This is a genomic window from Ostreibacterium oceani (assembly GCF_009362845.1).
Lineage (GTDB): Bacteria > Pseudomonadota > Gammaproteobacteria > Cardiobacteriales > Ostreibacteriaceae > Ostreibacterium > Ostreibacterium oceani.
This window is the reverse complement of sequence record NZ_WHNW01000002.1, coordinates 286,434-344,104: the sequence shown is the minus strand read 5'-3', so window position 1 is coordinate 344,104 and position 57,671 is coordinate 286,434. Positions and strand designations below refer to the sequence as shown.

General features: G+C 46.6%; 53 protein-coding genes (2 of these 53 cut by a window edge). 42 read left to right on the top strand and 11 right to left on the bottom strand.

The features are described 5' to 3' along the window. The 24 genes from rfbA to GCU85_RS03035 form a co-directional block, all read left to right on the top strand. On the top strand, positions 1-681 hold the 3' portion of the coding sequence (gene rfbA, locus GCU85_RS03150) for a glucose-1-phosphate thymidylyltransferase RfbA (protein WP_152809365.1). It extends 198 nt beyond the left edge of the window; 681 of the gene's 879 nt are visible here — the last part of the coding sequence; its start codon lies beyond the left edge, outside the window; the stop codon is at positions 679-681. 43 nt (positions 682-724) lie between these two features. Continuing rightward, the gene (gene rfbC, locus GCU85_RS03145) at positions 725-1,282 is read left to right on the top strand and encodes a dTDP-4-dehydrorhamnose 3,5-epimerase (RefSeq protein ID WP_152809363.1); all 558 of its coding nucleotides are present in this window, start codon (positions 725-727) and stop codon (positions 1,280-1,282) included. A gap of 157 nt (positions 1,283-1,439) precedes the next feature. Continuing rightward, a complete protein-coding gene (gene rfbD / locus GCU85_RS03140) occupies positions 1,440-2,390 on the top strand; it encodes a dTDP-4-dehydrorhamnose reductase (RefSeq protein WP_152809251.1) in 951 nt (316 codons plus the stop codon). A 26-nt stretch (positions 2,391-2,416) separates the two neighbouring features. Next, entirely contained in the window at positions 2,417-3,412 is a 996-nt protein-coding gene (gene rfbB, locus GCU85_RS03135) for a dTDP-glucose 4,6-dehydratase (protein WP_152809249.1), read from the top strand. A 44-nt stretch (positions 3,413-3,456) separates the two neighbouring features. After that, positions 3,457-5,148: a type II secretion system ATPase GspE gene (gene gspE, locus GCU85_RS03130; protein ID WP_152809247.1), complete on the top strand. Its 1,692-nt coding sequence runs from the start codon at positions 3,457-3,459 to the stop codon at positions 5,146-5,148. Positions 5,149-5,151: 3 nt separating this feature from the next. After that, complete coding sequence (locus tag GCU85_RS03125) at positions 5,152-6,348, top strand: type II secretion system F family protein (protein WP_152809245.1); 1,197 nt, start codon at positions 5,152-5,154, stop codon at positions 6,346-6,348. 19 nt (positions 6,349-6,367) lie between these two features. Beyond that, positions 6,368-7,237, top strand: a complete 870-nt coding sequence (locus GCU85_RS03120) for a hypothetical protein (RefSeq protein ID WP_152809243.1) — start codon at positions 6,368-6,370, stop codon at positions 7,235-7,237. Positions 7,238-7,269: 32 nt separating this feature from the next. Next, the gene (gene gspG, locus GCU85_RS03115) at positions 7,270-7,725 is read left to right on the top strand and encodes a type II secretion system major pseudopilin GspG (RefSeq protein ID WP_152809241.1); all 456 of its coding nucleotides are present in this window, start codon (positions 7,270-7,272) and stop codon (positions 7,723-7,725) included. 46 nt (positions 7,726-7,771) lie between these two features. Continuing rightward, positions 7,772-8,260 (top strand): GspH/FimT family pseudopilin, encoded by a 489-nt coding sequence (locus GCU85_RS03110; protein WP_152809239.1) that lies wholly within the window; start codon positions 7,772-7,774, stop codon positions 8,258-8,260. Beyond that, positions 8,250-8,729, top strand: a complete 480-nt coding sequence (locus tag GCU85_RS03105) for a type IV pilus modification PilV family protein (RefSeq protein ID WP_152809237.1) — start codon at positions 8,250-8,252, stop codon at positions 8,727-8,729. The genes GCU85_RS03110 and GCU85_RS03105 overlap by 11 nt, the downstream gene beginning before the upstream one ends. 12 nt (positions 8,730-8,741) lie before the next feature. Further along, complete coding sequence (locus GCU85_RS03100) at positions 8,742-9,419, top strand: prepilin-type N-terminal cleavage/methylation domain-containing protein (RefSeq protein ID WP_152809235.1); 678 nt, start codon at positions 8,742-8,744, stop codon at positions 9,417-9,419. Continuing rightward, complete coding sequence (locus tag GCU85_RS03095) at positions 9,416-10,348, top strand: type II secretion system minor pseudopilin (RefSeq protein WP_152809233.1); 933 nt, start codon at positions 9,416-9,418, stop codon at positions 10,346-10,348. The genes GCU85_RS03100 and GCU85_RS03095 overlap by 4 nt, the downstream gene beginning before the upstream one ends. Before the next feature lie 84 nt (positions 10,349-10,432). Further along, on the top strand, positions 10,433-11,506 hold the full coding sequence (locus GCU85_RS03090; protein WP_152809231.1) for a PilN domain-containing protein: 1,074 nt from the start codon (positions 10,433-10,435) through the stop codon (positions 11,504-11,506). A gap of 1 nt (position 11,507) precedes the next feature. Beyond that, entirely contained in the window at positions 11,508-12,089 is a 582-nt protein-coding gene (gspM, locus tag GCU85_RS03085; RefSeq protein ID WP_152809229.1) for a type II secretion system protein GspM, read from the top strand. Between the two features lie 5 nt (positions 12,090-12,094). Next, positions 12,095-12,652: a hypothetical protein gene (locus GCU85_RS03080; RefSeq protein ID WP_152809227.1), complete on the top strand. Its 558-nt coding sequence runs from the start codon at positions 12,095-12,097 to the stop codon at positions 12,650-12,652. Between the two features lie 14 nt (positions 12,653-12,666). Further along, entirely contained in the window at positions 12,667-14,871 is a 2,205-nt protein-coding gene (gspD, locus tag GCU85_RS03075) for a type II secretion system secretin GspD (RefSeq protein ID WP_218110506.1), read from the top strand. Beyond that, positions 14,868-15,266, top strand: coding sequence for a hypothetical protein (locus GCU85_RS03070; protein WP_152809222.1), 399 nt, complete (start codon positions 14,868-14,870; stop codon positions 15,264-15,266). The genes gspD and GCU85_RS03070 overlap by 4 nt, the downstream gene beginning before the upstream one ends. A gap of 278 nt (positions 15,267-15,544) precedes the next feature. Beyond that, positions 15,545-17,035, top strand: coding sequence for a hypothetical protein (locus GCU85_RS03065; RefSeq protein ID WP_152809220.1), 1,491 nt, complete (start codon positions 15,545-15,547; stop codon positions 17,033-17,035). A 433-nt stretch (positions 17,036-17,468) separates the two neighbouring features. Continuing rightward, positions 17,469-19,013: a murein biosynthesis integral membrane protein MurJ gene (gene murJ / locus GCU85_RS03060; RefSeq protein WP_152809218.1), complete on the top strand. Its 1,545-nt coding sequence runs from the start codon at positions 17,469-17,471 to the stop codon at positions 19,011-19,013. 31 nt (positions 19,014-19,044) lie between these two features. After that, positions 19,045-20,994: an autotransporter assembly complex protein TamA gene (locus tag GCU85_RS03055; RefSeq protein WP_218110505.1), complete on the top strand. Its 1,950-nt coding sequence runs from the start codon at positions 19,045-19,047 to the stop codon at positions 20,992-20,994. Between the two features lie 37 nt (positions 20,995-21,031). Continuing rightward, complete coding sequence (locus tag GCU85_RS03050; protein ID WP_152809214.1) at positions 21,032-25,681, top strand: translocation/assembly module TamB domain-containing protein; 4,650 nt, start codon at positions 21,032-21,034, stop codon at positions 25,679-25,681. Positions 25,682-25,790: 109 nt separating this feature from the next. Next, complete coding sequence (locus GCU85_RS03045) at positions 25,791-26,180, top strand: rhodanese-like domain-containing protein (RefSeq protein WP_152809212.1); 390 nt, start codon at positions 25,791-25,793, stop codon at positions 26,178-26,180. Between the two features lie 3 nt (positions 26,181-26,183). Continuing rightward, positions 26,184-26,645: a protoporphyrinogen oxidase HemJ gene (gene hemJ, locus GCU85_RS03040; protein WP_152809210.1), complete on the top strand. Its 462-nt coding sequence runs from the start codon at positions 26,184-26,186 to the stop codon at positions 26,643-26,645. Between the two features lie 208 nt (positions 26,646-26,853). Next, positions 26,854-27,846, top strand: a complete 993-nt coding sequence (locus tag GCU85_RS03035) for a hypothetical protein (RefSeq protein WP_152809209.1) — start codon at positions 26,854-26,856, stop codon at positions 27,844-27,846. A gap of 114 nt (positions 27,847-27,960) precedes the next feature. Here GCU85_RS03035 and GCU85_RS03030 read toward each other — a convergent pair whose 3' ends face one another. Continuing rightward, complete coding sequence (locus tag GCU85_RS03030) at positions 27,961-29,007, bottom strand: FAD:protein FMN transferase (protein WP_218110504.1); 1,047 nt, start codon at positions 29,005-29,007, stop codon at positions 27,961-27,963. Between the two features lie 64 nt (positions 29,008-29,071). On the opposite strand from GCU85_RS03030, the gene GCU85_RS03025 reads away from it, so the two are divergent. The 3 genes from GCU85_RS03025 to GCU85_RS03015 all read left to right on the top strand — a co-directional run bounded on the left by GCU85_RS03025 (position 29,072) and on the right by GCU85_RS03015 (position 32,876). Further along, positions 29,072-30,337: a valine--pyruvate transaminase gene (locus GCU85_RS03025; RefSeq protein WP_152809205.1), complete on the top strand. Its 1,266-nt coding sequence runs from the start codon at positions 29,072-29,074 to the stop codon at positions 30,335-30,337. A gap of 72 nt (positions 30,338-30,409) precedes the next feature. Beyond that, positions 30,410-32,026, top strand: coding sequence for a phospholipase D-like domain-containing protein (locus tag GCU85_RS03020; RefSeq protein ID WP_152809203.1), 1,617 nt, complete (start codon positions 30,410-30,412; stop codon positions 32,024-32,026). A gap of 163 nt (positions 32,027-32,189) precedes the next feature. Then, on the top strand, positions 32,190-32,876 hold the full coding sequence (locus GCU85_RS03015; protein WP_152809201.1) for a hypothetical protein: 687 nt from the start codon (positions 32,190-32,192) through the stop codon (positions 32,874-32,876). 106 nt (positions 32,877-32,982) lie between these two features. Here GCU85_RS03015 and GCU85_RS03010 read toward each other — a convergent pair whose 3' ends face one another. Beyond that, on the bottom strand, positions 32,983-34,431 hold the full coding sequence (locus GCU85_RS03010) for an FAD-binding oxidoreductase (protein WP_152809199.1): 1,449 nt from the start codon (positions 34,429-34,431) through the stop codon (positions 32,983-32,985). A gap of 131 nt (positions 34,432-34,562) precedes the next feature. On the opposite strand from GCU85_RS03010, the gene GCU85_RS09930 reads away from it, so the two are divergent. The 6 genes from GCU85_RS09930 (at position 34,563) to GCU85_RS02985 (ending at position 39,801) form a co-directional block, all read left to right on the top strand. After that, on the top strand, positions 34,563-34,706 hold the full coding sequence (locus tag GCU85_RS09930; protein ID WP_218110502.1) for a hypothetical protein: 144 nt from the start codon (positions 34,563-34,565) through the stop codon (positions 34,704-34,706). A 67-nt stretch (positions 34,707-34,773) separates the two neighbouring features. Then, on the top strand, positions 34,774-36,378 hold the full coding sequence (locus tag GCU85_RS03005) for a bifunctional folylpolyglutamate synthase/dihydrofolate synthase (protein WP_152809197.1): 1,605 nt from the start codon (positions 34,774-34,776) through the stop codon (positions 36,376-36,378). Positions 36,379-36,463: 85 nt separating this feature from the next. Continuing rightward, positions 36,464-36,736: a hypothetical protein gene (locus GCU85_RS03000; RefSeq protein WP_152809196.1), complete on the top strand. Its 273-nt coding sequence runs from the start codon at positions 36,464-36,466 to the stop codon at positions 36,734-36,736. A gap of 21 nt (positions 36,737-36,757) precedes the next feature. Beyond that, positions 36,758-38,533 (top strand): aspartate--tRNA ligase, encoded by a 1,776-nt coding sequence (aspS, locus tag GCU85_RS02995; protein WP_152809194.1) that lies wholly within the window; start codon positions 36,758-36,760, stop codon positions 38,531-38,533. Between the two features lie 8 nt (positions 38,534-38,541). After that, positions 38,542-39,210, top strand: coding sequence for a DNA polymerase III subunit epsilon (gene dnaQ / locus GCU85_RS02990; RefSeq protein WP_152809192.1), 669 nt, complete (start codon positions 38,542-38,544; stop codon positions 39,208-39,210). A 105-nt stretch (positions 39,211-39,315) separates the two neighbouring features. Beyond that, a complete protein-coding gene (locus tag GCU85_RS02985) occupies positions 39,316-39,801 on the top strand; it encodes an FKBP-type peptidyl-prolyl cis-trans isomerase (protein WP_152809190.1) in 486 nt (161 codons plus the stop codon). A gap of 152 nt (positions 39,802-39,953) precedes the next feature. Here GCU85_RS02985 and GCU85_RS02980 read toward each other — a convergent pair whose 3' ends face one another. Then, complete coding sequence (locus GCU85_RS02980) at positions 39,954-42,473, bottom strand: ABC transporter permease (protein ID WP_152809188.1); 2,520 nt, start codon at positions 42,471-42,473, stop codon at positions 39,954-39,956. 29 nt (positions 42,474-42,502) lie between these two features. Then, complete coding sequence (locus GCU85_RS02975; RefSeq protein WP_152809186.1) at positions 42,503-43,204, bottom strand: ABC transporter ATP-binding protein; 702 nt, start codon at positions 43,202-43,204, stop codon at positions 42,503-42,505. Between the two features lie 26 nt (positions 43,205-43,230). Here GCU85_RS02975 and GCU85_RS02970 point away from each other — a divergent pair, with 26 nt between their 5' ends. Further along, the gene (locus tag GCU85_RS02970; protein WP_218110501.1) at positions 43,231-43,995 is read left to right on the top strand and encodes an arylesterase; all 765 of its coding nucleotides are present in this window, start codon (positions 43,231-43,233) and stop codon (positions 43,993-43,995) included. 33 nt (positions 43,996-44,028) lie between these two features. On the opposite strand, the gene GCU85_RS02965 is transcribed toward GCU85_RS02970, so the two are convergent. Both GCU85_RS02965 and GCU85_RS02960 read right to left on the bottom strand, forming a co-directional pair. Then, on the bottom strand, positions 44,029-45,489 hold the full coding sequence (locus GCU85_RS02965) for a protein adenylyltransferase SelO (protein WP_152809182.1): 1,461 nt from the start codon (positions 45,487-45,489) through the stop codon (positions 44,029-44,031). An 11-nt stretch (positions 45,490-45,500) separates the two neighbouring features. Next, the gene (locus GCU85_RS02960) at positions 45,501-45,911 is read right to left on the bottom strand and encodes a DUF2237 family protein (protein ID WP_152809180.1); all 411 of its coding nucleotides are present in this window, start codon (positions 45,909-45,911) and stop codon (positions 45,501-45,503) included. Between the two features lie 213 nt (positions 45,912-46,124). On the opposite strand from GCU85_RS02960, the gene ffh reads away from it, so the two are divergent. From ffh to GCU85_RS02925, 7 genes are all read left to right on the top strand, one after another. Next, positions 46,125-47,498 carry a signal recognition particle protein gene (gene ffh / locus GCU85_RS02955; protein WP_152809178.1) on the top strand — a complete coding sequence of 458 codons (1,374 nt, stop codon included), beginning with the start codon at positions 46,125-46,127 and terminating at the stop codon, positions 47,496-47,498. A 176-nt stretch (positions 47,499-47,674) separates the two neighbouring features. Then, positions 47,675-47,926, top strand: a complete 252-nt coding sequence (gene rpsP, locus GCU85_RS02950) for a 30S ribosomal protein S16 (RefSeq protein WP_152809176.1) — start codon at positions 47,675-47,677, stop codon at positions 47,924-47,926. Between the two features lie 36 nt (positions 47,927-47,962). Further along, on the top strand, positions 47,963-48,496 hold the full coding sequence (gene rimM / locus GCU85_RS02945) for a ribosome maturation factor RimM (protein ID WP_152809174.1): 534 nt from the start codon (positions 47,963-47,965) through the stop codon (positions 48,494-48,496). After that, positions 48,486-49,223 carry a tRNA (guanosine(37)-N1)-methyltransferase TrmD gene (gene trmD / locus GCU85_RS02940; protein WP_152809361.1) on the top strand — a complete coding sequence of 246 codons (738 nt, stop codon included), beginning with the start codon at positions 48,486-48,488 and terminating at the stop codon, positions 49,221-49,223. Before rimM ends, trmD begins: the two co-directional genes overlap by 11 nt. 17 nt (positions 49,224-49,240) lie before the next feature. Continuing rightward, a complete protein-coding gene (rplS, locus tag GCU85_RS02935; RefSeq protein ID WP_152809172.1) occupies positions 49,241-49,600 on the top strand; it encodes a 50S ribosomal protein L19 in 360 nt (119 codons plus the stop codon). Between the two features lie 189 nt (positions 49,601-49,789). Beyond that, on the top strand, positions 49,790-50,680 hold the full coding sequence (locus tag GCU85_RS02930) for a hypothetical protein (protein ID WP_152809170.1): 891 nt from the start codon (positions 49,790-49,792) through the stop codon (positions 50,678-50,680). Between the two features lies 1 nt (position 50,681). Next, positions 50,682-51,413, top strand: coding sequence for a hypothetical protein (locus GCU85_RS02925; protein ID WP_152809168.1), 732 nt, complete (start codon positions 50,682-50,684; stop codon positions 51,411-51,413). A 10-nt stretch (positions 51,414-51,423) separates the two neighbouring features. Here GCU85_RS02925 and GCU85_RS02920 read toward each other — a convergent pair whose 3' ends face one another. The 3 genes from GCU85_RS02920 to GCU85_RS02910 are packed head-to-tail and all read right to left on the bottom strand — an operon-like array spanning position 51,424 to position 54,478. Continuing rightward, positions 51,424-52,437, bottom strand: a complete 1,014-nt coding sequence (locus GCU85_RS02920) for a cytochrome d ubiquinol oxidase subunit II (RefSeq protein ID WP_152809166.1) — start codon at positions 52,435-52,437, stop codon at positions 51,424-51,426. Between the two features lie 49 nt (positions 52,438-52,486). Continuing rightward, a complete protein-coding gene (locus GCU85_RS02915) occupies positions 52,487-53,878 on the bottom strand; it encodes a cytochrome ubiquinol oxidase subunit I (protein WP_152809164.1) in 1,392 nt (463 codons plus the stop codon). Between the two features lie 3 nt (positions 53,879-53,881). Next, positions 53,882-54,478: a GbsR/MarR family transcriptional regulator gene (locus GCU85_RS02910; RefSeq protein WP_152809162.1), complete on the bottom strand. Its 597-nt coding sequence runs from the start codon at positions 54,476-54,478 to the stop codon at positions 53,882-53,884. 256 nt (positions 54,479-54,734) lie between these two features. Here GCU85_RS02910 and GCU85_RS02905 point away from each other — a divergent pair, with 256 nt between their 5' ends. Then, a complete protein-coding gene (locus GCU85_RS02905; protein WP_152809160.1) occupies positions 54,735-55,565 on the top strand; it encodes a 3'(2'),5'-bisphosphate nucleotidase CysQ family protein in 831 nt (276 codons plus the stop codon). 136 nt (positions 55,566-55,701) lie between these two features. Here GCU85_RS02905 and GCU85_RS02900 read toward each other — a convergent pair whose 3' ends face one another. Together GCU85_RS02900 and GCU85_RS02895 are read right to left on the bottom strand one after the other, a co-directional pair. After that, complete coding sequence (locus tag GCU85_RS02900; protein WP_152809158.1) at positions 55,702-56,385, bottom strand: fumarylacetoacetate hydrolase family protein; 684 nt, start codon at positions 56,383-56,385, stop codon at positions 55,702-55,704. Between the two features lie 12 nt (positions 56,386-56,397). Then, positions 56,398-57,671, bottom strand: the 3' portion of a protein-coding gene (locus GCU85_RS02895) for an IgGFc-binding protein (RefSeq protein ID WP_152809156.1). 280 nt of this gene lie beyond the right edge of the window; 1,274 of the gene's 1,554 nt are visible here — the last part of the coding sequence; its start codon lies beyond the right edge, outside the window; it ends in the stop codon at positions 56,398-56,400.

The window sequence follows — 57,671 nt, the reverse complement described above, 5'->3', positions numbered from 1 at the left end:
GAAGCGCTATTAGGTGATGGGGCGCAATGGGGGATGAATTTTTCTTTTGCGGAGCAAGCGGCGCCTAATGGCTTGGCTGAAGCGTTTTTGATTGGTGAAAATTTCTTGGACGGACATTCCGCGAGTTTGATTTTGGGGGATAATATTTTTTATGGTCATGGGTTGGCTGAGCAATTAACTTTAGCGGATGCGAGGCAAAGCGGCGCGACGGTTTTTGGTTATTATGTGAATGACCCAAAGCGTTATGGTGTTGTCGGGTTTGATGACAAAGGGCAGGCGAATTCAATCGAAGAAAAGCCTGAGGTGCCCGCCTCAAATTATGCGGTAACGGGGTTGTATTTTTATGACAATACGGTTGTTGATATCGCAAAATCTATCAAGCCTTCCCCGCGCGGCGAGTTAGAAATTACCGATGTGAATCGGGTTTACTTGCAACAGCAATCCTTGTTTGTCGAGAAGCTAGGGCGAGGCTTTGCGTGGCTGGATACGGGGACGCATGATTCGCTAATGCAGGCGGCGAACTTCATTCAAGTCATCGAGGCGCGTCAAGGACTCAAAATCTGTTGTCCAGAAGAGATCGCTTATCGCAAGGGTTTTATTGATGCCGCGCAATTGGCGGCGATTGCGCAAACCACGATAAAGAGCGGCTATGGGCAGTACTTAATGACACTGTTGAAATAATGAACAGAATAACGAAGCGAAAAAACGAGGCAAAAAAATGGCGATGCAAGTAACCGAAACGGCGCTACCAGGCGTCTTGATTATCGAACCACCAGTGTTCGGAGATTCGCGGGGTTTTTTCTTAGAAACCTTTCGGTTGGATGCTTACCAAGCGATAGGGTTGCCTGCTTTTGTACAAAGTAACCATTCGCGTTCGCGACAAGGCGTGTTGAGGGGGCTTCATTATCAATTAACACAACCGCAAGGCAAATTAGTCCGCGTGAGCCGCGGTAAAGTCCTAGACGTGGCGGTTGATATACGAATTGGTTCGCCAACTTTTGGGCGATGGGCAAGTTGTATTTTAGACGATGTGTCACACCGTCAATTTTATGTGCCAGCGAACTTTGCGCATGGCTTTTTGGTACTATCAGAAACGGCAGACTTTGAATACAATTGTACGGATTATTACCATCCGCAAAGCGAACAAAGCTTATTGTGGAATGATCCAGAGATTGGTATCGATTGGGGTGAGATTTCGAACTTGACGCTGTCGTTGTCGGATAAAGATCGGCAAGCCTCGCGACTGTCAGAAAAACCAAAAGCACAATTGCCACACTATTGAGTCTTTGGGCGATTGAGTTTTTGAGCGATTGAGTCTTTGCGAGATTGTTGGGTATTATTGCCCCTGTTAGTTGCGCTTGTTGACGTGAAGCCAGGGCACGGTGGGAAACACGGCCGTTACTTAAGATAAATGAACAAATGGTAAACTAGAGACAGAGATGAAAATTGTAGTTATTGGTAAACAGGGGCAATTGGGGCGCTACTTACAGCAAACCTTGGGCGATACCGCCGTTTATTTGTCGCGGGATGCGCTCGATATGGCGGATACGGGGCTGGTTTTTGAGCGCCTGATGGCTTTTTCACCCGATATTATCGTCAATGCAAGTGCTTATACCGATACCAGTCGGGCAGAAAAGGAACCAGGCCTGGCTTATGCCGTTAATGCCGCTAGCGTTGCTGAAATCGCTCGGGTTGCCGCGCATCGAAACGCAACGCTTATCCATGTATCAACGGATTATGTGTTTGACGGTGAGAAGGTCGGAGGCTATCAGGAAAACGACACGCCTAACCCGTTAAATGTGTATGGTGCCAGCAAGCGGCTGGGTGAATTATTGATTCAAAAAATAACAGAAAAGCACATTATTATTCGAACGAGCTGGGTGTTTTCTGAATTCGGTCAAAACTTTGTCAAGACAATCGTTAATCTGGCAAAAAAGCGCGATGAGTTAGAAATCGTCAGCGACCAATTTGGTTGCCCCACCTATGCAGGACATTTGGCTGTCATGATTGCACAATTGGTGCATACGCTAAAAAACCACCAAGATGACCCTGAATTGGCATCAAAATTTGGCCTATACCATTACGCAGATAGCCCAGCTTGTTCGTGGTTTGACTTTGGCAATGCGATAGTTGCCTTGTCAAGAGAGGCCATGCCTGATATCACCGCCGCGCGTATTTTGCCTGTGGCTGCCAGTCACTGGCCGAGTAACCTGGTACGTCCCAAAAATGGTGAATTGTGCTGCCAGCATATAGCCGCTGTCTGGGGTGTTAAACGTCACGACTGGCAGTCAGGGCTTGTGTCTGTGGTAAACCAGCTAGCGAGCACCGAATTAACAAGCACCGAATTAACAAGCACTGAATCAGCTGACGCTGAGATAAAAAACGCATAATATGCTAACAAAACAAGGGAAACGTCATGTTTAATCCAAAGTCGATATTAATTACTGGGGGCGCTGGTTTTATTGGCGCTAATTTCATTCGTTGGTTGTTATCCCAGACGGATGCGACGATTGTCAATGTGGATAAGCTGACTTACGCAGCCAATCTAGCTTACTTGTCGGATATCAACGCCCCAAACTATCATTTTGTTAAGGCGTCAATTACAGACACGGAACGGCTTGATGCGCTGTTCGCTGAGTATCAATTCGATTGTGTGATTAATTTTGCCGCAGAAAGCCATGTAGACCGCTCGATTAGCGGTCCGATGGCGTTTGTAGAGACCAATATTGTAGGAACGGCGGTGTTACTGGAAATGGCAAGGCATTATTGGCAAAATCGCACTGCTGATGAGGTGCGATTTCATCATGTGTCAACGGATGAAGTGTTTGGCTCGTTAGCATTGACCGACTCTGCGTTTAATGAACAAACGGCGTATGACCCCAGCTCACCCTATTCGGCGTCTAAAGCAAGCTCAGATCATTTGGTGCGTGCGTGGCACCGAACTTATCAATTACCGGTTACACTGAGTAATTGTTCAAACAACTATGGTCCAGGCCAGCACGAAGAAAAGCTGATTCCTACCGTGATTCGCAACGCATGTGCTGGTAAATCCATTCCCGTTTATGGGGATGGCACGAATCGTCGAGATTGGTTGTTTGTCATCGATCACTGTGAAGCGATTTGGCAAATTATTAAACAAGGGGCAAACGGACAAACCTATACAGTGGGCGGCGGCGTTGAATTGTCTAATAACGAGGTGGTGCGTCTGATTTGTGCGCAGTTGGATCAACGCTATCCAGCGGCTTCGCCTCATGCGGATTTAATCGAATATATCGATGATCGTGCAGGTCATGATTGGCGTTATGCAATCGATTGTAGTAAGATAAATCAGACTTTAAATTGGCAAGCAAAACATGATTTTGCCTCAGCAATCGAGAAAACCATTGATTATTATACCGCCCAGTCGCGCTAACAAAACGCGCTAACAAAACGCGTTAACAAAAGGAATAAACCTATATGCCAAGTCATACTTTAGCCACAGTTTCTGATGATACTGTGATTGCACAATTACTCAGCAAAGGCTATTTGCGTGAGGATAGTTTGTTGCGTGCACAAAAAGTGAGTGAGACCACCAGTGACTCGGTGCTAAAGCTGTTGGTGAAGCTTGGTAGCTTGTCCGATCGGCATTTGGCCGAAACATTGGCGCATCTGCTTGAGGTGAAAATTATTGAAGAGTCTAATATTCCTGAGGACTTAGATTTGTCTAGTATTGGCGTGCCTGAGCAGTTTCTCGTTGAAAACGCCTTGCTGCCGATTGCCGTGACGGACGAGCGCTTAGATGTGGTGATGGTCGATCCTCGCGATCAATTTTTAATCCAAAGCCTTGCGATTGCTACGGGCAAGAAAATCAACGCCCTTATTGGATTACCTGTCGATATCGAGCGCTTTTTTGAAAAATTGCACAAAGGCGATAGCGATGACATGAGCCTTTTTGGTGTCAATGAAAACGACATTGAGCATTTAAAGGATTTAGCCAATGATGCGCCCGTGATTCGGTTGGTCAATGGTATTTTGCAACAAGCCGTTGAGCAGCGCGCATCGGATATTCATATAGAACCATTTGAAAATCGCATGAAAGTCAGATATCGCATCGATGGCGTATTGGTAGAAGCTGAGACGTTATCTGCGCAACAATCGGCTGCGGTTATTTCACGCGTCAAAATTATGGCGAAGCTAAACATTGCCGAACGTCGGCTGCCCCAAGATGGACGCATTCAATTTCGGGTGCAAGGCAAAGATTTAGATTTGCGGGTCTCAACCACGCCAACACTATGGGGTGAGAGCGTTGTCATGCGGATTTTGGACCGCGAACAAGTGATATTGGATTTTGTGAAACTTGGGTTTGAGCCTGAATTGCTGAATCAGTTTTTGGCTGTGTTAAATCAGCCACATGGTATTATTTTGGTGACAGGGCCTACGGGTTCGGGAAAATCAACCACGCTTTATACGGCGTTGAGCCACATTAATAGCCCAACGCGCAAGATTATTACCGCCGAAGACCCCGTCGAATACCAGCTAGAGGGCGTGAATCAAATTCAAGTCAAGCCACAGATTGGACTGACATTTGCTTCGGCGCTGCGTGCGATTGTACGGCAAGACCCAGATGTGATTATGGTGGGTGAGATGCGGGATTTAGAGACAGCGCAAATTGCCGTACAGTCTGCATTGACGGGGCACTTGGTGTTATCAACACTGCACACTAACGATGCACCTGGCTCTATTAGCCGATTGCTAGATATGGGGATAGAAGACTATATGATAGCAACAACGGTGATTGGGATTTTAGCGCAACGATTGTTGCGGCAACTATGCGAACATTGCAAAACCCCCGTACCTATCGATGCTAAATTAGCCGATGAATTATGCGTAACGGATATCCTTCGAGGGCGAGAGATGCAATCACATGCCGCTGTGGGTTGCGCGCACTGCGGCGGTACGGGTTATAAAGGGCGTTTGGCGATTACAGAGTTTATGCCCATCAATGACAAGCTACGGCAGGTTATTTTAAAACGCGCCACGGCGCAAGAGTTGAGCCAAACCGCACGCGCACAGGGGATGCGTACTTTGTTTGAAGACGGTATACTCAAGGTCGCTGCAGGAATGACCACGTTAGAAGAAGTCTTACGTGTGACGCAGCAGGAAGGCTAAACCATGCGTAAATTCAACTACCGTGCCAGTAATCAGCATGGCGATATGGTCAAAGGCCATGTAGAAGCAGCCGATGAACAGGGTGTCGTTGAACACATTAAATCACAGGGGTTAATCCCGCTGAATATTAAAAAAGCCTCGAATTTGGCTTTTACGTTAAATCAAATCGGGCGCCAGTCAATCGATGATAAGGTCATTGCGGTTTTTACGATGGAATTGGCGACGTTGCTAGAAGCAGGATTATCACTGGATCGTTCGTTGTCTATTTTAATCGAGATGGAAGAAAGCCCACCGTGGCGTATGGTGCTCGAGGATATTCTTGCCAAAGTAAAGTCAGGGCAATCGTTATCCCAAGCCATGCAGTCACAGAATGCCGTTTTTTCTGAGAGTTACGTCGGGTTGGTGCACGCAGGCGAGTTGTCTGGCTCGTTAGTGAATGTATTGGAGCAGTTATCTGAATATATTGAAAAACAGTTAGAAACTCGTGCGGCAGTTAAAAAAGCCCTGTTTTATCCAATCTTGCTATTAATTGTGGGTGTTGGTGTGGTGCTTTATTTGATGTTTAGCGTCGTGCCTATCTTTGCCGAAATGATTGAAAAAAACCAAACCGACCCGCCCTTTATTTCGGATATTATTTTTGTTGCCAGTTATGGGTTGACGAACTATTGGTACGTGTTTTTGATGGTGATTCTGATGCTAGCTGCGTATATTCAGTATTTGTTGCGTAGCCCGCAGAAAAAACGTTGGCGCGATCAACGATTGATTAATTCCCGTTTGTTGGGTGATTTGGTTCGTAGCAAGGAATTGGCTATTTTCTCTCGAACTTTGGGGACGATGCTGACGAATGGTGTGCCGCTAGCGATTGCGCTGCGTAGCGTTAAATCAGCCATGGGCAATCAGGTACTGAGTGAAGCAGTAGAAAGTGGTTTGCAATCGCTAAAGTCAGGGCGTGGCATGGCGAATGTATTGATTGCCTCGGGTCAATTTCCTACGATGGGCGTGCAGATGATTCGCGTGGGCGAGGAGACGGGCAAGCTAGAAAAAATGTTATTAAAAGTCGCGGATTTGTATGATAAGGAAGTCAGGGATAAAACCGATGCCATTGTCGCTAAAATTGCCCCATTGTCGGTGCTTTGTATCGCAGCGGTGGTGGTGTTTATTATGTTGGGTGTTATTTTTGCGATTTTTTCGTTGAGTTAACCCATCAATGACAATCTAAATGATGTTTTCTTTTTGGCGACGGTTGATTCAGGAAATTCGCGGATTTGTGGAGCATTTGCTCATCCCGAGTTTAGCCGTGATATTGCCGTGGCGTTGGTGCGTGTTTGTTTTTCATCAGCTGGCTAAATGGTCTTGGCTTTATCATGACTATGTGCCCACTATGTCGGAGCAAGCAGCGCAGTCTGGGCTCGTGGATGACGAAAAACGATGGCAGCAATACTGCAAAGTCATTCGTATGATTGATGCCGCGGATGTGTTTTTGTGCTTGACGCGGGGGCAGCGGTATTTAACCCGGTATGTGCAGCACAATTTCGATGAACGCCTAAGCAAACAAGCGATGATTTTTTTTCCGCATTATGGCGCAGGTATTTGGTTGTACCGTTATTTGGCGGCCAAAGGCGTTAAATCAAACCTGTTAGTTAATCCAATAGAGAAAAAGTTTTCTGGATATAATATACTATGTCGTCTAAGGATATGGGCGTTAGCACACCGTGCGAATACAACCGTCATTTATCCCAGCGATATGTTGACGATTCGACGCGCGTTGCGCGCAGGCGAAACGCTATTGGTTGCGCCCGATGTGCCTGAAACGGCTGGGGTGGGTGCCTTTAAGATTGAAACTGAGTTAGGTAAGCTCAATGTGATGTCAGGATTTTTTAAGTTGGCCGAGCGTCGCCAGCTACCCGTCTTTAGCGTGGTGTTAGGGTGCGATATTAGGACGGGGTTGCGTGAATTTGATGGGGCGTTTTTAATCGCGACATCCGCCACAGAAAATGCGACGTATTTTGCCCGCCAGACGGTGGCAGCCATTTTGCATCGTTCGTATTTATGGCATATGTGGGTGGCACGTCCGCAGGTATTATTTTAGAATGAACGTAGAATGAACAGGAGGAATAAGTAATGAATCAACAGACTTTAATGGCAAAAAAACCAGGTGCCTCACCAAGCGGCGCAACGAAACAAGGTGGGTTTTCGTTGTTAGAAATTCTCATTGTATTGGCGATTATTGGCGCTATCGTTGGTGGTGTGGCGGTTGCGATATCAGGCAAGCAAGATCAAGCGAATAAAGAATTGGCTTATCAGCAAATGGCAGGTATTCAAGGGGCGATTGCCACGTTTAGGCAGCACACGAAAAGGTTACCCAGCAATTTACAAGAATTAATGACAAAGCCTAGCGATGTCAGACGTTGGAATGGGCCGTATCTCAGCGAAGGGCAATTGGTTGACCCTTGGGGTAGTGATTATCAATACCGTCAGCCAGGTCAACACGGTCGGTTTGATATCTACTCATTCGGTGCCGACGGCAGAGCGGGCGGTGAAGGGCCTGATGAAGACATCGGTAACTGGCAACTATAAATCAGCGATAGGCTACCGCGTGATGCGATTTAGTGGGTTTTTTTAAATGACGAATGCCGTCAATGTGAACCAATCCTGTACTGTGAAGAAAAGTCATGACGGGTTTACGCTATTAGAAATTCTCATTGTACTGGCGATTATCGGCGCATTATCTGCCTTGGTTGTGCCTGCCATTATGGCAGGTCGAAATCACTACTTGTTGGCAGAAGAGACACGAACGGTTGCTGGCGTGCTGCGCTATACACGTAGTTTGGCGATGACTTCACAATCCGAGCGTGTCGTTGTGTTTGATATGGTCAATAAAACGGTGACTGCCCCGGGTGAGCGGCAAAATGCGATTGATGGCAGTATTGCGTTAGATGTCTTGACCGCAGAATCCGAGGTCGAAGGTGATCGCGCAGGTATTCGGTTTTACCCCGATGGCGCATCCAGTGGTGGGCGGGTGACATTAGTCTTGGGTGAAGACAAACGTGCCGTTGATGTTGTTTGGATGACGGGTCAGGTGAATATTTTAGAGGAATTCGATGCGTTGTAGACAGGGCAAGTTAACTTCATCGGCGAGGGTGGCTTCAGCGGCGAAGGTGACTTTGTCGGCAGGGTTTACGCTGTTGGAGACAATGATTGCCTTGGCGATTTTGGCGGGTGTTGCGGCAGCCGTTGCTCAACTGTATGCAAGTGGTGTAGAGACTACACTAGACGTCGAACGCGAAAGCCAAGCCTATATTTGGGCGCAATCCAAAATGGATGAGGCGCTATTATTCGATGATGTCAATGAAGCCGCAGGTCAAGGTATGATTGACGGGACACCGTTTACGTATAACATTTCAGTGACCGACCAGCCTTACCACGGCGAAGCGCGTCCTGGATTTGGTCTGCATCATATTGAAGTCGCCATTACCTGGGGGTCATCAGCGTACGATAATACCATCCGTATTGTGTCATTAAAGGCGCAGGCCAGTGATTTATCGAATCAAGCGCCTAGCGATGACCCATTGCGTTTTTGATTGGGTGCGCTTATGAATAATCGGTGTGCGCGTGGATTTACGTTATTGGAAATACTCATTGCCTTGGGATTGACGACATTGATTCTCGTGGCCGTTATGAAGCTGTTGGCCTACGGCGCAGAAGTTTGGTATGACAGTGATGCCACGATTCGCGCAACCGAAAATGATACGATTGCGATGGGGTTTATGCGCAAAATGCTAGAAAACGCCAAGCCGCTCGTTTGGGCAGAAGGGCCGCAAGGGGCGAGCATTACGTTTGAAGGCCGTGAAGATATACTTTATCTTGCTGCACCTTTGCCTGTCGCTAATGCACAAGCAATGGGGGTTTATGTGTTTGCATTTACCGTTGAGACTAGCGCTGAGGTCGATAACGCAGCGCTGGTGGTGAAATATTGGCCGTTAAGCGAAACGTCTTTGGCTGAGACATTGGCAGGGCCTGAAGCCTCAGAAGTGTTAATGACGGATGTGTCGCGTGTTCGGTTTGAATACTATGGTTATCCGCCTGACGTAACACCCGAGGTTGATATTGCGCCCCAATGGCTGTCTGAATGGACAGAGGGAACGACTTTTCCGTTAGCGGTGCGTCTGACAATCGATCGCGTTGATGATAACGACTCACGATTTGATACGCCTGTTAGGGCATCGTGGGAAAATGTGGTTATTGGGCTTAACCAGGCGGCTTTACGATGAAAAAACAGCAAGGCATCGTCTTGATTGCGGTATTAGTCGCCATGGGGGTGTTGCTTAGCTTGTCTGCCAACTATGTGCTGAATGTCAATCGTGAGACAGAGGCAATTGATGTCGTCAGCACGCGGGTACAGGCGCGATACAGTGCGTATTCAGGGGTGAATTATGCCATGTATGCGATGCAAGATAGCGATGCTGAAGTGCGCTGGAAGCCTGATGGCAGGCTATACCAAGCGACATTTTCTGGCGGTGAGGTTTTTGTGCGTATCGTATCAGAAGCAGGACGAGTAGATATCAATCAGGCAGATCAAGGGCTGTTAACTTTGCTATTTGTCTACGCAGGCTTAGAGGAGGTTGACGCTGAACAGCTGGCTGATAATGTCATGCACTGGCGCGGCGCAGGGGATGTGCCAGTTGGTAGCTCAGTTTCTGATGCCGATTATTTACAAGCGGATTTACCTTTGCCGAAACATCGTCGATTCTTATTCACCGAGGAGTTAGCGCAGGTGTATGGTGTTTCTCCAGCAACTTATCGGCAAATTAAGCCACTGATTACTGTTTATGGCGGTAGGAAAATCGATGCCATGGCCGCGCCAGATGCTGTTTTGGCAATGTTAGGTCTTGATGAAGCGGCCATTGCCGAGGTGCATGCACTGCGTGAAGCACAGCATAACGATGAAGTGATTGCAGTTGAATCAACTGAACTTTTTGGTTCGTATTTGGCCTTTGGTGTTCGCAGCCGCCATTATCGTGTGTTATCCTATGCAATAACGCCTGATGGGCAAAGCGAATCGGTCTATGCTGTTATGCAGGCACGACCTGATAGGAATGGCGCTTTTCAAATACTGGTTCGCGGTCTATTGGATGCCGAGTCAAAGCAAGGATTAATCGCCGCCGCAGAACAAAGACAGCAAGAATTAGTAGCTGAATAAGTATAAAATGGTTTATAATTATAAAGATAACGATAAGAAACCAATTAATATGTTAGTAAAAACCGTAAAAATAGGACAGTCATTATGTTTGCAGATGATGCTTCAAAAGCAAGCGCATCAATAATTCGCCGCACTACCCAAGCGCTACAGTATTGGGGTGATGCCCTAGTCAGCGTCTTGCCTGAGGCGGTAAAAAGTAACCTCATCGTCGGTGAAGAGCAACTAATCGTTGATGTTCAGTCTGACCGTATTACCATTGTCGATAATCAGCATGGTGAGTTGGTTAACTTAGGCGCATTTGAGCGTCAAGCCGAATATTTTGACAACGATGTGGTTACGTTGCTCAAGGCCAAAATGAATCCAGATAGCGAGCTTGTCTTGCGCGTTGCCAATGAAACCGTGCTGTCCAAGCCGCTAGATTTTCCTGTCAGTATTGCTGATAATTTGAATCAAACCGTTTGGTATGAGATCGAAAAACACACCCCGTTTGACAAAAATAGCATTTATTTTGACACCAAAATAGAACGCAAAAATGAAGAGCGTTTATTTGCACGGCTATTTATCGTTCATCAGTCGCAGGTGCAGATGCTGATTGATGCTTTTGCTCAGGCAGGTATCCTGTTTGATAAGCTATGCACGATAGACGAGACGAATATTAATTTACTACCTGTCGCCTCTCGTCGCAAGCAATCATTTTTCCGCTTTAATAAAAACTGGCTTTTAATTGGTGTGTTATGTCTGTTGGTGGCGATATTGTTTGCCGTGCCTGCTGCCTTTAAGCGCCTATCAGCGATTAAGTTGAACGAGCGGGTGCTTCAATTACAAGCTGGCGCGGAGGGTGAGGCGCTGCTTTGGCAGCAACGTGACGAAGCAGAGCAGGTGATGACCAGTTTTTTGGCATCGCGTCCTATCGCGTTTGCAACGCTGTATGAAGCGCTTGCTAGGCAACTGCCAGATGATACGTGGGTCAACGATTTTATTTATGATGGAAAGCAAGTTAAAATCAAAGGCGAGTCTTTGGATGCCGCTGGGTTGGTGGCAACGATTAATGCGAGTCCCTTGTTTACGAATGGGCAGATTTTGTCGCCGATTGTCCGGGCGAGACAGTCTGGCAAAGACCGATTTTATATTGGTTTTGATGTGATTCAGGCGCAATAGTATGACACGACAAGAAACGAAATTACTGACGGTTTTAGGCACGCTGCTAATGATAGCCGTGGTGGCGGTGCTAATTTTAGTACCGTATTTTCGCAAATTGAATTTTTACGAAAAAAATATCAGCGCCAGCGAACAACAAATTATTAATCTACAGCGCCAAGTTGCCAATAAGCCTGAATTACAAGCGGTGTTAAGTGAGTTTGAGGCGTTACTCGATGAGTCTAATTTATTTATGCGCGTCTCTGACAGAGAGGCGGCCGCCGCGCAGTTGTTATCATCGATAAAAAAAATCATTGAAGACGCAGGTGGGGAAATTAGCTCGATTAACCCAGCGCGTGCCAGAAATACAGACGAAAACTCGCGCACGGTATCGGTGCGCGTGAGTTTTGTGGTTGATAATGATGGGTTTGTGACCATACTGAGCGAACTGGCTGGCTACAAGCCATTGATGAATGTTGTGCAAACACGCATGGTTCCAATGATTAAGCGAACTCGCCAAGGTATCAGCGAAACAGGTCAACTGCGCCTGTCTATGGATATTGAAGCATTCTATTCACCTGAGACACCTGAGACGGGGGCGTAAATTTAATGAAAACGAGAGCCTCTAGACGCAATTATATTACAAAATGGTTGTTTGTCATGGTAACGATGGTTGCGATTTTGGTTGCGGCAATCAGTGTTTGGTCTTTTGTTGGTTATCGTTCAGTGATAGATAAAGTCAACAACCAGACGGCAGCGCCTGATCCGACGATAGCGATTGATATCGTGGCGGCAGATTTAGACGTGGCTGTGCAGGAAAAGCTAGACGATAGTTTGCAGCGACCGCTGCTATTTTCGACGCGTCGCCCTATTGTCGAGGTGATTGCGGAAACAGAAGAGGAGCCTGAAGCGCCAGTAGAAATTGAAGCATTAGATGAGTCGCTAGTCAGTGTCATTTTGACGGACTCAGTCCGCATGATTTTTTTATCAGGCGGCGATGGCGTTAAGCGATTGGAGCAAGGCATGGTTTATAAGGGCTGGACGCTTAGTGAAGTGAATAAAGATTCTGCGGTCTTTAACCAAGGGGAACAAACGACCGTGTTACAATTAAGAACGTTTGCAAATACATCACCTGTCAGGTCGTTACGATCGTTGGGTGATGAATAATGGGTAATATAAAAATGAATAAAAAAATCTTATGCGCGTTGGGCGTTTTTGCTTTGTTGGGGTTGTCGGGTTGTGCTAGTGAGTTGCAGGAACAAGAAACCATGAGCCGAATTCAGCAGGAATTGTTGCGTGAAAATCCGCTACAAATTCATGAAAATAGACGACTTTCAAACGAGGGCGCTGAAGGAGTTTATGGCGACAAAAACGGCGATAATCAGTCAGTAGAGGATACAGCACCTGTTTTTGAGTCAGAGCGCGCAACAGGCAGTGTTGTTAACCCCAACGCAAAACGGCCACAGTATACAGGTGGACGCTCGGCAGGTACTGTGACGCTAAATTTTGAAAATGCTGATTTGCGTGAAGTCGTTAAATTTGTGATGACGGATTTGTTGGAACAAAACTATATTTTATCACCTGCGGTGCAAGGTCAAGTGACGCTACAGACTAGCGAACCCATTGCCAAAGAAGACCTACTGCCGACGTTAGAAACGCTGCTAAAAGTCAATGGCGCGGTTATTGTCCAAGACGGTGATTTGGTGCGCATTTTGCCGCTAGGCGAAGCCAACCGCGGTACGCTGGCGCCTAAGGTCGGGCGAATCGATAGCCTTAAGCCTGGCTACGAAGTCCGTATTATTCCGCTGAAATATTTGTCGGCAACTGAAGCACAGAAAAACCTCGAGCCCTTTTTGCCTGCGGGCAGCCTGTTGCAAGTCGATCCTGTGAAAAATATCCTGACCGTTGCTGGTACTAGTTCTGAGCTGGCAAACATCCAGCAGACCATCGACACCTTTGATGTGGATTGGTTAAAAGGCATGTCAATTGGTGTTTATCGCTTGCAAAATGTCGGTGTTCAGGATGTGCTGCCTGAATTAGAGGGGTTGTTTGGTGCGTCAGGGTCTACGCCGTTTGCAGGGTTGTTTCAGTTTATCCCGATGGAAAGACTCAATGCCGTCATGGTGATAACGCGCCAAGAAAACTATTTGGTTGAAGCACGACGCTGGTTAGAAAAGCTTGATCGCACCAATAATGGCGAGACCGAGCGGCTGTATGTTTACCGTGTGCAGAATGGGCGCGCTGAGGATTTGGCGGGCGTATTGAGTGGTATTTTTGCTTCTTCCTCGTCAAGTACGAGTACTTCAACGCCACGAGACCCGTCGGTTGCGCCAGGGCAAACCCCAGTACGGGTGACGTCGCCGGCAGCGGTGGGTGCAGCGTCTAATGCTAGTAATGCGGGCAGCGCTAGCACAGGCAGCACAGGGGGGTCGGCAACGCTGCAGTCGAGTTTAAGTTCGAATGCTGGGGGGCGTTCTGGTAATGCCGTTGCGGGCGCGCAGGCGACAATTACCGCTGACGAAGTGAATAATTCTTTGGTGATTAAGGCAACGCCAGCAAATTATGATTTAGTATTGCAAGCACTACGCCAGCTTGATGTGCCTAAGTTGCAAGTCTTATTAGACGTGGTGATTGCAGAGATAAACTTGACCGATGATTTGCGCTATGGATTTAAATACTTTTTAGAAAAAGGAGGTGAAGGGGGAAGTCAGCAAGGGATTAGTGTGTCCCAAGTTCCTGAGAAAGCTGCGGGTGGGTTTAACTATACGCTTGCCAATATCGCAGGCAGGGTGAATGTGACAATCGACGCATTGGCACAAAAAGGCCTAGCACAGTTTCTATCCACGCCGTCGCTCATGGTGCTGGATAACGAAACAGCGACCATGAATGTCGGTGAAGATATTGCGATTCCTAATCCAGTTATTCAGAATGGAGATATCGTGAGCACCTCGACGACTTATTTAAACACAGGCGTTGATTTAGAGATTACGCCACGGGTCAATGCCGGTGGCGTGGTACAGTTAACGATTAAACAGCGGGTCAGTCGAAACAGTGGCACGGGAAGTGATGATGCCCCGAACATCTTTACCCGAGAGATTGCCAGTGCGATTAATGCCCAAGACGGTGAGACGATTGTGTTAGGCGGGTTAATCCAAGAGCAAAGCAATACCAGCCGCAATGGTGTGCCGTTATTACAGGATATTCCGCTTGCGGGTGCGCTGTTTCGTTCAACGGGGCGCAACACGACTCGCACCGAGTTGATTGTGTTGGTTACACCCCGCGTGGCGAGAAATGCAGACGAAGCGCTGAATATTACCCGAGAGTTCAGACAGCGCATGAAAGGCTTAGATATTTATAATGAAACAAAGAGGAAATATTCGCAATGATAAAAAAAGTAGGCATTGCCATGACCGTGGCATCGATTGTATCAACGTCATTATTGTTGGGTTGCAAAGACGAGGCGCCTGCCGCAGAGGTCATTACTGAAAAAGCCCTACAGCGTTGGGATATCCGTATTGCAGGCAAAGTCTATGGGCTGTATGATTTTTTAAGCCCTGCGCAACAAAAACTCTACGAACGTGAAGCGTATGAATTGAGTTATGGGCGTGGGTTGAATTATTTAGAGGCGGACGTGCAGTCAATCGAATGTAACGAGGCAGAGACCGCATGCGATGTCAAAGTGTTTGTTAAATACCAGTACAAAGATTTTCCTGGCGGACGTCCATTGGATGAAAAATGGGTCAAGGAAAACGATGATTGGTGGTATTTTGAGGCGAAGTAAGCGCTGAGAAGTAAGCGTTGAACATTAAAATAGGCACGCATCAGGATGGTCGCCCATCAGCATGGCCGCCGATTATTACCTAGGTTATCGCCTAGGTCATCGCCTAGTTTATTGCTTTATTAACAGCGCATTAACCGAAGTTAAGCGAAATGATACAAAAAAGTCGTGGTATTTTTAAACGTTTTGTTGTTTTTTTACCAAAACGGGTTTAGAATAGGTGGTACGGATTGTTTGAATTTGCAAATTGAGAATTAACTCACAATATTAGGAGAATAAATATGAACAAGAAGCTGATTTCAGCAGCAGTACTATTGGGGATGTCGGGTGCAGCGACGGCTGTGCACGTTAACCCAGACGGGAAGGGCCAAGTATTACTTTACCCATACTACACTGTAAACGGTGGTAAGGATACTTACTTCCACGTTGTTAACACCACAAATGAGTACAAAGCCGTTAAGGTTCGTATTAACGAAGGTGTGAACACATGGGAAGCTCTTGACTTTAACTTATACCTATCACCTTATGATGTATGGGCGGGTGGTTTGACAATGGGTGAGGACGGTGTGCCAGAGCTTTATACGCCTGATACCTCATGTACTGCGCCTGCAATTAACGGCAGAGTTGACTTGCGTACATTCAATATTGATAGCTATGCACAAGACCAAGAGCCTGCAGCGTTTGACGATATTGATCCTGTTGAGCGATTAGCAGAAGGTCATATCGAAATGATCGAAATGGGTATCATCGAAGATGACGCTGACCCAGCAACGGCCGCTTTAATCAAGACCTACATCAAGCACGTTAATGGCGTTCCTGGTGATTGCGAAGCCTTAGTTGATTTATTCAGATCAGGTCCTTGGGCGACTAACGAAGCACAGTTCTTGCATGCGCCAACAGGCGGCCTATTCGGTACAGCCGAAATTATCGATGTTGCCAATGGTATCGACCGTGGTTACAGTGCGACAGCGATTGCTGACTTCTGGGATTTAGACGCGGCTACTGATGCGACGAATGCACACACGTTCCCAGGCACCTCGTATCCAAACCTAAATGGCCAAACAGTACAGGCTGGTACACTTTTGGTTATGGGTAGTGTTGATGCTGATATCGCTTACACAGATGCGGCTGGCGCACAAGCAGTAGTTAATGATGCAGGCTTAGGCTCTACGGTCGAAGCATTATCAGCAGCATTGTCTGTTGCTAGCTTGTCTAACCAGTTCTACGTGGCTGACTCTGTGAATGGTGCAACCGATTGGGTAGTTACTTTCCCAACTAAGCACTTCTTCGTGAACGGCGACTCAACTGCGGCAGACTTCAAGTCTGGTCAGTTTGGTTTAGACCCAACACCAGGTCCTCTAGAAGCTGATGTATTCAACGGTTTAGCACCATTTGATAACGGCTTTGCAGTTGATATTGAAATGAGTCTGTATGACCGTGAAGAAGAAACTGTAACTGCAGATATCGACTTCTCACCATCTGGCACAAACACTGGTCGTATGCTTTTCGAAGTTAACGTCCTTGAGTTTGCAGCCGATCGTTCGGTACTAGACTCAACGCTAGCAAGCCAAATCAACGTGCCAGCAGGTTGGCAAGCAGGTTGGGCACAGCTTGACTTTAGTGCTCAGCAAGTTACTGGCGCTACATTAGCTGGTATGCCTGCCATTGGTTTTGCTGCACAAGCTGCACAAAACGGTACACTAGGTGGTGGTTCTACACTAGCTAACTACGCGGCGTTGTTCGATCACGTTTATGGTAAAGCGTTACCATAGATTGCTAACAGCAACGCCATAATTTATTAATTTAAATTATATGTAGTAAAAGCGAGGCTTCGGCCTCGCTTTTTTTATGCCGCTAATGTATGTATAGCAATGTATCGGTATCGCAATGATTATGCGGTGATTATGGCGATGATTGTGGTAATGCAAATTGACAGTCTTCTAGCGATTTTGTCTAGCAGTGTTGTCTAGCGGTGTTGTCCAGTAGTTTTGGAGCAGCGTGAAAGCGTGAAAGCGTGAAAGCGTGAAAGCGGTAAGCGGTAAGCGGTAAGCGGTAAGCGGTAAGCGGTAAACGTGAAAAGGGTTTTGCTAACGCCTTTGATCGCGCCTTTGTTAACGCCTTTGATTGCGTCTTGGCGGCAGTTTTCCTAGACCTTAATGGCGTATCAGCGCTATAATACCGCTTTGATAGAATGAGCGGCTGGCAATGAATCGATTACTCAAATCCTCTGGCGTTTTTGCGCTGATGACGATGGTCTCACGTGTGCTGGGGCTGGTGCGAGATATCGTTATTGCCAAATATTTCGAGGTCGGTCAGACGGATATTTTCTTCACTGCGCTACGCATCCCCAATACGTTGCGCCGATTTTTTGCCGAAGGCGCATTTGCTAATGCGTTTGTCCCTGTGCTTAACCACAGCAAGGCACAGGACAGCGACGATGAGTTACAATCACTCATTAACCATGTTTTCGGTGTATTAGGCTTTGCGTTATTGATTATTACGCTGCTCGGTGTTACCTTTTCTGGTGCGCTGATTGCGGTGATTGGCTTTGGTTTTGCCGATGATCCCAATCGCTTAGCATTGGGTGAAACCATGTTGCGCATTACGTTTCCGTATATTTTATTGATTTCACTGACTGCTTTTTTTGCGGGTATTTTAAATGCCTATCACAAATTTGCCCTACCTGCGTTTACCCCAGCCTTATTAAACATCGCGTTGATTATCGCCGCGCTTTATTTTCGTGAACGATTTAATCCACCCGTTCTGGCACTGGCTTGGGCGGTGTTTGTGGGCGGGATTTTGCAGCTACTCATTCAAATCCCGACACTGTGGCGGTTAAAACGACTCCCTGTGCCCAAAGTCAGCTTTCGCCACCCAGGCGTTAAAAAGGTATTTACGCTCATGCTACCAACGCTACTGGGTTCGTCAGCGGGGCAAATCAATATTCTGCTTAACACCGCATTGGCCTCGTCATTAGTATCGGGCAGTATTACTTGGCTGTATTATTCAGATCGATTGGTTGAATTGCCCGTGGGCATTATTGGGGTGGCGATTGGCACGGTGATTTTGCCTCGACTCGCAACGCTTAAATCAAGTACGGATAGCCTGCAGTTTGCCAGCACACTGCAGTGGGCGATACGTTTGGCGATTGTGATTGGCGCAGGTGCGGCAACTGGATTGGTGATGCTGGCGTTACCGATGATGATAACGATTTTGGCACGAGGTGAATTTAGCCTGTACTCTGCGCAAATGGCGGCAAATAGTCTGCAAGTATTTGGATTCGGGGCGTTTGCGTTAATTGTGGTCAAAGTCCTTGCACCTGGGTTTTACGCGCAACAAAATACCAAAACACCCACCAAAATTGCCCTATTTTGCATTGCGGTTAATATTGTATTGGCGCTATTGCTTTATCGCCGCATGGGGCACGTTGGGCTGGCACTGGCCTCGACGGTCGCGAGTTTTGTCAATGCTGGGTTGTTATTTGTGTTTTTACAACGCGCTAGCGCGATGTTAGCCGATAAAAACTTAGCTATATTCGTGATGAAAGTGTTGGTGGCTAATGCTATCATGGCAATCGCTTTGTATGGCGCGAATGCTTGGTTGACAGCGGACGGCAGTTGGGGCGACCTTTCACAATGGCAGCGCGCTGGGTATTTGGCAGCGTTAATCTTTTTCGGTATGATAAGCTATTTGGTGGCGCTATTTTGCGTGCGCATAGAATTTAAGAAGCTTATTCAGTTAAAGGGTTAACGTGATAATAGTAAAGCACAGGATGCTGTCCATGTCAGTCGTACCAACCAGATTGGCGTGTCGGGCGTGGGCGTGTCAGATGTGGGCGTGTCAGATGTGGACGTGTCGGGCGGATTTATTTCGTCGCTTGATTATGGTGGTTGGTTTTTGTTTGTTGCCGCTCAAGTTGCCTGCAGGGTTGCCTGCAGAGTTGCCTGAAAGCGCGTCTGTTGATGCGTCTGTTGATACAGCGGCAACACCAGACCAATCTGCTATTGTAGCGCAAGTATCGCCAACGGAAGTATCGCCAGCTGAAGTATTGCCAGCGGAAGGGGCAACTCTGCAGGTCGCAGTAACGGGCGTGGATGACCCTGCATTAATAGAAAATATCAATGCATTTTTGGAGATTTTAGCAGAATCCGACCAAGCAATTGATAATCCGCCGTATATCCAGTACCTAATTGAGCGGGGCAAAGCCCAAATCAGCACCGCGCTGCAGCCTTTTGGTTATTATCAATCCACGGTGAATGTTGTCAGCGCAGCGGCTGGCACAGGCGATAGTTGGCACGTTGATTATCAGGTCGTTATTGGCGAGCCAACGACAGTGAGTGCAATCGAGGTAAAGGTGGTTGGCGCAGGGGCGGCGGACGCTGATTTTGTCGAACAACGCCAAGCATTTCCGTTTCAGCGTGGCGATGTGCTTCAGCAAATCGAATACACTGCGTTTAAAAACGCACTGGCGGATATTGCCATTGAAAAAGGCTACTTCGATGCCGATTTCACCACCGCAGAAATTCGCCTTGCAGCCGATCTGCAAACCGCGACGGTGGCGCTGACTTATGATACTGGGCCGCGGTTTACATTTGATGATCCGACTATTTCACAGGATTTTTTAAACGATAACCTATTTTCACGTTATAACACGATTGAAAGTGGGCAAGCCTACTCATCAGGGGCGATTGCTGATTTGCAGCGCGATTTATACAATTCGGGCTATGTGCAGCTGATTGATGTAACCGCTAAGCCCGATCGCGACAGCAAAACCGTGCCAGTGGATCTTGCGTTAACACCCAAAAAAAACAAACGCCATCGCTTTGCTTTGGGTTTTGAAACCGATTTGGGGCCAAGGTTTCAGTACGAATTTGATTGGCGCTGGGTTAACCGCCGTGGTCATCAGCTAACCAGTGATTTCTTTATCTCGCCCGAATGGCAGCAGACAGGCGTTGAGTATCGAATTCCAGCGAACAAACCTGCTACTGACTACTATAAGTTGTTTGCCGATGTGACCTTAGATAAAACGGACAACCGTGATGTGACAATATGGCAAGTGGGCGGTGCGTATCGTGATCAAGTCGGTCATTTGGCGCGCGAGTTTGGTGTTAAATGGTCCCAAGAAAATTTCGAAATTGGTAATGATGCCGCTAATGTCGCTTTGCTAACACCTTATTTTCATTTGATTTATCATAAAACCGACGATCCGCTGAATACCCGCGATGGATTAGCGGTCGAAGGGTATGTGACTGGGACGGATGCGAGCATCAGTGATATTAGCTTTTTACAAGCCGTTGCCAAAGCAAAATATATTAAGCGATTCGATGAGAAGCATAAAATAACCACCAAAGGGGCGATTGGCCAAACTTGGACGGATGATTTTCATGTGCTGCCACCGAGTTACCGCTTTTTTACGGGCGGTGATAAAACAATCCGTGGTTATGGTTTTCAGTCTATCGGCGATGTTGATGGTTCGGGGGATGTTATTGGTGGAGACAGACTGGTTTTTGCCAGTGCAGAGTATAGTTATTTCTTCAAAGACAACATGGCAATCGCAGCCTTTGTCGATGCAGGAGATGCCTTTACCTCTGATTTTTCTATCAAAGTCGGTGCTGGGTTAGGGTTTCATTATTATTCCCCCATAGGCCCTATCAAAGTCGATATCGCCCATGGGTTTGATGAGACGGGCGATGCGGTGCGGTTGCACTTAAATATTGGTCCTGACTTGTAAGCGTTGTCAATGCGTAATAAATAAGGATAGATAAATAATGACAAATAACATGCCCGACCCAAAAACACCCTCATCGGACTTGCCCGTGACGCCTGCCTATCAAACCGAAACGAAACAACCAACCAGCCGTCCTCGCCATGGGCGAAAATGGTTTTTGCGGATAATCGGTGCGTTGAGTGTACTGATTATTGGTGTTGTTGCTTACTTGTGGTTTGTTTTTTATACGACAGCGGGGCTACAGCATGGTTTGTCGTTAGCCAGTCGATTGAGTGGGTATCGAATTTCAGTGGATACGGTGACGGGTGATTTGGCGCGTGGTGCTACGCTAAAATCCCTGACCGTGACTATGGATGCCGCAGTCTCGACAAATGAAACGCCAAATGAAACGCCAAATGAAAAACCAAATGGGTTTAGTTTACAGGCCGCACAATTGGACGTCACGCTGCCGATTGCAAGGCTCATTAACCGCCAGTTTGTGATGGAGGTAATTCATCTTAGCGATGCCGAAATCACCTTAAATACAAGTGGCGAGAATGCGCCGAAGGTGCCAGAAAAGCCAGCTTTTTCATTGACAGACATCACCTTGCCAAGCCTGAGTCTACCTGTTGATATATGGTTAAATGACGTGCAACTGACTGATGTGCGTATTTATATGGGTGCTTCGAAAACGCCTGTGTTTTATGTGGAGCGATTTCAGACCGCACTCACGTATGTGGCGCAAGTCGCCACAATCCAAAGGTTTCATCTGCAAAGCCCAGATATCGATGTAGATTTGACGGGGCATCTCGAAACACGGGGGGATTATCCTATTTTTTTGCAGCAAAACGTCGATCATGCTTATTTATCTGCGCCTCAAGACAGCCCGCTGGAAATTACCACGGAAATTACCACTGCCACCACCACTGAAACGCCCGATTTTGCCAATCAATTACAGATAACGGTCGATGGCAATTTAAAAACGGCATTAAATGTGGCGATGACGCACACGGGGTTGGTGCAGTTGCAATTGGCGGGCAGTGTACAAAACCTATTGACTGAACCGACAGTGGAAGCAACGCTTAATTTAGCGCATTTGGCAGGCGAAGTGTTAGGGCAGCCAGACTTTAGCGCAAACGCTGCTATGACATTGACAGGTCAATTTCATGAAGCATGGCAACTCAATAGTTCAGGGTTTTTTGCTTTGCAATCGCCACAAACCGATAAAATTTCGGGGCAATTTTCAGGAGCTTTAAAAGACAACGTGATAGCGTTGTCGACGCTAAAAGTCCAGTCGGCAGTGACGGGGCAGACGATTCAAGGAGCAGGAGAATTTCACCTAAAAAATCAGCATTTTTCGGCTGTCATAAAAAGTAAAGCGCTGCAATGGCCGTTATATCACAACGCACAAAATGCGGTCGACCAAAGCGCTACCGACCAAAGCGATACGGGTCAAAACAGCGCTACCGACCAAAGCGCTACCGACCAAAATACGGGCACACCTGCGTTGATGCTAGCGGATATGATGGTAACAGCAATCGGCACAATCGACGATTATCAGGTGGATGCCAGTGGGGTCTTGTTGCCTGGTGCGTTGGCAGCAGCGGTTCCTGTTGACGTTAATGTTAAGGGCAATCAAGCAGGGCTTCAGACGCTAACCCTTGTCGCTAATCCGAATGCGCAACCCATTCGCTTGACAGGCAATTTACACTGGCAACCAACACTGGCGTACGAGGTTGTGCTGGCGTCTCCTTATATCGACACGGCTGCTTTGTTGGGGTTGGAGTCGAGTTTGCCAATTGAACAGCTGACGCTACAAGCGCGTGGTGAGCAAAACACCTATAGTGTAACGGGTGCTTTACAAACAGATGGTATGCAGCAACGCGAATCAAATGACAAAGCGACGCAGGCGAGTGCTACATCGTTAGCAACACCGACAACGCCAACAACACTTAGTTGGACGATAGAAGGCGATGCAAGGCATCTAAAGCAGGCGTTATTTGTACTAGAGAATAAATCCCTTAACACAGCAATAAGCCAAGCAATAGCGCAGGAAAGCCACACAATCGATACAAGCGATACAAGCGACGCAAACCCTGAAGATCCCGCAGAAAACCAAGCAAATGACAGCGGAAAACTAAAAATCCAAGCGACTGGCACTTGGGCGCCATTATCCATTCAGTCCAATGTGCAGGCAATTCGCTTTGAGCCACAGTGGCTTTTCCCCGATTTATCAGGCAGTATCAATGCGAACTTAGGCGCAGAGATGATCGAATCAGCATCGGGGATTGAGATAATGGCAGAGCTGATGGAATTAACGGGGCAATGGCAACAATACCCAGTATCAGGCACTGGGCGTATTCATTACGCGCTGACTGGACAGCAACTAACCTTGGATGAAGTTAATATGCAACTGTCGGAAAATCAGCTCAGTGCAACAGGCCGAGTGATGTTAGCCACGCCAGAGGTACAAAATGAAGAGGCGAAAAAACAAGCACAAGAAAACAACCTGCAAATCGACATTAATGCCACTGATCTAAGCCGATTATTGCCCCAGTTAGCGGGTGAGGTGCAAGGTGATTTGATGATTACTGGTTCAACGGCTGCGCCGAAAATACAATTTAAAGCGAGCGGCAACGCATTGGCATATCAAGCAAATCGCTTAGCGTCATTCGATGCAGCAGGAACATTCGCGGCAGCGGATGAGGCGATGGATTTGGATTTTAATGCATCACAGCTAGTCCTTAATGCCCAGCCGATTGAAACACTGGCGGCCTCTGTGACGGGGAATTTTGCTTCCCATTTGATAGAACTGGCGATGACAGCGCCAGAGCAATCGTTAGCCGTTAAATCAAGCGGCGCGCTGGATGTTGCAGAAAAAACATGGCGTGGCAAAGTGGATTCATTGAATGTGCGTGATAAACAGGCGGGCGCATGGGCGCTGAATCAGCCTAGCGCTTTGGTGCTTGCTGCAGACAAACAGCAGATAAATCAGTTTTGTTTGCGCCAATCGGGGCAGAAAAAAAGTGAACAAGCAACGATTTGTATTGATGGGAGTATTGATGAGCGTGCGGGCAACGCTAATGGGAATACTAATGGCAATACTAATGGCAATACTAAGGGCAAGACTAAGGGTAATCAAGGGCGTTTTGATATCACTGTGCGGTCGTTAGCTAGTGCCAGTTTTGCTCAGTATTTCCCTGATTTGCTTGATTTAGATGCTGTTTTTTCGGCAGATGCTCGTGTTGAATTTGTTCAGGGCGCGCCCCGTGTCCAAGGGGAAATTCATGCAGTAGACGGTGCATTGGCGGTCAAGTTAACCAATGGGGTTGCGCGTCATAAAATCAACAAACTAAAGACAACCTTTGAATTGCAAGATAAGCGTTTAGCGACAGAAACCGTGTTGGATATAGCGGAGGTTGGTCAGATCAATTTGCTGGCAGGGTTGCCTGAAATAATGGAGGATGCGGCGGCACAAGCAGTTCAGGCCAGTTTGCAGTTAAATTTTCCGAGTATTGCCTTTGTCGCGCCTTTTTTGCCTCAGCTTCAGTCAATCGAAGGCGGTGTTTCGGGTAAAATTGACTTATCAGGCAAGCTCAATCAACAGCTTGATATCGCGGGTGAAATTGCGCTAACCAAAGGGCGGTTTGATGTGCCACAATATGGCACGCGGGTTCGTGATATTCGCCTGCGACTCTTTGCTAAAGATAATCAATTGCTCGGGTTTGATGGTGGTGCAACGTCTGGGGCGGGGCAGTTAACACTAAGTGGCGAGCTTGACCCTGTGTCGCAACAAGGCAGTCTTGTCGTTGCTGGTCAAGACTTTCAACTGGCGGATTCACGCCAATTAAAACTGGCTTTATCGCCAGATTTAACCGTCCAATTTGCCGATGCAATTAGCGTCCGTGGGGAGGTGTTAATTCCAGAGGCGTTGATTGTGCCAGCATCCACAGGGACCAAAGTCTATGCCTCTGATGATGTCATATTGCCCGATAATCAAACCGATGAAAAACCCAATCAAAGCCCTGTCGAAATGGATATAACCGTCAAGCTCGGCGATTCGGTCAAGGTTGCGAGTGCTGATATTGAAACCCGTTTGATGGGCGAATTAAATATCACTGCGGCACCACAAGAGCAACCGACGGCTGCAGGTGTCATCGCGGTAGAAACAGGTGAGCTTCGCTTGTATGGGCAATTACTCAATATTGAGCGTGGACGTGTGATTTTCAGTAATGGTCCCATTGATAACCCAGCGTTGGATATTAGCACCTCGCGCGCGATTGAGAGCGAGGGTATCGTGGTTGGTGCCAATATTTTAGGCACAGCGAAAAGACCTGAAATTTCGCTGACGTCGACGCCCAGTATGGCTGATTCCTCTATTTTGTCGTATCTGTTGTTTGGTCGGCCACCCAATAGTGATTCGTTTGGTACAATGGCGCTATTGCAAACAGGTGGTGTGATTGGCACGAATACCTTGGCGCGAGATATTCGTTCTTCGGTGGGGTTAGATGTGCTTGATTTTAGCTTGACTGGTTTTGAAGCGGGTAAATATCTGTCTAAAGAATTATATTTTGGTCTAAGGTCTGATTTTTTTAGCGCAATCAATGAATTTTTGGTAGAATACAAGATTAATAGCCGCTTAAAACTAGAGGCGGCTTCAACGGGTGTATCGACGTCTGCTGATTTGATTTATTTGATTGAGACAGATTAAATGACTGGATAAATGTAGCGCGGCTAAATTCAGCGAGAATAGATCCAGCGAGAATAAATTCAGCGAGAATAGATTCAGTGAAGCAGGTCGAAAAAATAGGGGTAACTAAATGAAAAAACAGATAAAAAAACAAATAAGAACAATTAAAAAAAGCATACTAACATTAACCCTAGGCGCAGGTCTTGTGCTGGTACTGTTGTCTAGTCATTTTTCGCAGGCAGCAGATAATACGCTATTGATTGACGTGAGAACACAAGCAGAGTTTTCAGAAGGTCACTTACAAGATGCGGTGTTAATCCCCTATGATGAAATCGCGCAGCAAATCGCTAGTGCGGCGATTGATAAAAATCAACCCATTCAACTCTACTGCCGTTCAGGGCGGCGTGCAGAAATAGCACTGCAAACTTTGTCACGCTTAGGTTACCACAATGTGCGCAATTTGGGCGGGTTAGATGAAGTACAGGCCAGCGGGCTTCCGTTGGTTGTGAAAACGGACTAAGCCATGTTGTGGATCAAAGCGTTTCATGTGATCGCCGTCGTCTGTTGGTTCGCTGGGTTATTCTATCTGCCAAGGCTTTTTGTCTACCATAGTTTGGCGCAGGATAATCTTGCGAAAAACCCTGATACGGCAGCAGGTGAAGCTGCTGCCATCGCGCGCTTTAAAATTATGGAGCGAAAACTCTACCATGGCATAACGATGCCATCCATGGTGATTACGTGGGTGCTTGGGTTGTATTTGTTGCATGGTTATGCGTGGGTCGCGTATAAACAAATGGGCTGGCTACATGCCAAATTATTGCTGGTCGTGCTGTTGACGGTGTATCACTTTTCGTTGGGCTATTTTTACAAGCGTTTTAAATCAGACCGCAATACCCACAGCCATGTTTTCTATCGTTGGTATAATGAAATCCCCGTTGTCTTTTTAATCGTGATTGTTGTTTTGGTGATTGTTAAACCCTTTTAGTCCGTGAGTTTTTGGTTTGCGAGCGGGTGGGGGATTAATCGACAGTGCTAACTGATAGCGCCAATGGACAGCGTATGTTTTTAATGAACTTGTTGCAATGCACTTATATTTTATCGTCGTTTGATGTGCTACCATTGAATCGATAAATTGATTAAACGATTTTAAGGTTAAACGATTTTAACACAACGTAAATTCACGGAGACAAACAATGAAAATAGGAACACAATTAAAACAATGGCTGGTATTGTCGCTTGCATTAATGACAGTGACTGCTGTGCAGGCCTTTGAGCCAGTTACAGGCGTGTGGAGTGACACTGGTGAAGGTCAACGGCGCACAGGCTATTCAATCGAATTTCAAAATGGCTTTATGCTAATGTCGATTTACTCGTATGCCGACAACAATGCCTCAACAAACCCCACGTGGTATAACACCGAAGGATTTTTGACAAAAAATGAAGACGGCTCATTGTCAGGCACGTTCCCGTTGTATACCGTTGCTAACAATCAGTTACCCAATGCAGAAGGTAATGTGCCCGCAGGTAATATGACGATTCGCTTTACCGACAGAGAAACAGCAACAGTGACGTGGAATAATTTCCCAGGCAATCGGCTGGCACAAAGCACATTGAAAAAATACTGGTTTATTGGTACGGGTACCGATGCGACCGCCAAACGCTTTGCTGCTCGTGGGAATTGGCAGTATTCACTGGTGAATGAAGACAATGCTGCTGATTTTGGCGCTCTTGTCGTTGGCTATTTTGATCCAACTAACCCCGAAAATAGCAGTGTATACGCTGGTGTCGATTCAGACACTTTGGTTGGTAGAACGATTGGATTACAAAACGAACGCGTAACCAAGCAACTATTTGCCGATGGGGTTGATCTAACCATTATCGAGTTTGCCGATCGTGATTTTTACTTCTTAGAAGTTGGTGGTGGTGCCGAGTATGCTGCAGGATTTGCTGCAATCGTTGGCAGTGGCGAAATGCCAACGGCTTCGGATTATCGTTATCGCGCGACAGCAGTGCGTTTTTTAGGGCAAGATCATCGAAATGGCAGCGGAATCGAGAAATCAGGCGATCTATTGCCAACGTTATCTACTAGCGATGTCGAAGCGATGACTGCACGATTGAAGGCAGCGACTGAAAACGGCGCGTTAGATCGTGTTAAGGTGCAGTTGATGAATAAACCCAATAATTGAAGCACAATTAATGTTAAGCGTCATTGATTGATGCTTGATAAAAAAGGTGAAGCGATGCTTCACCTTTTTTTATTGATATGTTTTTATGGCGGTTGTGTTGTCGCTATTTCGGAATTATTCAATGCGCCAGGGGGCGTTGTCTTGGTTAATTGCATGACTGGTTAAGCGGATGAGTGCGTTGTTTTGACTATTGTCGTTATTTAAGCGATAAAAAATGGCAGGGATATTGGCGTTATTTGCCACCGTCATTCCTGCTTCGCTGCCCAGGCAAAGTAGTGCAGTTGACCACGCGTCGGCATAGGTGGCATCGTTCAGTAAAACGACGACTGATACTGTATCGTGCTCGACGGGTTTGCCCGTTCTAGGGTCTAAGATATGGCTGTATTTTTTACCGTCTTTATCATAATAATGGCGATAAGTGCCAGAAGTCATTACCGCGAGTGGCCCCGTGCCGACTAACTCAATCACTTCGTCAAAGGTTTGGCTATTGGGGGCTGGCCTTTCAATACCGATGCGCCAAGGTTTGCTATCTGGCTTTGCCCCACTGATTAGCATCTCACCACCGATTTCAATGAGGTAGTTATGGATATTTTGTTGCGATAGTAATGTGGCTAGTTGCTCGATAGCGTAGCCTTGACCAATAGCGGATAAATCTATCGTCATTTGAGGGTGTGGCTTGGTGAACGTGTCGCCTTGGCGAATGAAACGATCAAACCCAATGGCGTCTAACGTATGGGTGAGGGTTTTTTCAGGTGGAATGGCAAGGGTTTTGTCTTTGAAACCCCATAAATCAAACAAAGGCTTTATGGTCGGGTCGTAACAACCATTCGATTGCTGGTATACCTGCTCAGCCTTATCTAGTAGCGCCAAAATTTCGGCATCTAATTGAATCGGACGATTGGCGATTTTCATCTGGTTAAATGCCGCAATGACCGAATCGTCGCGGTAATTGGAAATGAGCTGGTCAATGCGTGCAATTTCATCATCAACAAGACGTTGTATTTCGTGGATGTTGTCGGGCTCGAATTCGGGTTGCCAAAATTTAATCGAGTAAGTGGTTCCTTGGGCAAAGCCAACGATGGTGTGGATTGGCTCAACGCGGTCGCAACTGGCGAGGAAAAAGCTCAGTGTAAAAAATAGCCCAGTGAGGGGTTTCAACATGGTATGATGGTGCATTAATTGGTTGTCCTAATGGTTACATGGTGAATTAAATGGTGAATTCAAGATGATTCTATCAAAGTTTGGCGAAAAAATGACGCAAAAAAGTGGGATTTTGCAGTTAATGGATGATATGGGTGATGCCATGAAAAGCGATCAGCCGATAAATATGCTAGGCGGTGGGAATCCCGCAATGATTCCTGCTGCGATGGATATTTTTGCGGAAACGTTTGCGGCGGCTCAGGCAGACATGGGGCGTTATATTGGTCGCTATGCCAGCCCGCAAGGTGATGCACAGTTTATCGATGCATTAGTTAGTTACCTCAATCGGCATTATCATTGGGGGATCAGCGAAAAAAACATCGTGCTGACGAATGGCTCACAAAATGCTTTTTTCTACTTATTTAACTTGTTTTCAGGGGAATATGCCGATGGTAGTGAAAAGAAAATTCTGCTGCCGCTCGCACCAGAGTACATTGGTTACAGTGATGTGCATACACGCGGGCAGCATTTTGTCTCGCAAAAAGCCAAAATAGAAACGACAGCATTCGAAGGGCAAACGGGATTCTTTAAGTATCGGGTTGATTTTTCGCACCTGCATTTAGATGACCGTATTGGTGCAATGTGTTGCTCTCGCCCGACTAACCCGACAGGCAATGTGCTAACCGATGCCGAAATGCACCAGCTATCGGCGTTGGCAGCGTCACAGGCTATTCCGTTTATTGTCGATGATGCTTATGGTATGCCGTTTCCTAATATTGTCTTTTCAGATGCGACGCTGACTTGGAACCCCAATCAAATTCTTTGCCTTAGTTTGTCCAAAGTCGGATTACCAGGGGTCAGGACAGGGATTGTTATTGCGGATGAACCTGTTATTCAGGCTATGTCTGCATTAAATGCCATCGTGAGCTTGTCGCCCAATAATTTTGGCGCATCGCTCGCAACACAGCTGTTGCAAAATGACACCATGAAGCACCTATCAGATGAAATTATTCGGCCGTTTTATTTGGACAAAGTGCGTTATGCGATTGCTTTGTTGAAAAAAGAATTAGACGGCTATCCACTGCGTATTCACCAGCCCGAAGGAGCGATTTTTTTGTGGCTGTGGTTCGAAGGGCTGCCCATCACGACTGCGATGCTTTATCAACAGCTGAAATCGGCTGGCACGCTGATTATTCCGGGTGAATATTTTTTCCCAGGGATTGCGGATTTGCCGAATTATCGTCATGCGCATGAGTGTATTCGCATGAGTTATGCCCAAGATGAGGCCGTATTAGAAAAAGGCATTGCGGAAATCGGTCGTCAAGTCAGGCAGTTGTATGATAATGCGTAGCTTATGTGTTTATTGTGAAATGATTTTTTATCATGCGGTTGAGTAAATTACGATTGAATAGAGTTTCTTTCAATGGCTAGCATAAATAGTGAGTTACTGTTTGAATTGTTAATTATTGGGCATTTTGCGCTCAACGTGTTTTTTGGTGTGCGTGTTATTTACAGCCGTCGTTCGACAGAATCCGCGATGGCTTGGTTAGTCGTCTTGTTTGCTTTGCCCTATATTGGTACGGTGTCTTATCTGTTGTTTGGTGAGCCGCGGTTAGGTAAAAAGCGCATGAAGCGCATGGAAGATATCATGGATTTTTATTATCAATTTTGCCAACGGGCTTTTCCGTCAACGGATAGGCAGCGCATCAAAAGCCGTATCAACGAACCCTTTTGGCGGCTCAGCCAGATTAGTGCAGGTAAGACGTTCTTACCAATCGGCGATAACAATCGGGTTACGTTGTTGCAAGACACGGATACCATTATCGCTCATATGATTGATGATATTCATCGTGCCCAGCATACCTGCTTGCTGATGTTTTATATTGTCTCAGCCGAAGGGCGGGTTGATGATGTGCTTAATGCGTTAATTGCCGCGGCAAAACGTGGGGTGGCGTGCAAGTTATTGGTTGATGCGCTGGGCGGGCGAGCGTTTTTCAAAAGCGATTGGCCCAAACGTTTGACGGCAGCTGGTGTCAACGTCCAGCAATCATTGTCGATTGGGTGGTTGAGCATTTTATTTGTGCGTAGTGATTTACGCAATCATCGTAAACTCGTGATTGTCGATTACCGTGTTGCCTATACGGGGTCGTATAATTTAGTTGATCCCGCCTACTTTGGCAAAAACGCGGGTGTAGGACAGTGGAAAGATGCGATGATGCGCTGCGAAGGGCCGTCAGTCAGGGCGTTAACTGCCGTTTTTTATTCGGATTGGGCGGTTGAAAATGACCAGCAGTTAGCCGAGACTATTGATTATGTGCAGCCCTATTTTTCGCATAATATTGATTTATCAGAATATAATAAACCTGCCAGTCGCCTTGCCACCAGTCAGCCGCGCGCTGGAGAGGCGTTCACAGGGGAGGCGTTCACAGGGGAGGCATTGACAGGGGAGGCATTGACAGGGGAGGCATTGACAGGGGAGGCATTGACAGGGGAGGCATTGATACAGGTCATTCCTTCAGCGCCAGATAAATCGTTTTACGTGCTTTATAATACGTTACTCAGTGCGATGTATTTGGCACAAAAACGCATCGTCATCACAACCCCGTACTTTGTACCAGACGAAGCCCTGCTGGCTGCTTTGTGTAATGCGGCGCGGCGCGGCGTCGACGTGGTCATTATACTGCCTGAAAAAAATAATTCGTGGTGGGTGAGCCAAGCCTCCAAAGCGTATTACCATATTTTATTAACCGAAGGTGTCTACTTGGCTAAGTATCGATTGGGCTTTTTGCATGCAAAAACGGTGGTGATTGACTCTGATTATGCGTTGTTTGGAACGGTTAATATGGACATGCGAAGTTTTTATCTCAATATGGAGATTGCGCTTGCGATTTATGACAAAGCCACCGTCAATCAAATCAGCGACATGCAGCAAAGCTATCTACAACACTGTGAATCGGTTAATCTGAAAAAATGGCAAAAACGCCCGCTATTGCAACGCTTTGTTGAACGTTGCGTGCGGCTGGCCAGCCCATTTTTGTAAACAGTTGGGCTATTCACTGAATGTCGCCACTGAATGTAGTCGCTGAATGTAGTCGCTGAATGTAGTTTTGGTGTCACCTCAATCTGAATTGATATAAAAAGAGAAAAATCAATGGAGTTAGGCGGTTGGTATGTTAACCTGTAGCAGATTATGGTTTTTAGCATTGACAGCAGGGGTAAAAATGGTTCGTATTTTATTATTAACGGTTAGCTTAATGGGTTGTGCGCTGTTGTCTGGCTGTGCTTCCGTGCTGACAGGTTATCATCTTCAGCTTGAAGAAGAGCGAAAAGATTATGAAAAAAAAGAAGATTCGAAAACTCAATACGTTACAATTGATGGGTTTTATGTCAGCTCTGACACGTCTGACCTAGTCGCACTTAGTGGTGATAAAGCCTACCGATTTGAAATTGAAGAGGAGTTTATTCAAATATTATTGCTCTCAAGTGAGATTAGCTTTACGCCGAAATTCGATGATTTTTCAATTAATCGCGATGGCGAAATTACGGGTGAGATTACTTTAATCCATCGAGAGCACCTCGAAAATGATGTGACTGACATGGATTGGTCAGTATTTGATCAGCTTGTTTTATTAGGATTTATTGAACAGCCTGATGGTGAATTAACGTATGCTTCATATTTAAAGGGGCGGGTCTACCGTATTGACGGTGAAATGCCGCGACAGCCGTTACGCCAAGAAATTGTTATAGCGGTTAGTCAGCCTGAAGTTAATACTGATGGTGTCAGTGTAGGGACTGTAGCAAAAGGTGCGGTGCTCATGCCATTGGCGATGACGCTAGATGCTGCTTTGTTGCCAGTGTATTTTGTATTTATCGTTTTAGGACCAAAGTAATTAGTATTGGATTTCGATATTAAGCCGATAGGCTTTGTTAGTATTGGTGTCAGTTCTATTGTCGCTAATTCTATTGGCACTAGCTCTATTGGCGCTCGCCCCTAGATTACTTTAATGGCGGGATAACTTTACCGGGATTCATGAGATTAAGTGGGTCAAAGGCATGTTTAATGCGGCGCATCATATCCAGTGCAATCGGGTCTTTGTATTTTGCCATGTCGGCGATTTTTTGACTGCCAATGCCGTGTTCGGCGCTAAATGAGCCATCCAGTCCGTCAACTAAATCGTGTAGCGCCTCGACTAATGTGGCTTTGTAATGATTGACAAAAGTCTCATCGCTCATGGTTTCGGGGCGGCTAAGGTTAAAGTGAATATTGCCATCACCCAGATGGCCAAAAGGATACGGGCGGATATCAGGGCAGAGGTCGTTGACCACGGTATAGCCTGTGTTAATGAGTTTGGCGACGCTTGAGATGGGTACGGATACGTCAAATTTAACCGATGCCCCTTCGAATTTTTGCACCTCGACCAAGGTTTCACGAATTTGCCAGAATAGGGTTTTCATCGCTTCGTTTTGTGACACGGTGGCATCAATCACAATGCCGTCTTCCATTAAGGCTTCTAAGCAAGCAAGGTTATCCTCTGCCAGCGAGTCGTCAGGGTTTGCACTTGCAATTTTGTACCAAATATACCACGGGTGGTTATTGCCGATTGGGCAACGTAAATCGCTGTGTTTTTCTAGCCACTGCATGGCGAGATTTGGGATGATTTCAAAGCAAGAGACTTTTCCTGTAAATACTTGATTTGTTTGATGTAGACAGGTGATGGCATCTTCGATGGTGTTAACGGCGATAAAGCCGTGTTCGTTGTTGCGCTCAGGGGGAGATAATGTAAACGTAGCCGCTGTTATAATCCCCAGCGTGCCTTCGCTACCAATGAGTAGGTTTTTTAAATCATACCCTGTGTTGTCTTTTCGTAGGGCGCTGAGCCCGTTAAATACGGTGCCGTTTGGGATGACGGCTTCGACACCCAAGGTTAAATCTCGGGTATTGCCATAACGCAATACATTGATGCCGCCTGCATTGGTTGCGAGGTTACCGCCAATTTGACACGAACCCTCTGCGCCCAGCGACAACGGGAAAAAGAGGCCGTGCTTCTCAGCTGTTTCCTGAATTGTCTGTAGTATACAGCCTGCCTCAACCGTGATGGTTCGATTTGCTATATCGATTTCGCGAACACGATTGAGTTTTTTGAGACTAAGCATTACCGTGGCAGGGTCGTCCGAGTGTGCGCCGAGACAGCGGCCACTATTACCGCCAATTGGTACAATGGGTGTTTTGTGGTGGCGGCAGGTCGCGACGATTTGGGCGACTTCGGCTGTTGTTGAGGGGAAGACGATACATTGACAGACGCTATTGACGCGTTGCCGGGACTCTTCTAAATAGGGCGTTAGGGCATCATCGTGCACACCAGACAGCAGGAGGTTGGCCTCACCTACGATGAGTTTGAGCGCAGGGATTAGGGCGTCGGGTGTTGTCGTATGTTGTTGGCTCATGGCTTTTTCTGGGTTTATTTTATTGGTTTTTATAGGCTTTTTGTTTTGCGCTTAATCAATTACAAATCAATTACAAATCAATTGCCATTAAAATTGCCATTTAATTGAATTTAAGCCTTATTATAAAGCAAATGAAACAAAAATATCGGCTGAATTTCACTGTCTTTTGTCTGTCTTTTGTCTGTCTTTGCTTGGTGGTTGCCATTTTCAGCCATTTGCAAGCATTTGGCAACCATTTGGCAACCATTTGGCAACCATTGGCAGTCGCGCGATAATGCACTACAATGCATAGCCTATCATGCCAGACATGACTTTTGACGAGTTTTTTGCGAGTAACTACCGATGCAAACCCCGATGCAACCCCCCAAACGACAATCCGAACCCCAGCAACAGCAACGCCAGCAGCAAGCTAGGAAACAAGCTGAACAGCATCCAGCGTCATACCCGAGTGTATCGACGTTAGACGAATTTTATGCAGCGCTGTATGCGTTACCGCCTAGATTCAATCGCGCAATCACCACGCCGCGTGCAGTAACTGCTAAGCTGTTGCAGCAACTAGGTCACCCTGAACGCCAATGTCGTAGTGTTGTTATTACTGGCTCTAAGGGTAAAGGTTCGGTGGCGCTGATGCTAAGCGCGGCATTGCAGCAAGCACACGCTCGTGTGGGGCTATTTACCTCGCCGCATCTATTTGATTACCGCGAACGTATCCGCATAAACGGTGAAATGATTCCAGTCGATACGCTAGTGAATTTAGGTAATTGTGTCTTTGCGGCCGCCAATCAGTTAACCATTAACCACGAAGATGAGCGACCTCGATTTTTTGAAATCACGACGGCGATTGCGTACCTTTATTTTGCCGAACAATCGGTGGCGATGGCCGTAATGGAAACGGGTATTGGCGCAAAGACGGATGCCGTGAATCAATCGGTACATGAGGTGGCGATACTGACACATATTGAGGCCGAGCATTTGGATATTTTTGGCGATATGCCAACGCTGATTGATGAAAAATGTGGCGTGATGAGGGCGCATACCCCACTCATTTTAGGGGCGCAACAACCCGTTGTGGTTGATGCGGTCAAAACCATCGCTAACCAATTGTCAGTTGATGTTTGTTCGGTCGATCGTATCGACAATGTTATCGATAATGCGGCGATCAACGCCTGCCCATCGGCGCAATCGCAAGCCCCGAGTTATCAGTGGCCTGTTGAGGGTTGTCTGCTATCGGCTCACTCAAAAATTAAAGCGCGCAATATGGCGATTGCGGTTGCGGCGCTGCAAGCATTGGACATTCGAATGACGCAATCCGTCGCCACAACCTTATCGACATTAACGTTACCTGCGCGCGAGGAAGTCGTCAGTGAAGCGCCATTGATTGTGATTGATAGCGCCCATACCGCGCAGTCAGCAGCCAATTTGGCACAGTTTGTCATGGCGCGGCGGGATGCATTGGGGTTGACAGGGCGTCTGGTTATGTTGGTATCGTTTTCAGCGACAAAGAACGTCTATGCGGCGATGGAGGCATTTGACAAAGTGGCTAACAACCCCCTTAACAAGGCCGTTAAGCAGATACCTGAGGATATATCTGAGGTGACATCTAAGGCGGCATCTAATTCTAGTTCGCAGGTAGTTGCTCTGCAACCACCATCCATGATAGCAACCGTGATTGTGACCGAGGCGACCACTACACGGTCGTTGTCCTGTGAATTGATTGTTGATGCCTTGCAGGGCTTACAAGCGCATGATACGAAAAGCGATGCAGCTGGTGAACTAAGTGACGGCGTGACTAAAAGGGCGGCGATTGAACGTATCCTAAGCGAAGCAGACCCAGAAGCAGCACTAACCTTGGCATTATCGAATTTGCAATCCAGCGATTGTCTAGTCATTACTGGGTCGGTTTATTTGGCAGGCTGGGCAAGCGCCTATTACCAAGCGCGTGCGTGACCCCCGTGTTTTTTCCAATGTTTTTTATTCTCAAACCTTTGAAAAACCGTTATACTACGCCATTGTTTTGACAAAATCAATAGAGATGAAATCAGTACGAATGACGTTGATACGGATAGTGCTTACCTTAATTTACTGCGCAATAGGGTTGGTGATTGCCTTACCCGTTAGTTATTTTTTTCAAAGTACGATTTATAGTCAAATGAGCTGGTGGGAATATGTCCGCGGCGGATTTTCATCCGTCATGGCAGGTGCTTATTTTGGTTCTTTTGCTGTCTACCGCAATGTTGCAATTGGCTGCATGTTGCTAGCGGTATTGGCTGGGAGTCGGTTAGAGCGAGTGTTTAATTTAAAATAATAGTCAAATATAGGTTGTAGCATGCTAAGAACGCATTACTGTGCAAAAATTAACAAAACCCATTTGGGGCAAACAATAACCGCCTGTGGCTGGGTGAATAAACGCCGAGACCACGGTGGTGTGATTTTTATTGATTTGCGTGACACGACTGGCATTTTACAAGTCGTCATTGACCCCCAGCAAGGCGATGCGTTTGCTTTGGCAGATAAAGTACGCAATGAGTACTGTATCAAAATCACGGGTGAAGTGGTCGATCGCTTGGATGGCACGGTGAATCCATTGTTAGATTCGGGTGAGATTGAAATTCACGTCAGTGCGGTTGACATTTTATCCAGTGCTTTGACGCCACCATTTCAGTTGACGGACGACGTTTCAGAGGAGCATCGCCTCAAATACCGCTATATTGATTTGCGTCGCCCGCGTATGCAAGACAACATCCGTCTGCGATCCAAAGTCGCGCACGCGATGCGAACTTTTTTAGAACAAGAAAACTTCCTAGAAATTGAAACCCCCATGCTCACCAAAGCGACACCAGAGGGGGCGAGGGATTATTTAGTACCGTCGCGAACGCATTTGAATCATTTTTTTGCACTGCCGCAATCGCCGCAATTATTTAAGCAATTATTAATGATGTCTGGGTTTGATCGCTATTACCAAATTGTGCGTTGTTTTCGTGACGAAGACCTGCGCGCCGACCGTCAGCCCGAGTTCACCCAGCTGGATATAGAGACCTCCTTTATGGACGAGGACGATATTATGGGCATGATGGAATCATTGGTTCGTTATGTGTTTAAAACGGTGTTGTCTGAGGACTTGCCCGAACCATTTCAGCGCATGACCTATGCCGATGCCATGCATTATTACGGCTCGGATAAGCCTGATATGCGGATTGACTTGGCATTTGTTGAGATTGCCGACTTGGTTAAGGATTGTGATTTTAAGGTATTTTCAGCCCCAGCCAATGCGGCAGACGGCCGTGTCGTGGCATTACGAGTGCCAGGCGCTGCCGACAAACTCACGCGCAAAGAAATTGATGATTACACAGGCTACGTTGCGCGCTATGGCGCTAAAGGATTGGCGTATATCAAAGTCAACGATTTGGCGCAAGGCGCGGCGGGGCTGCAATCGCCGATTGTGAAATTTTTGGGTGACGAGGTTGCTTTGTCGGTTATGCAGGCTGTTGGTGCAGAAGATGGCGATATCGTCTTTTTCGGGGCGGATAAAGCCAAGGTCGTCAATGATGCGATGGGTGCCTTTAGAATTAAAGTGGCGCAAGATACAGGATTGGTTGCCGATAAGTGGGCGCCGCTTTGGGTGGTTGATTTTCCTATGTTTGAATACGATGAACAGAGCAAATCTTATGCCTCGCTGCACCACCCATTTACTGCGCCACAGGTGAATCACGTTGATGAATTAACCCAAGCCGATCCCACGACATTACTGTCTCGAGCTTATGATATCGTACTAAACGGTATGGAAATTGGGGGTGGTTCGGTGCGTATCCATGATACAGACATGCAATCGGCCGTATTTTCTATGCTGGGTATTGAGGCTGATGAAGCGCAAGAGAAGTTTGGTTTCTTATTAGATGCGCTGCGCTACGGCTGTCCACCGCATGGTGGGCTGGCGTTTGGTTTGGATAGGCTCGTCATGGCGATGGCGGGTGAGCAGTCGATTCGCGAAGTGATTGCTTTCCCGAAAACGCAATCCGCAGGTTGCTTGTTAACCGATGCCCCAGCGGCCGTTTCTGAGGCGCAATTAAAAGAACTCAATATCCGCCACCGCAAGTTGGATTAACGCATCAGATGCGACGTATATTTCTCGATACAGAAACCACAGGCTTGCCCGCCGAGGCGGGTCACCGTATCATTGAAATTGGTGCGGTTGAAATGCACGACCGTGAGCTCACAGGCAATTATTATCACCAATACATTAATCCCGAGCGCGAAGTCGATGAAGGGGCGTTCGGCGTTCATGGCATTGGTGATGCGTTTTTATTAGATAAACCCGTGATGGCGCAGATAGCCGATGAGTTTTTAGACTTTGTCGAGGGTGCTGAGCTGATTATTCATAATGCGCCATTTGATGTAGGGTTCCTGAATCATGAGCTGAGATTATTGGGTCGTGACCAAACCATTGAAACGCTGTGCGAGGTCACCGATACGCTAGCCATGGCGCGAAAAAAATACCCAGGCGCGCGGGCGAGCTTGGATGCATTGGTCAAGCGCTATGGGATTACGCAATTTAACCGAGATTTGCACGGTGCGTTGCTAGATGCTGAAATTTTAGCGCAGGTCTATTTGATGATGACAGGCGGACAGTCGGGGTTGGGGCTGTCATTTGATAGGCAGGATAAAGCACAATCAAGCAATGCAGAAGGGCAGCATCTCGAGTCGATATCGATTCATCCAGTGCCTGTTGATGCGAGCGAATTGGCTTTGCACCAACAGTGGTTTGAACAGCATCAGTCGTAGCCGTTAAGTTAATCGGATAACTCGCGGATTAGCCAATCAATAATCGAAAATAAAACTATTAAACTAAAGCCACGAAGTAAAGCCAGTATTGGCAGGGGAGTGAAGATGAAAATCAGCGAAAATTGTGTTGTCAGTATTGGCTATCAATTAGCAGACGAAGCAGGAAATGCCATTGAGGCATCACGACCTGATGCGCCGTTGGAATATTTGCATGGGGCAAATAATATTATCCCTGGTTTAGAAAATGCCTTAACTGGAAAGGCGGCAGGTGAAACAGTCCAAGTCCGCGTCGAACCAGAAGACGCTTACGGTGTCGTCAATGACGCATTAAAGCAATCCGTCCCAAGAGAAGCATTCGTCGATGTTGATGAAATCGCTGTGGGCATGCAGTTTCAAGCGCAATCTGACAGCGGACAAGTCGAGGTCGTGACCGTCATCGAAGTCAATGACGAAACTGTCACCATTGATACGAATCATCCGCTGGCAGGCCAAGTATTACATTTTGATGTTGACGTGTTATCTGTTCGCGAAGCGACTGAAACGGAAATTGCCCACGGTCACGTTCATTCGGCGGGTGGCTGTTCACATTAAGTGACGCGCTGCCCCGAATCTATCCCCCCGAATCTATGGCAAATCCATTGAAAATCCATGGCGAATCTATGGCAACCTGCGGCGCATGCTACCTAGGCGATAGGGGGCTATTTAGTTAGTGCGATGAAATTGCTTGGGGTGATGGGCGGTTTTTAATTGTCGCGCAAACTGGTGATAGGCGAATTGCGTATCACCTCGCGGCTGTTGTAAACGCCCAATAAACCAATGATTAGCGCTGATAGTGTAATCACGGTAATCCACATAAGCAAGCTAGATTCATAGGTAATGTCAAATAATCGTTTGTAAATTAATCGGTTAATAATGTCAGTGCCGAGCATACCAACCATCCCTGAGAACACACCAATGGCGGCAAATTCAGTCCATTGTGCCAGTCGGATTTGGTGGCTGCCCGCACCGAGTGTGCGGATGATCGCGCCTTCGCGGATACGTTGGCTGAGACTGGATTTTAGCTCTGATAAGGTAACAGAAAAGGCCGCGAGCAAAACAAATAACAACAAGGCTTGTAGCACGAGTGTCACTTGGTTAATGATATGACGCGCTTGTGCTAAAACGATGTCGAGTTCAATCACGCTAACGGCAGGAAATAGCCTTACTAAGTCAACTAACTGATGTTTTTCTGTTTTTGGTAGATAGAAACTATGCAGCCATGTGCTCGGCAATCCATCTAGCGTGGCTGGTGTGAAAATCATATAAAAATTAGGTTTGAAATTACCCCAATCGACTTCACGTAAGCTACTGACCTGTGCCTGCCAAGTTTTGGCGCCTGTGACAAATGTCAATTGGTCGCCAATACGAATATTTAAATCTTTGGCAATGTCTGCTTCGACTGAGACGAGGGGCTGCGCTTCATCTTTATGCCACCAGCTGCCTTGTGTAATACGATTGTCAGCCGGTAGTTCGGTTGCCCATGTGAGGTTTAATTCACGGCGGATGCTCTCGTGGTCTTGGTTTTCTTGGCTGACTACTTCGTTGACAGGCTGCGCATTAATTTGCGTTAAGCGCCCGCGAACGACAGGAAATGCCGGTGTTTCTTTGATGGCTAATTTGTGCAGAAATTCGATGTAGGCGGCTTTGTCGTCTTTTTGTAAATTGATAACAAAATGATTGGGAGCATCCAATGGGACGCTGGTTTGCCAAGTGTTAATGAGGTTAGTTCGTATCGAAAAAATCAGCATTAATGCCATAATGGTTAAACCAAATGCAATCGTCTGTGCGCTAGTTGTCCAATTACGCCGTAAAAAATGACGCATGCCAGGGCGCATCACGTTTGGGAAATAGGGGAGTAATCGCCCCAGTAATTGATACAGCAGCCGTATCATTAAAATTGACACGCCGAGAACAATGGCTGCGCCTATCGTAACACTAAGTGTCAGCGTTAAATTGCCTGTGTATAGCCACATTAACCCCACAATCAGGACAACTGCGCCTGCGTAAGTTAGCCATGAGGACAAAGGTAGTGGCAGCAAATCATTGCGTAGCACTTTGCTGGGCGAGACATTTTTGAGGCGAATAAGTGACGGTAAAGTAAAACCCAGTAGCATAATAAAAGACAATAGCATCCCAGATATAACGGTGTTGAAACGGCTGGCGGGGATGTCGTTGGGTAATAAATCACGAATCATCCAGATGAGTCCTTGTTGAATGCTCCAGCCCAGTAAGTTGCCGAGCAAGCCGCACAAGCAGGCAATCGCGAGAAGCTGTATAACAAAGGTACTCACGGTAAACGCTTGTGATGCGCCAATGCAGCGCATAAGCGCACTGGTGTCGAAATGGCGCTGAATATAGTGGCGGCCGCTGCCTGCAACGGCAACCGCAGCGAGCAATAGCGCGACAAGGCTGGCCAGCCCAGTATATTGGTTGGCTCTGTCCAAGGCTTGGGCGATGCCAGGGCGCTCTTCGTCGATGCTGCGTAAGCGTTCGCCAGACTTGAGTAATGGTGTTAGGGCTGTGCGTAGTGATTCGATTTGTCGCGTGTCCCCTGTAAACATCAATTGATGTTGTACACGACTGCCGGGTTGGGCGATGCCTGTGCTACCGAGGTCATTAAGGTTGATTAGAATGCGTGGGGTCAAGTTATAAAATCCGCCGCTGCTGTCTAGCGTTTGAATGAGGACTTTGGTGACGGTAAAGTCTTTGTTGCCGAGACGAAGCGTATCACCAATCGCCAAATCGAGCTGGGTTAGAATACGGGCATCTACCCACGCGCCATCTTGGCTGGGTGGATGTTTAACGGCATAGGCGTCTGCGTATAAAGCGTCAGCAATTTGAATGTCGCCTTTTAGTGGGTAATTTGGACTTACCGCAGTGATATTGGCTAATAAAAACGCGTCATTGGCGCTGCTCATCGTGGTTAAGTTACGTTTTTCAGCAACGTTTGCACCAATGGCGAGCGCTTTTTCTGATAGCGTTGGTTCAAATGGGCGATACGAAGAGACAATTAAATCGCCTGCGATTAGGTTATTTGCATTGCTGGCAATGGCACGGCCAATTCGGTCGCTAAAATGACCGATGGCGGTGTGGCTGGCAATGGCGGTGACTAATGCGAGGGTTAATACCCACAACTGCCCGCTTTTCCATTCGCGATACAGTTGTTTGAACGCAAAACGCAGAAGATTCCAGCGTATGGCTTGTTGGCGTAATTCGGCTTTCATGTGGCTTTTATGGGGCTTTTATGCGGGTTTTATTGTGTCGGTTTGTGTTCGGTTAGTTCGCTGAGTTTCCCAGCGTGCATATTCACAACACGCTGGCATTTGGCGGCCAAGTCGTTATCGTGCGTGACCAGCACCAAGGTGGTTTGGTTTTCTTGGTTTAGTTCAAACAAGAGCGCTTCGATACTTTGGCTAGTGCGTTGGTCTAAGTTGCCCGTGGGTTCGTCGGCAAATAAAATATCAGGTTGCGTGACAAAGGCACGTGCGATAGCTACGCGTTGTTGCTCGCCACCAGATAATTGTTTGGGGTAATGGTGCAGTCGATTGGCTAGCCCCACACGTGTTAGCATCGCCTTGGCTAATTGTTGATCATGCGAACGATTGAGGATCTCTAGCGGCAGTGCGACGTTTTCCAGCGCAGTGAGGTTAGGTAGTAATTGAAATGATTGAAAAATAAATCCGACATGGCTAGCCCGAACATGGGCGCGTTGGTCCTCATTCATTGAAGTAAGGTGTTGATCTGCGAGATAAATATCGCCTTCGGTAGCGGATTCAAGTCCAGCCAGTAAGCCGAGTAAAGTCGATTTTCCCGAGCCTGAAACGCCAACAATGGCGATGCTTTCGCCTTTGGCGATGGTTAGGTTAATCTGCTCTAGCAAGACGAGTTTATCGCCTCCCATGGTGACTATTTGGGATAAATTTTTGGCGACGAGGTGTGTTTGAGATGTATTCATGCGAGATTTTCGTTTATTATGTAGCCATGATTATATTATTACAAAGAGTCTATCAGATGTTTGGGCGTTGTGCTTGTACGAAAATATTATTTTTTGTTTCAATTTGCTTAGCGGTGCTGGGGTTTGCCAAGCCTAGTTCAGCGGAGACGAATGTTTCGGTAACGCCACCCGCAGAAAGTATCCGCGTGCTATTAATGGGAGATAGTTTGAGCGCAGGTTATGGATTGCCCTATGATGAAAATTGGGTATCAATGTTGGCGGCTGAGCTGGCGCGGCAAAAACCACCAGTAATCATGATTAACGATAGCATTAGCGGTGATACAACGGCAAATGGATTGACGCGATTGCCAGATGCTTTGGTGCAGTACCAGCCAGACTGGGTGTTTTTGGCGCTGGGTGCAAACGATGGCTTGCGCGGGCTGTCGTTGCCTGCCATGCAAAACAATATACGCGAGATGATTGTCTTGTCACGGCAAGCGGGTGCTAAGGTAGCGCTAATTGGTATGGATTTGCCACAAAATTACGGCGCGCCGTTTCGTCAAGCGTTTGCGCAGGTGTTTGCAACGCTAGCCGAGACGTTTGAATTGCCTTTGCTCTCAGGCGATGCGTTTTCTGATATTGTGGGTCAGCCCGATTATAGCCAGACCGATGGGCTGCACCCCAACGTAGCAGCGCAACCGAAAATTTATGCGATTATGTTGCCTTTTTGGCAGTCGGTTTTGATAAAACCATCCGAGCAACTATCCGAGCAACCACCCGAGGGGCAGCTAGAACAGCCATTAGCGCAATAGCGAGTGAATTAAAAACGTACTAGGCAATGTGGCTCATGTGCCACAAAAAGTCTGATATACGCGTTCGCTAGCCGCAGGCGGGGATTGGTATTTTTTGGTATCTGAGGTTGTTTGATACGGTTTTTGTAGTACGAACAATAACGCCATGAATGGCGCCATGTCGCCACTTTCTGCTGCGCTGAGGGCGTGCGCTACTTGGTGGTTTCTAGGAATAACGAGCGGGTTATTGTCTTTCATTGTTTGTTTGGCGGCGGGTAAGTGAGGTGCAATTCTCGTTTGCCAAGCGCTGTGCCACTGCTGAAATTCGCGTGTGTGATAAATCGAATCGTCAGGGAGGTGTTCAGCCGTCAACGCAACAAACGTGTTGGTGTAGTCGGCTTGGTTTGTCTGCATCCACTGTAACAAATCCTCAATGAGTGAATTGTCTTGGGAATTGTTTTGCGAATCGTCTTGGGCTTCGCTGTCGATTAACCCTAGTTTATTAGCCATCATTTGTCGCCACGCGCGGGTGAATTGATTGCTAAAGCCGTTAACGCATGCCTCGGCTTGTTTAATAGCTTGGTCCGTGTCGCTGTCGATTAGCGGCAGTAGAGTCTCGGCTAGACGCGCACAATTCCATTGCGCCATCGTCGGTTGATTAGCAAAAGCATAGCGACCTTGGCGATCAATCGAACTAAATACGGTGTCTGGGTGGTATGTATCCATAAACGCACAAGGGCCGTAATCAATGGTTTCGCCCGATATGGTCATGTTATCGGTATTCATGACGCCATGGATAAAACCAACGCGCAACCAGTCAGTCACCAGTGTCACGTGTTTATCGCAAACCGCCTGTAAAAAAGCCAAGGCAGGGTTGTCATGATTTGCACAATCTGGAAAATGTCGATTGATGGCATAATTCAGTAAGTGTTGTGTAAACTCAGGCTGGCCCGTGCTGGCAGTATATTGAAAGGTGCCAAAGCGTAAGTGTGACTGCGCAACGCGGGTCAGTACCGCGCCAGCAAGGACATCCTCGCGATAGACGGGGTCGCCAGTTGCCGTGACGGCAAGGCTGCGTGTGGTCGGGATGTTTAGCGCGTGCATGGCTTCGCTAATGAGGTATTCGCGTAACATAGGGCCAAGCGCTGCGCGACCATCACCACGCCTAGCATAAGGCGTAGGGCCAGCACCTTTGAGCTGGATATCTAGGCGCTCGCCTTGGGGCGTACGATGTTCGCCTAATAAATGCGCGCGGCCATCACCAAGCTGGGTAAAGTGTCCAAACTGATGCCCTGCGTAAGCTTGGGCAATGGGGTCGGCATTTTCTGGGAGCGTTACACCGCTGAGAGCAGTGGCGATTGCTTCATCGCTCAACGCGGACCAATCTAGGCCAAGCGTGTTTGCTAATGCGTGGTTAAATATAACCAGCAAAGGTTGACTGGCAGGCAACGGGGCAACACGGCTGAAAAAGCAGTCGGGCAGTTGCTGGTAACTGTGTTCGAATTGAAAGCGCATGCGGTTATCGTTCAGTGGGTTGCTTTGATGGCATGGGCTTGCAGTGCCGATAGCGGAATGCTATCGAGCACGCTGGCATCGCAAGCGGCTAAAATAACGGGTGGCGCGCAGCCTGCTTCATACGCTTCTAACCAACGTAAGGCGCAAACGCACCAGCGATCGCCTGCATTTAGCCCTGGAAAACCAAATTCGGGGCGTGGTGTTGATAAATCATTGCCCGCTTGTTTAGAGAAGTTGAGAAAGGTTTCCGTCATCTGGGTGCATACGGTGTGTTCGCCGATGTCGTATTTGTCTGTTCGGCAATAGCCATCGCGATAAAATCCTGTGATGGGTGCAAAACAGCAGGATTGTAGCGGTTCACCGAGTACGTTTTTGGCATTGGTGTTTTCGGCGCTAGATGCTGGGGCTGGTTGGTTGGTCATGGCAAACTCCGTTCAGGTTGTGTTTTGTGTGGGTTTGTTGTGCCGCTTGCTGTGTTTGCTTGCTTTGTTGCTTGCTGTGACAGGTGCGTAGCAGAGAAGCGGTATATTTGTTAAAACTTTCGCCGCATTATCGGTTATAATATAATACAATACTTGGTTCAAGCCAAATCAATCCCAATAAATTCCAACAAATCGAATGCAAATAGAGTAATTATGTTTGAAAATCTAAGTCAGCGTTTACAGCAAACCGTTAAAACCCTAAAAGGCCAAGCACGCCTTAGCGAAGACAATATCAAGGAAGCGTTACGCGATGTTCGCATGGCGTTGCTCGAGGCAGATGTCGCCTTGCCCGTCGTTAAGCAAATCATCGCCGAGATTAAAGACAAAGCCATCGGCGCGGAAGTTAATACCAAGCTATCGCCAGGACAGGCATTTATCAAGATTGTGCATGCAGAATTAACGGAGGTCATGGGGCAGGCGAATGATGGCTTGGCATTGAGTGCACAGCCGCCAGCGGTAATATTAATGGCGGGCTTGCAAGGCTCGGGTAAAACCACCAGTACAGCAAAGTTGGCCAAACGATTGATTGAACGAGAGCATAAAAAAGTCGCCGTCGTTTCGGCAGACGTTTACCGACCAGCAGCGATTGAGCAGTTAGCAACCGTTGCGAGCCAAGTAGGTGCTGACTTTATCCCGAGTAGCGCTGACGAAAAACCACTAGATATCGCGCAGCGTGCCTTGGCGTATGCCAAACAAAAAACACTGGATGTGCTTATTATTGACACGGCGGGCCGCTTGCATATTGATGCTGAAATGATGGCGGAAATTCAGGCAATTCACAGCGCAGTTGATCCTGTTGAGACGTTATTTGTCGTCGATGCCATGACGGGGCAAGATGCCGCCAATACCGCCAAGGCATTTCATGATGCACTGGCGTTAACAGGCGTAATATTGACGAAAATTGATGGAGACGCACGTGGCGGTGCTGCGTTGTCGATTCGCCATATCACGGGTAAACCAATCAAATTTTTAGGTATTGGTGAGAAGACCGACGCGCTAGAGGCATTTCACCCAGAGCGGATTGCATCACGGATTTTGGGGATGGGTGATGTGCTGTCTTTAGTCGAAGATATTCAGCACCAAGTCGATCAAGACAAAGCCGAAAAGCTGGCTAAAAAAATGCAATCGGGGCAAAAGTTTACGTTGGTTGATTACAAAGATCAACTCGAACAAATGCAAGGCATGGATATCGCAAAGTTAATGGAAAAAATCCCTGGCATGAGTGAAATTCCGCAGCAGGTCAGAGATCAGCAATTAAACAGCAAACAAATTGGTCGCATGGTGGCAATTATTAATGCGATGACACCCGAAGAGCGGTTAACCCCAGAGCTGATTAAAAGCTCTAGAAAAAAACGGATTGCTGCGGGAAGCGGGATTGATATCCCAGAGGTAAACCGCATGCTCAAGCAATTTAAAGAAATGCAAAAGCAAATGGCTAATTTTAACTCAGGAAAAATGGGGAAAATGTTGAAAATGGCCAATAAAATGCAGGGCAAAGTACCAGGGCTGATGAATAAGTTAAAATAATGGTAAAGTAAGTAAAAATAGGTTGCTGATGGCGTTGGGCTGTCTGCAGCCGATTTTATTAGCCGATTTAGGCATAACAAAAATACGGGTATGCGAAATAAATAAAATAAATGCTTTATTTTTACGCGAAAAACGGTAAAATTATCGTCCTTTATTTACATTGATTGAGGTTATTAATGGTCACAATTAGACTTTCTCGCGGTGGCGCGAAGAAAAAGCCCTTTTACCAAGTAGTCGTGGCAGATAGCCGCCGTGCACGCGATGGCCGCTTTATTGAAAATGTTGGTTTTTTCAATCCAGTAGCGCGAGGGCAAGCCGATAAACTCAGAATTAACGTTGAGCGAGTTGAGCATTGGATTAGCCAAGGTGCCCAGCCAAGCGACCGCGTTGCGAGCTTATTAAAAGATTACAAAAAAGCACAGGCCTAAATTTAGCGATTGGTGTGTTCGTGGTAACAGGTTGCCGTGGATAAATACATCGAGCTGGGTAAAGTCAGTAGTTTTTTTGGTGTTCGTGGTGGGGTTAAGTTATTTTCTTATACTCGGCCACGTCTAGGAATTGGTCAATATAAAACTTTTTATGTTGGTGAATCCAAAAGCGCTGTGGTTTTTTCGTCGATACGCGAACAGGGCAAATACGTTGTTGGATATATTGATGGCGTAGACTCTCGCGAAGCAGTGGCACATTTGATTGGCGAATCGCTGTTTATTAAACGCAGTGAGTTACCAGCGCTAAACGACAAAGAATATTATTGGGACGACTTGATTGGGTTGCAGGTTTTTGACTTGCATGGCAAATTGCTTGGTAGCATCTCTAGTTTGATGGAAACAGGCGCCAACGATGTGATAGTTGTCACTAATGAAAATAGTGATACAAAAGAAACACAGGAGATTTTGATTCCCTTTGTGCCTGATTATTTTGTATTATCCGTGGATTTGGATGCAAACAAAATGATAGTTGATTGGACGCTGGACTGGGAAGCAGATGATGCGGATTGACGTCATCAGTCTATTTCCTGAGATGCTAGAGTCAGCAATGTCTTATGGCGTGACAGGACGTGCGATAAAGCAAGCAATTTTATCGCTGTCAATAGTTAACCCGCGAGATTTTGTTAGCGATGTGCATCAGACGGTTGATGGTAGACCTTATGGTGGTGGACCTGGCATGGTAATGCAAGCGCCGCCTTTGATGCAAGCATTAGGACGTATCAAAGCAGAGCACGGTCGCGGTTATCGGGTTTATTTGAGTCCGCAAGGGCAAAGATTAGACCATCGTTTGGTGAAAAAACTAAGCAAAAAACCCCATGTAGTGTTATTATGTGGGCGCTACGAAGGCATCGATCAGCGGGTTATCGATGATGAAATTGATTTAGAATGTTCCTTAGGGGACTTTGTATTAAGTGGCGGAGAAATCGCAGCAATGGCTGTTATTGACAGTATTGCACGGTTAATTCCAGGGACGTTGGGGCATGACGAGTCTGCACAATATGATTCGTTTGCCACAGGGTTATTGGATCATCCGCATTTTACGAGACCGGAAACGGTTACTGGCAAATCTGTTCCTACAGTGTTGTTGGGCGGTAATCATCAAGCGATTGCGACTTATCGACATCAACAGGCACTGGGAATGACCTGGTTAAAACGACCAGATTTATTTGCCAAGAAGGCGCTCTCTGAAGCAGATTTATGTCTTTTGAACGACTTCTTAAAACAATATAGAAACTAATAAGTGTGGAGTACACGATGAGCAATTTAATTAACGAGATTGAACAAGCCCAAATGAACAAAACGTATCCTGACTTTGCGCCAGGGGATACAGTAGTGGTGCAGGTTAAGGTAAAAGAAGGCAACCGTGAGCGACTTCAGGCATTTGAAGGTGTCGTCATCGGCAAACGAAATCGTGGATTGAATTCTGCCTTTACTGTGCGTAAGATTTCACACGGAGAGGGCGTTGAGCGGGTATTCCAAACTTACAGTCACGGTATCGATTCGATCGAGGTCAAGCGTCGTGGTGACGTCAGACGTGCCAAGTTGTACTACTTGCGTTCATTGACGGGACGTGCTGCGAGAATCAAGGAAAAGCTAAATATCAAATCATCATAACGGTCGCACGTTGTCGTGTAGATAACGTAAACCGATTAGCTGTCAGTATCGAGGCCTGAACCCGTGTTATTGGTTCGGGCCTTTTTTATTGTACTAAGGTAGCGAATGCATTTCGGTTGCAAGCTGTAGATAGCGCGTGTATTTCTTAAAAGTAATAACTGCCTAGGAATTTAAAAATTGAAAGTTAGCATGATACGAAATTTATGGTTTTATTTTATTATCTGTTTTACCAATCTGGTGGCGGCTCAAGAGCATGTTTCCCAAGAATTTTTTTTCCAAGATGAGCATTGTGTCATTACTTATGAAGAGGACTATCCTGAGCACATCGAGAACGCTGCCCCGTTTTATCTTTCATGCCCAAATAAAGCATTATCTACATTCATAAGCTATGGACAAGGGCTTTTCACCGTATCGTACCCAAAAACCAGTCAAGTTAGGGTCGAGACGGGTGGTGATAGAAATGAACTTGAAGTCACTTATACAAAAAACGATCATGCATGGCGCATTTCCGAAATATTTATCTATAGAAGAGAAGGCCCTGACCCAGACCTTCCTATTGTCGAATGTCGGAAATTAGTTGATTTCCCTCTTGACTATCCAGTGATGAATTTTTTTGACGCATTATTATCTGATAGCGAGTGTAAAACAACATTTCATATTGAGCGTTCATTGGACGAAATAATAACTTGTTTAGAAGAACAATCGACAAGTGGGCGTACTAGTAGCGCTTGCAGTTCATTTAAGCCTAACTATGAGTCAACAAAACGCTATATCGCTTACCTAGAAAAATACCCGATGTCAGCAGAGACCATCCAGCAATATACACAGATGGCGGTGTGGTTATTGGGTTATGAATTGCATAACGAAGCGATTCTAGTCGCCGCCAATATCGTCAACTATGACGCTAATGCTGCCTATGGGTATTTTGTGCTTGGTCGGGGCTATGAAGCCCTAGGTGATAGCGCAAAGGCAAGCGAAAACTACCAGCGCTTTGTCGAACTGGCACAGTCCCAAGGCATTGACATCCCTGCTGATATTTTTCCCTCGGATAAAAGCGTTTTGAACCGACAAGGATTGTAAAATGAAAGGTAAGTTGATTAAGTCTAGTCTTATTGTATTATTAGCAGGTTTTTTGCTGGTTGGTTATTATTATAGTTATATGATACGTCTTGTTTTTATTGACTCTTTCGGGTTTATTGAAATAGCGGATGAAATCTATACACAAAAAAAGTTTTCGGAAAAAGACCAAAAAAAAGCCATTAATTTAATCTCGGAGGCGAGACAGCGAGTTACGGATTACTATGGTGAGCCACTCGCAAATCCCAAAATTCTATTTGTTTCTGATGATGAGGAAGCTACCAAGCTAAATCTGCCAAAAGGCATTCCAGGTGTTGCTTATTTAACGCCGTGGGAAAGCTATATTATCTTGGATGCAAATAAAATCGGTATTGATGTGGTTGCGCATGAATTGGTTCATGCTGAAATTTTAGCGCGATTGGGGTATCTAAAAAGGACGATGGAAATACCGACATGGTTTGATGAGGGTGCAGCTTTGCAAGTTGATTTTCGCCATCACTATATAGATTTGCCGACTATTACGTCGGCGGAATTTTTCCGTGTTACTGCATTGGATAAGCCCAGTAAATTTTGGAGTGACGATGCTCAGCAAAATATCAGAAATTATCAGGGTGCAAAAGCGGCATACGCTAAATTATTAGGTCAAAATTCATCAGTTGGTCTGTATTACATCTTAGACAAGGTAAAACAAGGCGAAGATTTATTAAGCTTGATAGACAGGCTACGTCAAGAATAAATCTCGTTAGTTAATCATAATGCAATTCCGTCGCTTTGCCATGGAAGATTCGATAGGCAAGAAACGTATAGGCGATTAAAATCGGCAAGACAATCAACGCGCCAACGAGCATAATTTTTAACGAAGCGGGTGCGGCGGCGGCCTGTAAAATGGTCATTTTTTCAGGCACTAGATACGGGAAAAAACTATACGCCAACCCCAAAAAACCCAATATGAAAATGACAATCGTCATCACAAATGGCAGCCAGCAATAACGGTCGTTTTGCATGGGGAGTTTTTTGAGTAGTAAAAACAGGCTCAGTAACAACCCGATTGTCAGGACAGGAATGGGCGCCAGCCAAAGTAGCTCTGGGAATGCAAACCATTTGTTAAAAATACGCTCACTCATTAGTGGCGTTGTGACAGAAACGGCAGCCAAACCGACCGCGCACCCAATCGTGTGGATAGTTGCCCAGCGCACCGCCTTGACTTGAAGTTGTTTTTCGCATTTCATGATAAGCCAGCAAGCGCCAATTAAACAATACGCAGAGGCCAGTGCAACAGCAATTAACACCGAAAACAATAAACCTGCCAAGCTGGTATCAAATCCGATGATATAAAACCCCAACATAAACCCTTGTGCCAGTGCGGTGAGTAGTGATCCGTAAAAGAATTTTTTATTCCAGCGATTTTTTTTATGTTTTGGTACTTTGGCGCGAAAGTCAAACGATACGCCACGAAAAATAAGACCAAATAACATGATGGCAACGGGCAAGTATAGCGCGGTTAAAATAACGCCGTGCGCCATAGGAAAGGCAACAAGCAGCAGCCCCACGCCGAGAATGAGCCAAGTTTCATTAGCATCCCAAAACGGCCCAATTGAGGCAATCATCGTGTCTTTTTCGTCGTCTGTCGCGCGATCGATTAACATGCCCACGCCTAAGTCGTATCCGTCTAAGACGGCATAAATTAGCATAGACAAACCCATCAAAAAAGCAAAGGTGTAGGGTAGCCACGTGCCATCGGTCAATGCTTGTTGAATCATATTATCCTCTTGTCATGTTTGTTGTTTGTTGTCTAAGCTGCGGACAATCTCAGTCAGTGGTGGCGCTTGCACTGTATGCATGGCGTTCACCACCTTCGGCAACCAGTTTTTCAGGGTCTCGTCTGGATCCGTCGCCGGCTTTTTTCGCCAGATAAAATAACGTGGCGATATAAGCAACCGTCAAAAACGCATAAACACCTAAGTACATCATCAGGGTTGAAAATACCATACCGCCAGAGATTGGTCCCAGTGCATCTGCAGTCGTTAATACCCCCTCGACTAACCAAGGCTGGCGACCAATTTCAGTCACATACCAGCCGGCGATGGTTGCAATGGTGCCTGCAAATGTCATGCCGACCAAGATATATAAAAACCATTTTTTAAGGGGTTTGTTGCGTGTTAAGTGATAGCTTCCTATCCAAGAAACGAGCAACATTAGCATGCCAATACCCACCATAATTCGAAATCCAAAAAATACAGGCGCAACAGGTGGATGCACATCAAATTCGTTCAGTCCTTTGATTTCGCCATCAAGAGAGCTGGTAACAACGAGGCTGGCAGCATAGGGGATTTCAATGGCAAAATCATTGCGGCGCTCGGCTTCGTTAGGGATGGCGAATAGCACAAACGGTACACTGCGCTCTGTTTCCCAGACGGCCTCCATGGCGGCGAGTTTAGCGGGCTGGTATTGTTTGGTGTTGAGGCCGTGCTCATGTCCTGCAATAATTTGCATAACAATGAGCACCGCAGCACTGTATAATGCGGTTTTTAGTGCCTTTAATACGGCTGGCGAGGGGTCGGCTCGAAGCAAGCGATACGCAGACAGCCCTGCAATCAAAAAGCATGCAGTGAGTCCAGAGGCCAGTAGCATATGAATAAATCGATAAGGCATTGATGGGTTAAAAATGACTTCCCACCAGTTTGTGACGTGGGCTTGCATTAGACCAGTATCGTTGGCAATCATTTCAAATCCAGTCGGTGTATGCATCCAGCTATTGAGCACGATAATCCAAAAAGCGGATGCGGTTGTACCAATCGCGACCAGCGACGTGGCGGTGGTGTGTAGCCAGCCTGGCACACGGCGAAAGCCAAAGAGCATAATGCCTAAAAAAGTGGCTTCTAAAAAGAAAGCGGTCAGCACTTCGTAGGCAAGGAGCGGGCCTGCGATATTGCCGACAACTTCCATAAAACCTGGCCAATTCGTGCCAAATTGGAATGACATGGTAATGCCGCTGACAACGCCAATGGCAAAGCTAAGGGCAAAAACTTTAGTAAAGAAAAAATACGCGTGCATCCATGCTTCGTCGCCCGTTTTGTTAAAGCGTAATTTGAAAAAAAGTAAAATCCATCCCATCGCAATCGTGACGGATGGAAACATAATATGAAACGTGATGTTGGCGGCAAACTGAATACGCGATAGCATGAAGGCATCAAATTCCATGGTTTACTCCGATGGGTTGTTAGGGGGTGTTTCGATGACCGCTTTATCTTTCTTTTTAGCAAAAGGGTTTACTTTGTCTTTGAGGAGGTAAACCTGATAGATTTTAGCGCCCATTTTTAACAGATTAATGAGTTTTTCTGTTTCCATTTTTTGCATTTCTGCATGCCAATCTGTCAGCATTTCGATCATATCGTGCATGGCTTTCATTTTTTCTTGTGCCTGTTTTTCGGTTTCGCTGGCGGGCGTTTCCATAATCACAGAACGAAGCATGGTCAATGTAGGATCAATTTCTCGTTTGCGGCGCTCTTCCAGTAAATTACGGACAATATCCCAAACATCATCATGCGTGGCGTAGTAGTCTTTGCGGTCTTCAGGTAGATGTTGGCGTAAAACAAGATTCATGCCCATGAGCTCTTTTAAGCTCATAGCGACATTAGAGCGAGAAAACCCCAGCTGCTCGACAATTTCATCAGCGTGCATTGGCTGATCCGATAGATACAGCAGGGCGTAAATTTGTCCGACAGTGCGATTGATGCCCCAGCGTGAACCCATTTCACCGAAATGAATGACAAAATTTTGTATGAGCGGTGGTAAATTCATGGCTTTTCCTACTAAGATTATCGTAATTACAGTATATACTGTAATTACGATAAGTTAAAGTTAAATAAATGATAGGAACAAGATCACAAAAACAACAAGGCAGGTTGCAAAATTGGCTAGAAATTGGATTCAAAATTAGATTAAAAATTCAGCTCAAAACGCAACCCAAAGCACAACCCAAAGTACCGTGTTAAAAAACCGAGGAAAAGGCCAGTTATTCTGACAATCAGTGCCGAGATTTCGCTATAATAGTGGTATGATTATTTTGAATGACAAGCAGGTTGAGCAAACGCTGGGGTTGGTGGGAAAAGCAGCGCAATGTGTCATGCGTTACTACCAGTCTTCGCTTAATATTACGCATAAAAGCGACGGCTCCCCCGTCACGATTGCCGACATGGAATCTAGTCAGTGTCTCGAGGCAGGGTTGGCTGAAATTGCCAATTATCCTGTGCTCAGCGAAGAAAATTTACCCGCAAGTAATGCATGGCTAGACTGGCCTGTTTATTGGCTGATAGACCCGATAGACGGGACCAAAGGATTCATTAATCAAACCGATGATTTTTGTATTTGTATTGCGCTGATTTATCACCATCGCCCTGTGTTTGGTTTGATTTATTCGCCAGTAGCGCAGCGTGCTTGGCTTGCCGATAGCTCACGCGGTGTTTTGCAATGTGATCAAGCTGGCGTGGTTTCGCTGAAACAGAGCGCGCCCACTGCGCCGTTTCGGGTCGCGATTAGCGCGGATAACCCCAGTGATAAGATGCGGCAGTTGTTGAGTGTCCTTGGTGATTATGATTGCTATCGCCGTGGTAGCGCACTGAAATTTATCGATTTGGTGACAGGGCGTGCCGCGATTTATCCCAAAATGTGGGATACCAGTGAATGGGACAGCGCAGCGGGGCATTGTATACTGGAGGCGGTCGGCGGTGAAGTGCTTGACTTTAAAACAGCGCAACCGCTACAGTATGGGCGTCGACAATCGTTAATTAATCCCCACTTTTTAGCGCACAGCGGTATCTCTTCGGAGAACGTGATGCAATTAATTGCGCAATATGGTTTAATGCTGAGCGCTAATGCCGAACGCTAATGCCGAACGCGCTGATGCTCAATAACCTAACGGCAGTGGAGTGGTTTGGGTGAGTTGAGTGTTAATTTGGGTTGCTCAAGTGGATGAACAATGAGTGGGTGGGCAATCAGAAAAGGATGCTAAAAAAATAGATGCTTTAAGTAAGGCTGACAACGGTTGTATCGATAGTCAATAGCGTTTGACTAGTTGCTGTGTGCCTTGTTGTGTGCGTTGTTGTGTTAGTTGTTGGGTGGTAGCAAAGCTCACATCGCAATTGGTCACCTTGAGAAAGGGTGCTAACACCCGCAGGCGTCCCTGTCATGATGATATCGCCCATTTGCAGGGTAAATTGGCGGCTGATATCCCTAATTAAATCGACAATAGAAAACAGCATTTGTGCGCTGTTGCCAGATTGTTGTTGAGTACGGTTTTTGAAAAATCGAAGGCTCAGGTGATTTAAATCGATTAATGTGGTATCAATGGTTGCCCAAGCAATTGGGCATGAACCGATAAAGCATTTGGCGCGTTCCCAAGGCAGTCTCTTGTTTTTTAGTTCATTCTGGATGTCGCGTAAGGTTAAGTCTAGCCCTAATCCGATGCGGCGAATCGCTTGTCTGGCTTGTTCTTTGCTAGGTGCTTTGAGCGGTTGGCCAATTTCAACGATAATTTCCAGTTCATGATGGACTCCGCCTAAGTGTGTTGGGATCTGTATGGGCTTAGTGAGGTCAGCCAAATTGTCCCATGGCTTCATAAATAATACAGGCGAACTAGGAATCGCATTCCCTAGTTCGCTGGCGTGGTCAGCGTAGTTGCGCCCGACACACACGATTTTATGCGTCATGATAGATGGGTTCTAGTAGAATTGGGTTTTGCGACGATAAAGCACGGCCATACTGCCAAGCAATAAAACGATAAGGGATAAAAACCACGGCGTCAAGGCAGGAATTTTGCTTGTAGGTGATGATAGGCCGACTGGTAAAGATAAGTAATTGCCATAATAAGGCGAATTATTGCCGTAACCCACAATGGTTGCGGTGAATCTTTGGCTGGCAGTAATCTCGCCGACATCACTCGGTATGAGAATATTGCCCGCACTGTAGCCTGTCGTGCCAATAGGCATAAAACTAGACGTGTCAACCGTTGTTCCGTCGATTGCCAAGCTGGCTAGTGCGGCGGTTGGAATCGCAATATTGAGGTATTCTTCGGTGTAAATAGCCGTGGCGTTGATTTGTTTGTTAAATAAGTAGCGACTAGCGGTTTGGGTAACAGGTGGTAAATATGTGACAGCGGGACCAGGAAAATTATCACTACCTTGCGAACGAACATACTGCGCAGCCAACACAGGATTGGAGGTTTCAATTACTGCACTTTCTACGCCGTCAGCACCGTTGATGCTAAAGCTTTCGCCTGCATTGATTGTCGTAATTAGGGTGCCATTAACTCGAATTTCAGTGTTGTCTAGGTCGGCAACCACGTGAATAATGTCATCTCCTGTGCTAGGGTCAGTGTTATCATTGCTATATGGCGTTTTTGCAAAGACAAATTCCGTACCAAAAGAACTGCTTGGCGGTAATTGCATGCCTAGCAAGCTACGCCCCAAAATAGGGAGAGGCACGGCATTAATTTGAGGTGCAAAACCTCGACTAATGTAAGTAAATACGGCTATTGGTTTGCTAGACTCAACCAGTCCGCCGCTGCTATCGATAATAGCTGCTGGGGTATTTTCACTGCTGTATACAATCGATTCCCCAGCGTTTAGTGTGGTGGTAACTGGTGTGCCAGCAAGAGTTGCTGGGGTGATTAAATCTTCGTTTGGTGTGTAGGTGACGCTGGTGTTGTCTTGGGTCGCGACAATGGCGATACTTCGGTCAACGAAATCAGCCCGAAAGGCAGGTCCGCTGGCGCGAGTCGATTGTAGGACACGGTACCGAGTACCTAGTTGATTGGTGTTTAATAGCGGCATCACTTCTGATGAAAAGTGTCTGTCTGTCGCCAAAGGGGGTGGAGCGGGTCGGGATGATAAATCATCTGTTCTTAGGATATAACCACCGATTGGTTTGTCAGCGTTTATGAATAGGGCTTCTTGAACAACAGACCCCAGCACGTCAGGGTTGCCAACAAATGCAG

Excerpts from the sequence above, each read along its gene's own strand:
- rfbC (WP_152809363.1), top strand. The coding sequence starts at position 725 with ATGCAAGTAACCGAAACGGCGCTACCAGGCGTCTTGATTATCGAACCA.
- rfbD (WP_152809251.1), top strand. The coding sequence starts at position 1,440 with ATGAAAATTGTAGTTATTGGTAAACAGGGGCAATTGGGGCGCTACTTA.
- rfbB (WP_152809249.1), top strand. The coding sequence starts at position 2,417 with ATGTTTAATCCAAAGTCGATATTAATTACTGGGGGCGCTGGTTTTATT.
- gspE (WP_152809247.1), top strand. The coding sequence starts at position 3,457 with ATGCCAAGTCATACTTTAGCCACAGTTTCTGATGATACTGTGATTGCA.
- GCU85_RS03125 (WP_152809245.1), top strand. The coding sequence starts at position 5,152 with ATGCGTAAATTCAACTACCGTGCCAGTAATCAGCATGGCGATATGGTC.
- GCU85_RS03120 (WP_152809243.1), top strand. The coding sequence starts at position 6,368 with ATGATGTTTTCTTTTTGGCGACGGTTGATTCAGGAAATTCGCGGATTT.
- gspG (WP_152809241.1), top strand. The coding sequence starts at position 7,270 with ATGAATCAACAGACTTTAATGGCAAAAAAACCAGGTGCCTCACCAAGC.
- GCU85_RS03110 (WP_152809239.1), top strand. The coding sequence starts at position 7,772 with ATGACGAATGCCGTCAATGTGAACCAATCCTGTACTGTGAAGAAAAGT.
- GCU85_RS03105 (WP_152809237.1), top strand. The coding sequence starts at position 8,250 with ATGCGTTGTAGACAGGGCAAGTTAACTTCATCGGCGAGGGTGGCTTCA.
- GCU85_RS03100 (WP_152809235.1), top strand. The coding sequence starts at position 8,742 with ATGAATAATCGGTGTGCGCGTGGATTTACGTTATTGGAAATACTCATT.
- GCU85_RS03095 (WP_152809233.1), top strand. The coding sequence starts at position 9,416 with ATGAAAAAACAGCAAGGCATCGTCTTGATTGCGGTATTAGTCGCCATG.
- GCU85_RS03090 (WP_152809231.1), top strand. The coding sequence starts at position 10,433 with ATGTTTGCAGATGATGCTTCAAAAGCAAGCGCATCAATAATTCGCCGC.
- gspM (WP_152809229.1), top strand. The coding sequence starts at position 11,508 with ATGACACGACAAGAAACGAAATTACTGACGGTTTTAGGCACGCTGCTA.
- GCU85_RS03080 (WP_152809227.1), top strand. The coding sequence starts at position 12,095 with ATGAAAACGAGAGCCTCTAGACGCAATTATATTACAAAATGGTTGTTT.
- gspD (WP_218110506.1), top strand. The coding sequence starts at position 12,667 with ATGAATAAAAAAATCTTATGCGCGTTGGGCGTTTTTGCTTTGTTGGGG.
- GCU85_RS03070 (WP_152809222.1), top strand. The coding sequence starts at position 14,868 with ATGATAAAAAAAGTAGGCATTGCCATGACCGTGGCATCGATTGTATCA.
- GCU85_RS03065 (WP_152809220.1), top strand. The coding sequence starts at position 15,545 with ATGAACAAGAAGCTGATTTCAGCAGCAGTACTATTGGGGATGTCGGGT.
- murJ (WP_152809218.1), top strand. The coding sequence starts at position 17,469 with ATGAATCGATTACTCAAATCCTCTGGCGTTTTTGCGCTGATGACGATG.
- GCU85_RS03055 (WP_218110505.1), top strand. The coding sequence starts at position 19,045 with ATGTCAGTCGTACCAACCAGATTGGCGTGTCGGGCGTGGGCGTGTCAG.
- GCU85_RS03050 (WP_152809214.1), top strand. The coding sequence starts at position 21,032 with ATGACAAATAACATGCCCGACCCAAAAACACCCTCATCGGACTTGCCC.
- GCU85_RS03045 (WP_152809212.1), top strand. The coding sequence starts at position 25,791 with ATGAAAAAACAGATAAAAAAACAAATAAGAACAATTAAAAAAAGCATA.
- hemJ (WP_152809210.1), top strand. The coding sequence starts at position 26,184 with ATGTTGTGGATCAAAGCGTTTCATGTGATCGCCGTCGTCTGTTGGTTC.
- GCU85_RS03035 (WP_152809209.1), top strand. The coding sequence starts at position 26,854 with ATGAAAATAGGAACACAATTAAAACAATGGCTGGTATTGTCGCTTGCA.
- GCU85_RS03030 (WP_218110504.1), bottom strand. The coding sequence starts at position 29,007 with ATGTTGAAACCCCTCACTGGGCTATTTTTTACACTGAGCTTTTTCCTC.
- GCU85_RS03025 (WP_152809205.1), top strand. The coding sequence starts at position 29,072 with ATGATTCTATCAAAGTTTGGCGAAAAAATGACGCAAAAAAGTGGGATT.
- GCU85_RS03020 (WP_152809203.1), top strand. The coding sequence starts at position 30,410 with ATGGCTAGCATAAATAGTGAGTTACTGTTTGAATTGTTAATTATTGGG.
- GCU85_RS03010 (WP_152809199.1), bottom strand. The coding sequence starts at position 34,431 with ATGAGCCAACAACATACGACAACACCCGACGCCCTAATCCCTGCGCTC.
- GCU85_RS09930 (WP_218110502.1), top strand. The coding sequence starts at position 34,563 with ATGAAACAAAAATATCGGCTGAATTTCACTGTCTTTTGTCTGTCTTTT.
- GCU85_RS03005 (WP_152809197.1), top strand. The coding sequence starts at position 34,774 with ATGCAAACCCCGATGCAACCCCCCAAACGACAATCCGAACCCCAGCAA.
- GCU85_RS03000 (WP_152809196.1), top strand. The coding sequence starts at position 36,464 with ATGAAATCAGTACGAATGACGTTGATACGGATAGTGCTTACCTTAATT.
- aspS (WP_152809194.1), top strand. The coding sequence starts at position 36,758 with ATGCTAAGAACGCATTACTGTGCAAAAATTAACAAAACCCATTTGGGG.
- dnaQ (WP_152809192.1), top strand. The coding sequence starts at position 38,542 with ATGCGACGTATATTTCTCGATACAGAAACCACAGGCTTGCCCGCCGAG.
- GCU85_RS02985 (WP_152809190.1), top strand. The coding sequence starts at position 39,316 with ATGAAAATCAGCGAAAATTGTGTTGTCAGTATTGGCTATCAATTAGCA.
- GCU85_RS02980 (WP_152809188.1), bottom strand. The coding sequence starts at position 42,473 with ATGAAAGCCGAATTACGCCAACAAGCCATACGCTGGAATCTTCTGCGT.
- GCU85_RS02975 (WP_152809186.1), bottom strand. The coding sequence starts at position 43,204 with ATGAATACATCTCAAACACACCTCGTCGCCAAAAATTTATCCCAAATA.
- GCU85_RS02970 (WP_218110501.1), top strand. The coding sequence starts at position 43,231 with ATGATTATATTATTACAAAGAGTCTATCAGATGTTTGGGCGTTGTGCT.
- GCU85_RS02965 (WP_152809182.1), bottom strand. The coding sequence starts at position 45,489 with ATGCGCTTTCAATTCGAACACAGTTACCAGCAACTGCCCGACTGCTTT.
- GCU85_RS02960 (WP_152809180.1), bottom strand. The coding sequence starts at position 45,911 with ATGACCAACCAACCAGCCCCAGCATCTAGCGCCGAAAACACCAATGCC.
- ffh (WP_152809178.1), top strand. The coding sequence starts at position 46,125 with ATGTTTGAAAATCTAAGTCAGCGTTTACAGCAAACCGTTAAAACCCTA.
- rpsP (WP_152809176.1), top strand. The coding sequence starts at position 47,675 with ATGGTCACAATTAGACTTTCTCGCGGTGGCGCGAAGAAAAAGCCCTTT.
- trmD (WP_152809361.1), top strand. The coding sequence starts at position 48,486 with ATGCGGATTGACGTCATCAGTCTATTTCCTGAGATGCTAGAGTCAGCA.
- rplS (WP_152809172.1), top strand. The coding sequence starts at position 49,241 with ATGAGCAATTTAATTAACGAGATTGAACAAGCCCAAATGAACAAAACG.
- GCU85_RS02930 (WP_152809170.1), top strand. The coding sequence starts at position 49,790 with ATGATACGAAATTTATGGTTTTATTTTATTATCTGTTTTACCAATCTG.
- GCU85_RS02925 (WP_152809168.1), top strand. The coding sequence starts at position 50,682 with ATGAAAGGTAAGTTGATTAAGTCTAGTCTTATTGTATTATTAGCAGGT.
- GCU85_RS02920 (WP_152809166.1), bottom strand. The coding sequence starts at position 52,437 with ATGATTCAACAAGCATTGACCGATGGCACGTGGCTACCCTACACCTTT.
- GCU85_RS02915 (WP_152809164.1), bottom strand. The coding sequence starts at position 53,878 with ATGGAATTTGATGCCTTCATGCTATCGCGTATTCAGTTTGCCGCCAAC.
- GCU85_RS02910 (WP_152809162.1), bottom strand. The coding sequence starts at position 54,478 with ATGAATTTACCACCGCTCATACAAAATTTTGTCATTCATTTCGGTGAA.
- GCU85_RS02905 (WP_152809160.1), top strand. The coding sequence starts at position 54,735 with ATGATTATTTTGAATGACAAGCAGGTTGAGCAAACGCTGGGGTTGGTG.
- GCU85_RS02900 (WP_152809158.1), bottom strand. The coding sequence starts at position 56,385 with ATGACGCATAAAATCGTGTGTGTCGGGCGCAACTACGCTGACCACGCC.